The following is a 48,781-nucleotide window of genomic DNA, read 5'->3' on the forward strand; positions in this document are numbered from 1 at the left end:
ACATGGCTCAGCTGGTAGAGCATCACCTTGCCAAGGTGAGGGTCGCGGGTTCGAATCCCGTTGTCCGCTCCATGAATGTATAGCGACTGAGATTTCTCAGTCGCTTTTTTGTTGCTTCGAATTTTGCAGTCACAAACACCTGTTCGTATGATAGGATACGCGAGACACTAAGCGATTTTCAAAGGCTGGGTAGTATGGGTCAGGATTCCATTGTCATCAAGGGCGCTCGCGAGCACAATCTGAAAAACGTCGACATCACCATTCCTCGTGATAAGTTGGTTGTGATCACCGGCTTGTCGGGCAGCGGCAAATCGAGCCTGGCGTTCGATACTATGTATGCCGAGGGGCAGCGACGCTACGTTGAGAGCTTGTCCAGCTATGCACGTATGTTTTTGGGTCAGATGAGCAAACCTGATCTTGACAGCATCGATGGGCTCTCGCCGGCGGTGTCGATCGATCAGAAAACCACCTCGCGCAACCCTCGTTCAACGGTAGGCACTACCACTGAGATTTATGATTACCTTCGTTTGCTCTATGCTCGGGTCGGCGTTCCCCATTGCCCGGAATGCGGTCGCGTTATCAAGAAGCAGACTACCGATCAGGTGACCGATGATATCTTGGCTTTGGATTCCGGTGCGAAGGCCATCATCATGGCGCCGGTTGTTGCGGGTCGCAAAGGAGAGTTCACCAAACTGTTCGCGGATTTGACCCATGAGGGCTTCAGCCGTGTACGTATCGATGGCGAGATAGTGAAGCTGGATGGCCAGCCTCGTACGCTCAACAAGAAGATCAAGCACTTCATCGACGTGGTGGTCGATCGGGTGCAGCTCAAAGAGGCCGCAACCGGTCGTATCGCTGAGGCGGTGGAGCTTGCGACGAAGCTTGCGGAAGGTCGCGTGCTTGTGCAGGTGCTTGGTCCTGATGGAAAGCCGCAGGGCGAAGCGGGCGGCGCTTCAAGCGGCGCAAAAGGCGGCCTTGGCGAAGGCGAGCATCTGTTCTCCCTTGCACTGGCATGCCCTGAGCACGGCCATTCCATGGACGAGCTTCAGCCGCGCGATTTCAGCTTCAATGCGCCATACGGAGCCTGTCCCGACTGCTCGGGCATCGGCAGCAGGGAAGAGGTCGACGCCAGCTTGGTGGTCCCCGATCCTTCGTTGACGCTTTCAGAGGGCGCCATCGCTCCTTTCAAGAGCGGCAACTACTACCCTCAGGTTCTCAAAGCCGTTGCGCTGCATATGGGCTGCGATGAGAATACCCCGTGGGAAGACATGCCAAAAAAGGTTCAGAAGGCTTTGCTCGAAGGTTTGGGCGAGGAGAAGGTCAGGGTCGATTACACCACGGTCGATGGGCGCAACACCTACTGGTTCATCGAATGGGAGGGCGCTCTGGCCGCGGTTATGCGTAAATACCAGGAGGCGCAAAGCGATACGCAGCGCGAGAAGCTGCAAAGCTACTTCGCCGTCGTTCCGTGTCCTACGTGCGGTGGCAAACGCTTGAAGCCTGAGATTTTAGCGGTCACTGTGGGCGGCAAGTCCATTCACGAAGTGTGCGAGATGAGCGCTCTCGACTGTTATCGGTTCTTCAGCGACTTGCATTTCGATGGCCAGCAAGGCGCGATTGCGAATCCTATCGCGAAGGAGATCGTTGCACGCTTGAAGTTCCTAGTGGATGTGGGCTTGGATTACCTTACCTTGGAGCGTGCTACTGCAACCCTTTCCGGCGGCGAAGCGCAGCGTATCCGTCTGGCCACGCAAATCGGCGCGGGCCTGATGGGCGTTCTTTACATTCTCGATGAACCATCCATCGGCTTGCATCAGCGCGACAACGAACGCCTTATCGGCACGCTCGAGCATCTTCGCGATCTCGGTAACACCGTCATCGTTGTCGAGCACGACGAGGATACCATTCGCGCCGCCGATTATGTGGTGGACATGGGCCCGGGTGCGGGCGAGCGCGGCGGTATGGTGGTTGCCGCCGGAACGCCTGAGGAAGTGGCGGCAACGGAGGGTTCGCTAACGGCAGATTATCTTTCCGGCCGTCGCGTGATCGCCGTGCCGCAGCAGCGTCGTAAGCCCAAGCGCGGAGCTCTGAAACTTACCGGCGCATCCGAGAACAACTTGAACAATGTGACGCTGTCGGTTCCTTTCGGTACCTTCACCGTCATCACGGGCGTTTCCGGTAGCGGTAAAAGCTCGTTGATCACCGATACGCTGGCTCCTGCCCTGGCGAATCGCGTTAACCACGCCCATAGGCGCACGGGCGCGTATCGCAAGATCACCGGGGTCGAGAATATCGACAAGGTGATCAACATCGACCAAAGCCCTATCGGCAGGACGCCTCGCAGCAATCCGGCCACGTATATCGGTCTCTGGGACGACATCCGAGCATTGTTCGCCAGCACGCAGGAAAGCAAGGCCCACGGATACGGCCCTGGCCGATTCAGCTTCAATGTCAGCGGAGGTCGTTGCGAAGCTTGCAAGGGCGATGGGCAAATTAAGATTGAGATGCACTTCCTCCCGGATATCTATGTGCCATGCGAGGTGTGCGAGGGTAAGCGCTACAATCGCGAAACCCTGCAGGTCACATATCGAGGCAAGAACATCTCCGAGGTGCTCGACATGACGGTCGAGGATGCCTTACTGTTCTTCGAGAACATTCCCGGAATCAAGCGTAAGCTTCAAACGCTTTTCGATGTGGGGCTCGGATATATCCGTTTGGGGCAGCCGGCTACAACGCTTTCCGGCGGCGAGGCTCAGCGCGTGAAGCTGGCAAGCGAGCTGCATCGTCGCCAGACCGGCAAAACGTTCTATATATTGGACGAACCTACCACCGGGTTGCATTTCGAGGATGTGCGGCAGTTGCTCGTGGTTCTTCAGCGCTTGGTGGATGCGGGAAACACGGTGCTCGTCATCGAGCACAACCTGGATGTCATCAAAAGCGCCGACCATATCGTCGATCTGGGGCCGGAAGGCGGCGAGCGCGGCGGTACCGTGGTGGCCGAGGGAACCCCGGAGCACGTAGCTACTGTGAAGGAGAGTTATACGGGCCGATTCCTTGCCCGCATGTTGTAGAATAGCCTTGTAACATTGCGACGCCTGCCGATTTCGGTGGGCGTCTTTGACGCTAAAGAAGCAAAACCCGTCTCCGTGCAAGAGGCGGGTTTCTTATTCAGGAAGGAGCGGTAGGGGTGCATCAAGGAGCGGCTTTGCGGGGCGGGCATATGATGCGTGGTATCGTCTGCGCATTGGCAGGGTCCGTTTGCTGGGGCTTTTCCGGCACGTGCGCCCAGCTGCTTATGGGCGATTACGGCGCGTCGGCCTATTGGATCACGTGCGTGCGCATGCTCATCTCCGCGGTGTTCTTCCTCGGTGTCGTGTTCGTGAAGGATTGGCGCTCTTTGGGGGCTCTGTTCCGCGATTGGCGTTCCATGGTCAGCATCGCGGCGTTCTCCATTTTTGGAATCGCGCTATGCCAGGTGAGCTATTTCAGCGTTATCCATCATACGAGCGCTGGCGTGGGCACCACCATCGAGCAGCTTGGTTTGGTGCTCATCATGTTGTGGACGTGCTTGCGCAAGCGCCGTTTTCCCAACCCCCGCGAGGTGTTGGGGCTCGTGTTCGCCATGGCAGGGCTCGTCATTATCGCCACGCAGGGCGATCTTTCCCGTTTGGCGTTGTCTCAGCAGGGTTGCTTCTGGGGCATGGTGTCGGCTGTAGCGTTGGCTTTGTATACCCTTATGCCCGTGAAGGTGCTTGCCAAATGGGGTTCGATGATGGTCACGGGGTTCGCCATGCTGTTCGGCGGCGTTGTTCTCACACCTGTGGTGCGCCCTTGGGAAGTTCCTGTTCAGCTCACACCCGGGTTCCTGATCATCTTCGCGGCCGTTATCGTGGTGGGCACCTGCGCTGCATATATGCTGTATCTGCAGGGTATCAATGATTGCGGTCCGGTCAAAGCCGGCCTTTTGTGCGCTGCTGAGCCGGTGTCGGCTATGGTGCTTTCGGTGATATGGTTGCGCAGTGCGGTCAGCAGTTGGGATGTCGCCGGCTGCGCATGCATTCTCGTGATGATCGTCCTGGTCACCGAGTTCGAGCCGAAGCGGGAGGGTGCTGAATCCCGGGTCGAGATAGCGGGCGTGGAGGCGTCGCCTCTTCCTCAAGATCCGCCGGTATTCGCGGGTCGGGCCTCGGTGCTCGGGTATTACGGCAGCCGCCCTGCGACCTTGGCCGATATCGACCGCGTGGAGGCCCTGCTTGATGAAGGGCATCGCGCTTTTACGGAAATGGGCATTGATGAGGGCAAGTATAAGAAATACCCGTCCACGCGCCGTTTGACCCGCAGTATCAAAAACGGTTCCACATATGTGGTGGAGAATGCTCAAGGCCAGTTGATCGCGGTGTTCGCCGTCTCCTTCGAGCCGGATAAGAATTACGAGCGCGGCATCAAGGGCGAATGGATCACCGACGCCGGTGCATCTCCGCAGCAGTATGCCGAATTGCATTGGGTTGTCGTCGACAAGCCGGTTCGCAGACGCGGCGTCGGGTCGTTCATCATCGATAACGCTTGCCGTATCGCACGCGAAGGCGGCCGCGTAAGCGTGCGAGCCGATATCTATCCGGAGAACGAGCCGATGCGCTGGTTGCTTGAAACGCGTGGTTTCACGTTTTGCGGGACCATTCAGGTGCGTGATACGTTCGGGCGGGAGAAGGCGCGTTCTGCCTATGAGCTGTGCTTCAGGTAAGTCGGGAGAGGCCGGCGGATCTGTTTGGGTCAGCGTCGTTTTGCCGGCAACCCAGATTTCGTTGCAAATTGTGGGTTGCCAACCACTTGTAGACGTTTACCATTGCTGAGGGTGTTTCGCATCATCGGTGCGAGAAGGGGAAGAGCCGCGTCGACGGCTGAAAGCGAGGATATCCATGACATTGCAGTTTCGCATTGCCGACGTTGGCGACTTCGATGGCATCTGGGCCGTGCTTATGGACGGCAAGGCCGCGCTCGGTCGACTTGGCATCGATCAGTGGCAAGGTGCTTATCCTACGAAGCAAATCGTGCGAGATGATATCGAAGCCGGTCACTCCTATGTACTCGAAGAGGACGGCGAGGTGCTCGCTACCACCGTCATCGGCTTCACCGGCGAACCGGTTTACGATTCTATCGAGGGCGCATGGTTGACGGCATCCGACTCGAGCGATCCTCGATATGCCGTGTTGCATCGCGTTGCGGTTGCGCAAGGCCATGGCGGCAAGGGTCTTGGTCGCAATTTGCTGCAATCCGCCGAGCCTGTTGCCCGTCAACACGGCTGCGAGAGCCTGCGTATCGAAACGCATCCGGGCAACATCCCTATGCTCAAGCTCATAGAACGATGCGGCTTCAGTCGTTGCGGCATCGTGCATATCAGCCATGCGGAAGGCGCTTCCACCGACCGCGTCGCGTTCGAGAAGTTACTCTAACGCAGGCTTTTCTGTAAACTCTGCGCGTGTGCCCGCGGGGTACGGGCGGTTTGCAGGGCATTCACTATACTTGAACCTATGTCTAACGGAACTCGTGAAAAACAAGCGCTCGGCGTATTCCTTATCCTGATCGTGCTCAGTACGTTCGGGATTGCCTGGTATATGGTTGCAGGGCATTCATGGAACGTCGCCGCATCTTCCATCGATGAGAAGGTGGGCCAGATGGAAGGGTATACCTCCATCGTATATGCAGGCACGCTTCCCGTGCGGGCGGATGCGAAGACGCTCGATTCTCAAAACGGTTCCGATGCGCAGGTCGAAGACGCAACGGGTTCTGCAGATACCGCTGAAAAGGCCGACGAAGGTGTTTCGGGCTCCCAGATCGCCTCCGATTCGTCCAGCTCTTCTGATGCGGCAGCTTCGGCTTCGTCGTCTTCTGGCGGCAGCGCTGCTTCATCGTCCGAGGACGAGAGCATATCCGTGAACGGTGGTTCCTCGAGTGCCGGCTCGAGTGCCAGCTCCAGCACCAACTCCAACAAATCCAGCTCCTCGAAGGCTGCTTCGGGGTCTTCCAAGAAGGCCGATGACCTTGCTGGTCAAACGCATAACAACGAGGCATCCGGCTTGACGTCCGATGTCGGCAGCGTTGCGGCGCCTGTCCCCGATACCTCCGAACAGGACGATAGCGAATCCGATCGAACTTCGGACGACGCTACGGTTCTGAAGGCTGCTACCGTCCGTGGCGGTATGGATGTCGCCAAGAGCCAGCCGGTCGCGCCTGAGCAGGTTCAGGCCAATTATGAGGAGAAGGGCGCCACGGTGTTGGTGCTCGATACGGCCGACCCGTCTCTATACAGCGATGGCGTTATTCTCAAGCGCGGCTCGAAGCGCATCGGCGTGTTCTCCGTCGACGTGCCGCTTTCCGAAAAGGCTGCCGAAGCGCGAGTCAAATACTTCCGCGATTGCAAGGTCGATCTTGTCGTATGCATCTCGTCGGTTCGCACCTATGTGCGCAACCTCCAGGGCGCCGACATCGTGATCACACTGCAGGATGAGGAAGTGTCCACGATGGGCGGTAACTCCAACGGGTCCTTTTTCGTGAACGCGCCTCACGTGGATAGCGTCGGGGCCATTCTGGTGTCTCCGAGCAACGTCGTGTCCGGAAAGGTCATCGAAAGCCTGTAGCCGGCAGGTTGCTTACTTCTTTTGCCCTTTCTTTCGTTGGGCGTCGTTCGTATTCTTCTGGGTTCTGTTGCTTGCCGAGCATTGCTTACATTGCCTCGCTATCATTTGCGGTTGATTCGCCTTGTTGCCACCTGACTGACCTCGATGCGTGCAAGGGGTCTGTCGTGTCGCTTCGTGGCATTGTCTCTAACGTCCCGGACAGTTTTTCGGTTTTAGCCTCAGGGACCCATCGTGTCTCACAGCCGCGCTGCGTCTGGGTTTTGCGGGGAAGCTTTCTAGCATTGCTTTGGTGACTTAACGGGCCGCGGATGGTGCTGCGCCAACTGCGATTGCGGAACCGTTTTCGTGAGTTTAGCCCCTGCCTCGCATATGCCATCAAGCGCATTCTTGACTTAAAATATGCAATTTCAGAACGCCACGATGCAGGAATTTCGTCCAATGATGAGGTGCTTTCGTGTCGGTATCTCTTCGAACCGCTTGGAAGCTGATATGAATCGGTTTTCAAATAAGTAAACATATAACGATAAGTGTCTAATTATCAGTATTTAACCCAATTTCTGTAATAGGAATATCTGAGCAATTCCAAGCATTTATATAGGTAAAAATAGACAAACCAGCAGAATAGTCCAACAATATTCGACCCGTTTGAGGTTATTTGTTCCAAATGAGTGTATTTGTGCACCATTTGGCGGAATGGTGTCAGTTTCGTATCAAATTATGCATTAGCATGAATGGGTATCCGTATGCGCACGATGCGGATGCGCGATGCGTCGCCCCGGCGCCTTCTCCCCGCAGCCTCCAATCGGCAAGAGGGCACGGTGGGCGGTTTCGCATCGGTTTTAGACGAGTGCAAGACGAGTAGGAAAGGAGTGAGGGGCATGAACCTGTCACGCAGGGGCTTTTTCAAAGCAACCGGCGCTGCGCTGGCAACCACGATGGCGTTCGAGCTTTCCTCGCAGACCCAGGCGTTCGCGTCTGAGTCCAAGCAAGACTGGAAGCTGGTGAACACCGAAGAGTACACCAACATCTGCTGCTATTGCGCAGGTGGTTGCGGTTCTCTGCTGTCGGTGCGCGACGGCGAGCTGGTCAACCTGGAAGGCGACCCGGACCATCCCATCAACGAAGGCGGCCTGTGCCCGAAGGGCGCTACCATGTTCCAGCTGCGCAACGTGGTGGACCCTGAAACGCGCGAAGTTATCAAGAATCCGAAGCGTTCCACGCGCCCGCTGGTGCGCCGTCCCGGCGCAAGCGACTGGGAGGACATCTCCTGGGATGACGCCATCGCCGAGATCGCCCGCAAGGTCAAGGACACGCGCGATGCCTCGTTCATCGAGAAGAACGACAACGGCCTGACGGTGAACTACACCCCGGCCATCGCAAGCCTGGGCGGTTCCCAGGAAAACTCCGAGGAGGAATACCTGATCCTCAAGATGATGCGCTCCCTGGGCGTCATCGCCATCGACAATCAGGCTCGTGTTTGACACGGCCCCACTGTTGCCGGTCTGGCAGCTTCATTCGGTCGTGGCTCCATGACGAGCCATTGGTGCGACTTCCAAAACACCGACGTCATCTTGAACTGCGGTTCCAACTCCGTTGAGAACCATCCCGTAAGCGCGCTGTGGCTTGAGAAGGCTCACGAACAGGGCGCTAAGTGGATTGTCGTCGATCCGCGCTACACCCGTACGGCCGAGCAGGCCGATATCTGGTGCCCCATCCGTTCCGGCACCGACATCGCGTTCTACGGCGGCATGTACAACTACATCATCGAGCACCTCATCGAGCCGAACCTGGCCAAGTACCAGGAAACCGGCGACATGAGCGAGTACAACTTCGAGTACCTGCTCAACTACACCAACGCTTCCTATATCCTTGATCCCGACTACAAGTTCGATCCCGAAACGGGTCTGTTCAGCGGTTGGAACGAGAAGACCAAGACGTACAACGCCCATAGCTGGCACTATGAGACCGAGTCCACCGAGGACTGGGATACCAGCGAGAACGGCGCGTACGCCTGGGTCAACAAGTCCGGCACTCCTGAGTTCACCACGCCGACGCTCACCAACCCCAAGAAGGACATGACGCTGCAAGACCCCATGTGCGTCTATCAGCAGTTCAAGAAGCACTATTCCCGTTACACGCTTGACACCGTTTGCGGTATCTGCGGTATGGACAAGGATGTTCTCGAACTCGTCTACAAAACTTATACCTCTACCGCCAAGCCCGGTAAGGCCGGCACCGTGCTGTACGCGCTCGGCCAGACCCAGCACACCTATGGCGCCCAGAACACGCGCGCCATGTCCGTGATGCAGCTGCTGCTTGGCAACATCGGCATCCCCGGCGGCGGCGTGAACGCGCTGCGCGGCGAGCCCAACGTCCAGGGTGCAACGGACATGGGCATGATGGTCAACGAGCATCCCGCTTACCTGAAGTGGGCGAACACCACCGATCGCGCAAGCCTGCGCAAGTGGCTGGAGTCTCAGACCTACTCCGACGGCTACTACACCAACAAGCCGAAGTTCATCGTCTCCTCCCTGAAGGAGTGGTTCGGCGAGAACGCCACCGTGGACAACGACTATGGTTACGATTGGTGGCCGAAGGTCCCGTCCGAGACGGGTGCCGTCGATTACACGCATATCTCCACGTTCGAGCTCATGCAGCAGGGCGTCATCAAGGGCTACTTCAACTGGGGCATGAACCCCTGCCATTCGGCCCCGAACGCCGGCAACGTGCGCCGTTCCATGGCCAACCTCGACTGGCTGGTCGTCGCCGACCAGGTCATCACCGAGTCCGCCAGCTTCTGGAACGCCCCGGATATGAACCCGTCCGAGATCGACACCACGGTCTACTACCTGCCGTGCGCGCTGATTTACGAGAAGCCGGGCATCATCTTGAACTCCGGCCGCTGGATCCAGTACCGCTACCAGGCCGTTGAGCCGTGGGATCAGGCCAAGCCCGACTACGAGATGTGCGACCTTCTGTGGACCGCTATCTGCGACCTGTACAAGAAAGAGGGCGGCGCCAACCCCGACCCGATCCTCAAGACCAAGTGGGACTACTACGTGGACGGCAAGATCGACCCGCGCCCCGTGGCGTGGGCGCTCAACGGTTACCGCGTGGCCGGCACCGAGTGCAACACCGATTCCGCCAACCCGAAGACCGACCTGCTCAAGGGCTACGCCGAGCTGGGCGCCGACGGTTCCACCGCTTGCGCGATGTGGATCTACTCCGGTATGTGGAACAACAACGATGCTCCGCTCGACCCGGCAGAGCAGCCGCTGTGCCGCCGCAACACCGAGGACAAGTCCGGCATCGGCTTGAACTCCGAGTGGGCGTTCAGCTGGCCGAGCAATCGCCGCATCCTGTACAACCGCAACAGCTGCGACATGCAGGGCAAGCCTTGGAACGAGGATAAGAAGCTCATGGAGTGGAACGGCGAGAAGTGGATCCTGGTTGACCAGGCCGACTTCGTCGCGGTCAAGGGCGACAAGCCGGTTCCGCCGAACAACAAGACCTTCTTCATGCTGTGGGAGCAGAACGCCCGACTGGAGAGCTATGGCATGGTCGACGGCCCGCTGCCCGAGCACTTCGAGCCCTTCGAGTCCCCGTGCGACGACAACCCGCTCAACGGCGCGTTCCACAACCCGTGCGCATTCGGCACGCAGTACGCATCCACGAAGCAGGGTACCAAGGAGCAGTACCCGATCGTGGCAACCACGTATTCCGTCACCGAGCATTGGCAGACCGGCGGCCAGACGCGTCTGTGCCCGGCGCTCGTGGAGTCCATGCCGTCTCAGTTCGTCGAGATGAGCGAGGAGTTCGCTGCCGAGAAGGGCATTAAGAACGGCGATGACGTGCGCGTGTTCAATAACCGTGGCTCCGTCGTCGTGCCTGCGCTGGTCACCAAGCGCCTGCAGCCGATGAACGTCAACGGCAAGGTGCAGCACCAGGTCGGTTTGACCCATCACTTCGGCTGGGCGGACCTGTACGGCACGGGCGACGTGGTCAACGACCTGACGCCCAACGTCGGCGACCCGAACTCGTTCACGCCCGAATACAAGGCGTTCCTCGTTGATATCGAGAAGGCATAAGGGGGATTGACATGACTGAAAAGGCTGTATATTTCGATTCCTCCAAGTGCACCGCCTGCAAGGGCTGCCAGGTTGCCTGCAAGACGTGGAACAACCTGCCGAGCCCTCTGGGCACGAACGAGGCAAAATGGTCCGGCACGCATCAGAACCCGGCCGACCTCAACGGCGACACGCGTCTGATCATCACCTTCAACGAGCTTGAGGGCGATAGCAAGATCAAGCCGGTGAAGTGGGCGTTCGGTCGTCGTGCTTGCCAGCATTGCACCGATGCCCCGTGCGCTTCGGTGTGCCCTGGCGGCGCGCTCGTGCGCAACGAGGAGACCGGCTTCGTGGAGGTCTACCAGGACAAGTGCGTCGGCTGCCAGTACTGCCACAGCGCTTGCCCGTTCGATGTTCCGCGCTACGAGTCCAACGGGCTTCTCGACAAGACCGTCATCGACAAGTGCACGGGTTGCGCCGATCGCGTGGCCCACGGTATGGCGCCGGCGTGCGTTTCCGCATGCCAGCCCAACGCCCTGCAGTTCGGCGATCGCGACGAGATGATCGCCAAGGGCAAGGAGAAGGTCGCCTGGCTGCATGAGAACGGCTATCCCGATGCCTGCCTGTACGGCGAACGCGAGATGGGCGGCTTGCACGTCATCCAGGTGCTCAAGTACGGCATTGATGCTCATGACCAGGTGCAGGATCCGAAGGCTCCCGTCACGGCTCAGCTCACCCAGATCATGAAGCCGGTCACCGGTGCCATCTCCGGTCTGACCGTCGCCGGTCTGGCAGCCATGTTCGGCCTGGCCATCGGCTACAAGCGCGACAAGCTGGCGTACAACCCCGAGACCGAGGATACGGTGTCGGTTATCACCGGCGACGTGGTGCAGCATGGCGACCCGCAGGACGATAAGACGGTGATGGAGCACATCACCGAGAACCTTCCGATCGGTAAGAAGGGGGACAAATAATGAGCCACTCCGTTAACGTTTCCCCGGAAGCCCGCGCCAAGGACGCGGCGTTCCTCCAGGAGCGCGCGGCATCCGGCAAGGAGAAGTACATCGTCCGTCATTCGAAGCAGGCGCGCCTGACGCATGGCGTCACGGTCATCGCGTGCATTCTGCTTGCCGTCTCGGGCTTGTTCGTGTTCGTTCCGCAGCTCGCTCAGGCGGTAGGCGCCGATACGGTGTTCGCCATCCGCATGTCGCATCGCGTGCTTGGCTTCATCTTCGTGCTGGTGCCCCTTATCAGCGCGATCATGGCTCCGAAGGGCGTTGCCCACATCTTTAAGAACCTGTTCGCGAAGTGGAACAGCGACGACAAGAAGTGGATGCTGCTGTTCTTCCCGTACCTGTTTATGGCGAAGTGGATCCACATGCCCGACCAGGACGAGGTGAAGTCCGGCCAGCGTTTCGCCGACGGCATGCTGTGGGTGGCTGGCGCGCTCATGGGTATCACGGGCCTGATCTTGGTGGCCGGTTCGACCATCGTCGACCTGGGCACGGGCTATGGCGTGGTGCTGTTCCTGCATGACCTGGGCTTTTTGCTCATTGCCGTGTTCGGCTTGGCCCATATCTTCCTGGGCGGCGGCATCTTCCAGCCTTATCGCGGTACCTACAAGCTGATGTTCGGCAACGGTTTGGTTTCCGAGGCCGATGCTCTGTACCACTGGGGCCACTGGGCTCGTAAGGAGATCACCTCCGGCAAGAACGTGGTCGAGAAGGATGCCAAGTAGCTCCTGAACGTCTCTGAAGCTGATGGGCGGCGTGCGATGCGCCGCCCATCTAGCCGGTAGCCCGGTGCTTCGCAGACGCTTCCCTTGTGGAGGTGAGCGTCGGGCTACCGTTTATCTTGGATGTGCCGTGCTGGTGCGCAGCTGGATGGCATGGCGTGCATGCAGCTGTTTGCCAACAGGCTTCGATCGCGCCGACGGGTTTGCGTTGGCTTTACACGCCCCGTTCGGCTCGATCGTTTCAATGAGATGAAAGCGGTAATCAACTATGGATCTGAACCAAATCGATATGGCCATGAAGGCCTATGCGTCGAAGCTGTCCGAATCCGAGCAGGAACGCTTGCGCTTCTTCCGCACCTTGTGGGGCGTTCAGGCCGAGGTGCAGAAGGAACATGGCGCCAAGGTCGAGCATGCGGTTCCTGATGCGGACACGCTCAAGCAGTCCTCGAAAGACGAGCAGCCGGTGCTGCGCGCGTACGCTGCCGACATTCCGGCTGACGTGCTGGCAGATGCTGCGCAGCGATTAGCTGGTGCCATGGCGGTGTTCGAGCAGTTCGACCACGCAACGCGCGATGCGCTTGCAGGTGTGCGCTGGGACCGTTTGGTGGCGGCATCGGATATGAAGCTTGCCGGAAGCGACCCTTCCGCATACGTGGAAGCGTTTGCGGGCCTTTTGCAGGATGATGGGCTTGGCGAGGATGCGGCGCGCATGGGTGCTTCCGTGATTTCGTTGGCGCTCCGTGCGCTGCTGGAGCCCATTGCCCAGGAGGTGCAGGCAGCGCGCGTTGATGGGAACGCCGATCAGCCGTATCCGGTTCATTGCCCGGTGTGCGGGTGCGAGGCATCTGTGGCGCATGTCGGCCAAGCCGGCACGAAAACCAAGGGTCGCGGCCGTGCGTTGTGGTGCGCGCAGTGTGGTTGCGTCTGGGATATCGAGCGTGTGCGTTGCGCTCGCTGCGGCACGCAGAACCAGGGTCACCTGCATTTCTTCAACGTCGAGGGCGACGACGATCATCGCATCGCGACGTGCGACGAGTGCGGCGGCTACGTGCGTACCGTCTACGAAGAGGATGGTCCCTTGGCGCAGCTGTATCCGTTCAGCTACGAGGTGGAGGATGTGGTCATGGCCAAGCTCGACCTGATCGCATACCGTCAGCTTGTGGCGCAGGAGGCGCAGCAGGACTAGCTGCCAAGCTGCATATCTTCCGCTATCCGTTTGAAGGCAGGGGTTTCGCCCCTGCCTATTTTGCGCTATGAGGCCAGGATGTTCGTTGCGCTTTCCGTTTCCGGTTTCAGTTTCGACTTCTGTCTTTATAAAGCCTATTCGGGCCAATCATCAAGGCCGAAGCATCTATGCGGTCAAGGGGACTCGGCTCTTGCTTGCTGGTTGGGAAAGGCTTTTTGCGTTTTGAAGCTTCTTGTGCACGGCGCTGCATTGCAGGGACCCTTTGGTGGGTGTAAGGTGCGGCGAATTATGGATATGCTGATAAAATCTGATCTTCACAAGCTTTTGACCTGGTGCAACGCGATTCATACTCAATTTACATGACAGCACTTTTGGTGCCTTTGAGTACGAAATCACAGGTTTGCATGATAGACGCGATTCCTCTTTGGCGGCATTATCGCAATCGTTGAAACGAGCTGACGGGCGAAAGCGCCTGTCAAGGTACAAGCGACACGGGCACCGCCGGTTTCGCTTTGCGACATCCTAAAAGGAGGAGTCATCAATGAAGTTTTTGGGCATGGGCGTTCCCGAGTTGCTTATCATCCTGGTCGTCGTTCTGCTTATCTTCGGCCCGAAGAACCTTCCCAAGCTCGGTAGCGCCATCGGCAAGTCCGTTAAAAGCCTGCGTGAGGGCATGACCTCCGATGAGGGCAAGCCCGAGATCGACCTCGACGAGGAAGAGGAAGTCGAGGAGGAGTCGAAGAAGAAGGCCGTGAAGGCTGCCAAGAAGGCTCCCGCCGCAAGCGAGGAATAGGATTTCCCTGGAGGCGTCAAGCCTCCGTTACCGGAAATACAGCAAACAGCGAAACGCCCACGCAAGGTTATGCGCGGGCGTTTCGCTCTATCCCGTTCTGCGGTTTTGACGAGAACGGGATTTGCGTGGTGATGGCGGCATTTGGGTTTGTTCCTGGTGGGTAGAGACGATGGCGATATCCGCTCTGGAGGTGCCAATGCCTAAGCGGTCGGTTTCGCCCGGGTAATCTTGTGGTCCCTTGTGAGCAGCCGAGGTCTGAACGATGCTTGCTGGTACACTTGGGTGTATGCAGAATTCTTCAACCCATCATACCGGCGCACCTGAGACGCGCTTCGACCCCACTCTTGTGCGTACGCTGCTCGGGTACGCGTGCCATCAGGCGTTCATGTTCGCGCTCTTCTACATGGGATGGAACAGCGCGCTCACTGTTGGCGGCTACACTTTTGAACGCATTGATTTGCTGATCACCTTGCTTGCCGCGGCCGTCACCCTCATCGTGCTGCGCGCCGTTGCCCTGCGCGTGCGCGATGTGCTGCTGAACCGCTCGCTCATGTGGTGCTATGCAGTGTTGCTGGCCATCGGCTCCTCTGTTTCCCTTCCCGCCGAATACGGCCTTGCCTCCATGGTTATGGAAGGCGTTTTGGTAGGGGGTCCTTTCGCCTGCATGCTCGCGGCTTGGGGTAGGGCGCTCGGCGCCCGATCGCATGGGGAAAGCTCTCGCGGCGTGTTGCTTGCAACCGCCGTTGCCGCCGTCTTCACGTTCCTGCTCGCCGTTGTCTGTTCGCAGGCACCGCTCGCTGCTGCGGTGGCGAACCTGCTTCCCTTCGGCAGCGCATGGGCGCTTGTCGGCATCGAGCCGTTGCTTTCGAGCGAGCGCGTCGAGGAGAACGCAGACTCGCAAAAAAAACCTGCTCTCACTATCGCGACGCTTCTCGCCTCAAAACAGCAACGGGCTGAGACGCATCGCATTTCGCGCAAGGTCGTAGGCGGCTCCGTTGTGTTCGGCTTGGCGGGTGGCCTTATGGAAACCTACGCGTCTGATCCGGGAAGCGTTGCCACGCCTACCTTTGCGGCTACGTTGCTGTTGTTGGCGCTGTACTGCGCCGGCTCGTTGCAGGTTGTGGGTGTGACTACTCGTCGCGGCGGGTCCGATGGCGAAGTGAGCAGGCTTTTGGTGGGGGTCTATCGCCTGGCGTTGCTGCTCATGATGGCCGGATACCTGTTCATGCCCATCCTGGAGCCCTACGGCGTCCCAGGCGATTCCATCGTGCTTGCGGGCTACCTGGGCCTTTCCGCCGTGCTCGTTTCGCTGTTCGTTTTGATGGCGAAGCTGACCGGCATGGATGCGGCGCTTTCCTTCTCCAGGGGTTTTGCCGCGCTCTACCTTGGCGAAGCGGGGGGCTTGGCGTTCGGCAACGTTTTGCAGATCGCCTCTCCTTCGGGTGACATCCCCTTCGCCGTTGCCTCTTGCGCGGGTTTTGTCACGTTGTTCGCGTACCTGTTCCTTTTCACCGAGGGGGACTTCTTGGCGCTGTCCCGCATCGCCAAGCAGGCCGATCGGTTCGAGGATGCGTGCCGTGTTATGGCGTCCAAGTTCAAGCTTTCCAAGCGCGAATCCGAAATCTTGCCGTTGGCGCTTCGAGGCCGTACGGGCGAGCGTATGGCGTCGGAGCTGTTCATCGCAAAAAGCACCGTTGATACGCATTTGCGCCGCATTTACGGGAAATGCGGCGTACATAGCCGACAAGAGTTGATCGACCTGGGCGAACGCGAATCCCAGGCATTGTTATCCGGTAAGGAGTCGTGATCCATATGGTGAACGAGATTTTGTTGGAAACGCTGCGGGAAATCGTTGGGGCTCAGGCGGTGCGCAGGGATGTGCCCATGAGCGGGCTGACCACGTTTCAGATCGGCGGCCCTGCTGCCGTGGTGGTCGAGCCGGCCAGCGTTCAGGAGGCAGCTGATGTTCTTGCCGCGTGCCATGGCGCTGGCCAGGCTGTGCGCTTGCTGGGGCTGGGCAGCGACCTGCTTGTGGCCGATGCGGGCTTGCCTGAAGTAGTCGTGCGCTTCGCCGAGCGCTTTTCGGACATCGTTGTGGAAGGCTCCCGCATGACGGTGCAGGCCGGTGCGTCGAACGCCCAGGTGGCCGAGGCCGCATGCACTGCCGGGTTGGCCGGCTATGAGTTCGCGAGCGGAATCCCAGGTACCATCGGCGGCGCCGCCATCATGAATGCGGGCGCCTATGGCGGCGAGTTCCGAGACGTGTGCTGCTCGCTGGTGTGCGCCACGCCGCAGGGGCGCATCGTCGAGCTGCATGCTTGGCAGGCATGCTGGGGATATCGTCATTCCATGATGGGCGATGCTGGCTGGGCGGTGCTCTCGGCAACCTTGCAGCTGCGTCTCGATTCGCCTGTCGCTATCCGCGAACGCATGGACGACCTGGCCCAGCGCCGCGCCGATAAGCAGCCCTTGGAAATGCCGAGCGCTGGCAGCACCTTCAAGCGTCCCGCCGGGTACTTCGCCGGCAAGCTCATCCAGGATGCCGGTTTGCGCGGTTTCCGCGTGGGCGGTGCGCAGGTCTCTGAGAAGCACACGGGTTTTGTGGTGAACGCCGGCGGCGCTACGGCGCGCGATGTCCGCGACCTGATCGCCGAGGTGCAACGCCGCGTATACGAGATGGAAGGCGTACGCATGCATCCAGAGGTGCGCATGTGGGGCTTCGAGGGTGAAGAATAGGACCGCGCTCGTTTCGAGGGCGGGCAAAAGGCGTGCGTTCGTAAGGCTGATCGACGCCTTTGCGCTCGCAAGCTAGAGCGTCGCCAGGGCGTTCCGAGGTGCAAGTTCGAGGTAGGCAGGGGAGAGGCTGGATGTTCAAGATCAACCACGCGGTGCTGCACGTGTTCGATTTCGTGTCGTGTGTAAACGTGTTTTCCGAAGACGAGTTGGATTTGACGAACAAGAACGTCAAATCGTACGTCATGCGCATTGCCCGGCATGCGTTGGGAGGCATGGATAATCGTCGCGGTGAGTTCTTCCCTGACAGCGGGTTTGCGGCGGAATTGAGCGCGTATTTCAAGGGCGAGCGTGACTTCGTGGACCTTTCCGTGCAGGTGGCGCAGTTCATGTCCGAGGAGCTCGGCCGTATGGAGAACCCTTCTTCCTGCGATTTGCTCGTGATTGATTTCGAGGACCAGGAGAAGCCGCCCGCTATGCCCCCGTTGGCCGATGATGCCACCGAAGAGGAGATCGCCGCGGCGACCGCAGCCGCGGAGGCCGCCGCTTACAATGCGCGTAGCGAGCATTACTTCGGCTTGCTGCTGCTTGAGAGCAAGCCCGCCTTCATGCATGAGGTCGGGCGCGGCGAAGATGGCGCTACCCGCAACAACATCGAGCGCCATCACGCCATTTTGCCGAACCCTTCGCAGAAGATCGCATCGTTTGCGTTGGTGAATGCACGCACCATGGCGGTGCAGTTCGTTGATAAGCCTCGTCAGATCGCCGGCGAGGAGCGCTGGCTCATCCCCGATGGCCTGTTGCAGTGCTCCAACGAGGCTTCCAGCAAGGAGTTGTTCGATACCACTATGGGCTTGGTGGAGGAAGTTGCCGAGGAGTTCGGGGTGAACTCCGCTGTTGCCATGGGTCGCGCCAAGGCCTACCTGGCTGAGAACGCCGATGACTCTGACGAGGTGCCGTTCGACGAGTTCGTGGACGAGGTGTTCGACGACGAAGGTCCGCGCCGCCGTTTTGAGCAGGCGGCCGCCGACGAGCAGCTTGGCGATCGCGTGCACATGGAGCGCGACGTGGCGAAACGCGTGAGCCGCAACCACAAGATCGTCACCGACACGGGCATCGTGCTGACGTTCCCCGCCGAGTACAGCCACAACACCGAGCTCATCGAGTTCAAGAGCGCCCCGAACGGCCTCATCCAAATCGAGCTCAAAAACATCGGCAGCATCGAGAACCGCTAAACCAAACGTTTCCTGACACTTCGGGGACGTAGACTTATGTGCCCGGTTCGCTCGGTTCCCTTGGGGGTTGTTTTGGACAGATAGTGCTACGTCCCCTATGTGTCAGGGGTGGCGTTATTTCAGGTAGGCGCCGGTTTGGCGATTCCAGAGGTTTGCATATTCGCCGTTGGCGGCTACCAGGTCGGCGTGCGGGCCATCTTCCGTGATTTTGCCGTGGTCGAGGACTACGATCCTGTCAAGGCTGGCTACGGTTGACAAACGATGCGCCACGACGATGCAGGTGCGGCCGCGCATGAGCGTCGACAGAGCGTCTTGCACGAGCGCCTCGCTCTCGGAGTCGAGGGCGCTCGTGGCCTCGTCAAGAACGAGCACCGGACAGTCGGCCAGGAGCGCACGCGCGATGGCGACGCGTTGGCGTTGGCCGCCGGAGAGCTTCACGCCTCGCTCGCCCGTGATGGTGTCGAATCCTTCGGGCAGATTCTCTATGAAGTCCAACGCATTGGCCTGGGCCGCGGCTTGGCGGATCTGCTCCATGGTGGCATCGGGACGCCCATAGGCGATGTTTTCTGCGATGGTGCGATGGAACAGCAGCGCCTCTTGGGGCACGTAGGCGATGGAGCGGCGAAGGCTTTGCTGCGTGCATTCGGCGATGTTCTGGCCGTCGATGAGGATGCGGCCGTCTTGGATGTCGGACAAACGCAGCAGCAACTTGGTGAGCGTCGTTTTCCCTGCGCCGCTCAGACCGACCAAACCCACTCGTTGACCTGCGGGGATATGCAAGTTGAAATCCTCGAACACCGTGGTTTTCGCATTGCCGTCGGTGTAGTGGAAGCCGATTCCCTCGAAATCGATGGCGCCCTTGCGCACCTCCATATCCGGCGCGCCGGGCAGGTCGGATACAAGCCGGGGTTCGTCAAGGGTTTGCGTCATGCCGCTGGCATCGCCGAATGCCCGGTTGAAGCGCTGCAGGCCGTTGTTGATGAAGTTGAACTGGTTCGTAACGGTGTAGGTGTAGGTGAACATCATCACGAGCGTGCCGGCGCTGATGCCGTACCAGGCGTTTCCGCCCGCAATGAACACGGCCACCACGCTCATGATGACCACAGTGATGCATGCGGTGATGATGCCGCGGGCCAAACTCGCCCACATGCGCTTGCTGTCACGTTCCACCACCTGGCGGTTCGCCTGATCGAATAACGCGCGCTCGTAGTCCTCGCGCCCTGAGGTCTTCACCGCAAGGATGTTCGCCACCGAATCGGAAAGCTCGCCGGAGAGCTGGTTTTGCGCGCTTGCCGCCTTCTCGTTCAGCGACAGGATGCGCTTGTACATGTAGTAGGACACGCAAGCGTATACGACCAGCAGGGCCATGAGGATGGCAACATATATCGGCACGCGTGGCGCCAGGATGGCGCACGTGAATATCACCGAGCAGATGACCGGCAGAAACGGGAAGGTGATGGTTTCGAGCAGCAGCTGGTAGGCGCTCATGAACTTGCTCGTTTGGCTTACGAGCGTGCCGCCGAACCGGTTTGAATGGAAGCTCATGGACTGGTTGCACAGCGCATCGAAGCTCATGGTGGCAAGGTCGTAGGCTGCTGCGATCTCAAGTTTGTACATGGTGTAGTCCTGCAGCTTGCTGGCGGCCTGGCCAAGCACGTTGATGGCGATGAGCGCCACAATGTAGGGGCCGTAGACCGCAAACACCTGATTGGATTCCACGCTTCGAGCGCTCACGCGATCGACCACCAGGCTCATCACATACGGGTTGCCGTAGGATAGCAAGGCGACGAACAGAAACGTCGAGGCCATAAGGGCGGCGAACAGGCCGAAGTGCTTGCGGGTGACCAGCCAATAGTAGTGCAGGGTGCGACGGGTGGTGGTCGGTCGGTTCGTTGCCATGGGGCTCCTTAAAGTGCGTATCAGTCCTGGTTCGCAAAATCCAGCAGCGGGGTGAGCGGTCCGTTGGACAGGATGGTGATGGTGCGGGTTGCGCGGCTTATCGTGGTGTACAGGCGGTTTTGCGCCACGTGGTCGTTTTCGGGGAACAGGCCGGCGCCGGCGTCGGGGATGATGACGTGGTCGAATTCCAGTCCCTTCGCCAACGGCAGCGTGAGCGCCAGCACACCGGAGGAAGGCAGGCGCCTATCCTGGCCGATGATCTGCGGCGTGTCGTCGCCGAGCAGTTTCTGCAAGCGTTTGAGCTGGCTTTTCCACGGTACCACCACGGCGGTCAGCCCATCGTTTCCGGATGCTTCGCGAATCACGCGGCGAAGGTTTTGCTCGTAGTCCTCCTCGGTGGGGCAGGCGATCAGCGCCGGCGGCTGATCGGCGCGCTGCACGGCCGAGATCTGCATACGCTCGCTTTCGGGCAAAAGGCCCGCGAACAGCGCCGTGATCTCGGGCGTGGAGCGATAGCTGGTCAAAAGCTGGCAATCCTCGATGGAGCCGCGCAGGCGCAAGAACACCTCGCGGATCTGCTCGTACGATGCCGTTTCCGGGCGGATGGCCTGATGGGGGTCGCCGAGCAGCATGAAGTGCGCACGGCGGAAGAAGCGCGCCATGACGGCAAGCTGGTCGGGCGTGTAGTCCTGCACCTCGTCGATCATGACATAGCGCGCATCGGGGTTGCCCAGGCCGGTGACCGCCATGTTCAGGTACAGCCATGCGCTGACGGGCAGGTTCTCCACGCCGAGCAGGCGCATGCCGATGCGGTCGATGCGCAGCCATTCGTCGCGCTCGATGGCCAGCACCGCACCTGAGAAGCGCTCTTGCAGGTAGGTAAGCGCGCAGTCGCGCGCCTCTTGTTCGGTTTGCGGGTCGTACGGAGCGTTGAACAGGCGAACCTGCTCGTCAAGGGACAGGCATAGAAGCTCATCCTGCACCGCTTCGGTGGCTGCCATCTGTTTCAGGCGTGCATCGAGGCGGTTGAACAGTTCCTCGCGCACCAACGTGACCAGGTGCGGGCCGGCCGGCACGTTGGGGTACTTCTGCATCAGCTGCATGATGGCGCCGGCCGATACCAGGCGAACCCCGTAGAACTTGATGTCGCGCAAATCGGCCAGCTCGAAGCGAAGGCCCTCGACGGCACGGTCGATCTTCCACAGCAGCTCAAGCGGGCTTTCCTTGTCTTGTGGGTTGCGGCCGGCGGGAAGCAGGCGCGCGCACAGGTCGTGGTAGGTGATGGTTTCGGGGTTGCGCTCGCCCAGGTCGGGCAGCACGTTTTCAATGTACTTCGCGAACACGGGGTTGGGGCTGATCAAGAAGACGTGGCGCGGGTCGAGCGAACCGCGGTTGCGGTAGAACAGGTATGCGATACGCTGCAGCAAAACGCTGGTCTTGCCGCTGCCCGCGATGCCGGCGACCAGCAATGCCGGCACATCCTCGTGGCGGATGATGAGGTTCTGCTCTTTTTGGATGGTGGCGGTGATGGCCTTCATGTGTTCGGAGCGCTGTGCAGAAAGCGATTGCAGCAGCAGCGAATCCTCGATGGCCACGTCGGAGTCGAAATACGCGCGAAGCGTTTCGCCCTCAATGTCGAACTGACGGCGGTTGAGCAGGTTGACCTTGATGGTGCGTCCGTTCGCCTCGTAGGAGGTGGCGCCGTTTTCCTGGTTGTAGTACACCTCGGCTACGGGGCTGCGCCAGTCGACCACCATGCGGCGGTAGTTCTCGTCGGCGACGCCGGCAAGGCCGATATAGATATCTTTGGCCGGGGCGCCGGTGCGCATTTCCAGGCTGATCTTGGCGAAGTAGGGCTGTTCGAGCAGTTTCGCGGCGGCGGCCAGACGCTCGCTGTCGGCGTCCTGTTCAAGGTTGTAGTCGCGGATGAGGTTGTTGAGCACGGCGTAGTCGACGTAGGTCTCCTGCGCCTCGCCGTCGCTGGCGAAGTTATGCTTCACTTCGCCCTGCATGTCGTCTTTATCCTTGGCGGCCTGCCAGCGGCGTCGTTCCATCTTCTCCGACAGGGTTTTCGCTATAGCCTCAAGCTTGGCGTACGTGTCGGACAGGTGGTCCTGTTCTTGCTGGAATACCGGGTCACCTGCCTGGTCGGACGCGGTTTCGTTGACGTTATCCTGCATGTTGTCGGCCACAGCTGCCCACCCTTCGCTCGAAATTTCGGCATTCCAGTGTAGCGCAAGCAAGAAGAGGCCGCCCGAATGCGGGCGGCCTCTCCATAAATAGGTGACGCGAAACGACGAACGATGCGATTGCCAATGGCCCCGATTGTCCGGGAGCTGGGTCTTGTGCGGGTATTCCCGGACAAGAAGGGCGTTGTGACACGCGGGGTTGCGACCGGGTCCGTGGCTGCTGGCGTGTTTGGTTCCGGCAGCTACTTGCGCAGCCCCTTCACGTTCATGCAGCGCATGGCGTTGAGGATGGCGATGATCGCCACGCCCACGTCGGCGAACACCGCCAGCCACATGTTCGCGATACCCACCGCGGCAAGCACGAGGACGGCCAGCTTCACGCCCAGCGCGAACACGATGTTCTGCCAGACGATGCGCATGGTGCGCCGCGCCAGGCCGATAGCGCGCGAGATGTTGGAGGGCTTGTCGTCCATGAGCACCACGTCGGCGGCTTCGATGGCGGCGTCCGAGCCCATGGCTCCCATGGCGATGCCCACGTCGGCGCGGGTGAGCACCGGGGCGTCGTTGATGCCGTCGCCCACGAATGCCAGGTTCGCTCCGTCGGCTTCTTCGGAAAGCAGGCGCTCGACCTGGGCGACTTTGTCGGCGGGCAGCAGCTGTGCGTGGAATTCGTCGATGCCCAGCTGTTCGGACACCGCGCGGGCCACCTCGGCGCGGTCGCCGGTGAGCATGACCGTTTTGCGAACGCCGGCAGCGTGAAGGCGCTTGATGGCCTCAGCGGCATCGTCTTTCACCACGTCGGCGATGACGATGTGGCCCGCGTACTTTCCATCGATTGAAACGTGCAGGATCGTGCCCGTAAGCTCGCAATCATGGTAGTCCGTGCCGTTGGCGTTCATGAGCTTGTCGTTGCCGACCAGCACCACGTGCTCGTCGATCACGGCCGCCACGCCATGACCCGCTTCCTCGCGCACGTCATGGATGCGTTCCTGATCGATCTTGCCGGAATAGGCCTCCTTGACCGACAGCGCGATGGGGTGGTCCGAGTAGGATTCCGCATGCGCTGCATAGCTCAGCAGGTAGTCGGGGTCCACATCATTTTCGGCGTGAACCGCAACCACGTTGAAGGTGCCGTTGGTGAGCGTGCCGGTTTTATCGAACACCACGGTGTCCACCTTGGCAAGCGCCTCAAGGTAGTTGCTGCCCTTGACCAGCACGCCCAGCTTGCTGGCGCCGCCGATGCCGCCGAAGAACGACAGCGGTACGCTGATGACCAGGGCGCATGGGCAGCTGACCACCAGGAAGGTAAGGCCGCGCAAGATCCAGTCGCTCCAAGCGCCCATGCCCAGCAGCGGCGGGATGATGGCAAGCAGCAGGGCAAGCCCCGTGACGGTGGGGGTGTAGTAGCGGGCGAAGCGCGTGATGAAGTTCTCGGTGCGGGCCTTCTTCTCCGCTGCGTTTTCCACGAGCTCCAGGATGCGGCTGACCGTGGACTCGCCGAAGGGCTTTTCCGTGCGGACGCGCAGCACGCCGGTCATGTTCACGCAGCCGCTGATGACCTCCATGCCGGCTTCCACATGGCGGGGAACGGATTCGCCGGTGAGCGCCGCGGTATCAAGCTGGCTTGCGCCTTCTACGACGGTGCCATCGATGGGCACGCGCTCGCCGGGCTTCACCACGATGACGTCGCCGATAGCCACTTCTGCCGGGTCTACCTGCACAAGCTCGCCGTCGCGTTCGATGTTGGCGTAATCGGGGGCGATATCCATCATGGATGCGATGGATTTGCGCGATTTGCCCACCGCATAGCTTTGGAACAGCTCGCCGACCTGATAGAACAGCATTACCGCGCAACCTTCGGCCATCGAAGGCTCCGCGTCGGGGAACGCGATCATGGCGAACGCGCCGATGGTGGCGATGGCCATGAGCAGGTTCTCGTCGAACACCTGGCCGTTTTTGATGTTGCTGGCAGCGCGGAGCAGCACATCGTGTCCGGCGATCAGATAGGGAACCAGGTACAAGGCGAACAGGAGATAGACCGCAGCCGCTTCGCTTCCGAGCATGTCTGCCAGCGGCAGCAGATGCTCGGCGGCGAAGATGACGGTGAACAAGGCCAGCGCTACCAAGATGCGGTTGCGCCACTTTCGTTGCTTTTTATTCATGGTCGTGATTCCTTTTAGGCGGCTTGCGCCCCTTTTGCTTAACGAACGATGTCGCAATCGGGCTCGAACTTGTGGGCGACCTTTTGAGCCTCGTCGACGATCTGCTCGAAGCGGGCGTCATCGGCGTCGATCATGAGCTTCTGGGTCATGAAGGTGACCTTGGCATCGTTCACGCCTTCGATCTGCTTGATGCCCGCTTCGATCTTCGCTCCGCAGTTGGCGCAGTCGAGCTCGTCGAGTTTGAACGTCTTACGCATGATGGGTCCTTTCGTATAGTGGATGGGGTCGAATGCTTTCGGGCGCGTGCCCGGCTATTCGCAGATGTGGGTCATGCCTTGTGCAAGCATGGTGTATACGTGGTCGTCCGATAGGGAATAGATGACGGATTTGCCGTCGCGCTGGAACTTCACCAGGTGAGCTTGCTTGAGCTGGCGTAGCTGATGGGATACCGCAGATTGCGTGGCGCCGATGGCCTCGGCAAGTTCGCCTACGGACATGGCGCGTGCCATCAGGGCGAACAGTATCTTGATGCGCGTGGTATCGGCGAACACCTTGAACAGGTCCGCCAAATCGTAGAGCAGCTCCTCGTCGGGCATGGTATCGAAGCGCTGTTGCGTGTCTTCGCGATTGCATCCGCAGGGGCAATCGTCGACTTGCGGGTTTTGCATCGCCCCGGCAGCGGGGGAGCCTTGGTTCTCGGCTTCCACGACCGATAGCTGGTCGGCTGCTGCTGCGCCGCTTTGCGTTGATTGCAGCGTGGAAGGTGGTATCTCTTTGTTTGGCATGGCTGCGATCCTTTCAGCTAACTGCTAAACATATGAGCAACTGTTCATAAGTATAGCCGGCAGCGAATGCATGTCAACTGGTTTTACGATTCAACACATGCCCCTGTTATGCGTGTCCAACGTAAAGTTTGATACTGTAAACCTTTCGCTTGACTATACCCCAGGGGGGCATATACTAAAGACGACCTACGTGTCTCAAGGGGTTATATGCGAATCGTCGTATGTCCCCTTCGGCTTCTCGATCGGAAGGATGTGCTATGAACGAAGCTTCGACTGATGGGCAGGGGGCGCAAAAGCCCTGCTGTTGCCACCATAAGGCAACGCCGCGCAGCCAGCAGATGCAAGAAGACCTGCAAAAACGGTTGAATCGCGTGATAGGCCAGCTCAACGGCGTGAAAACGATGATCGACGACAACCGCTATTGCGGCGATGTGCTCGTTCAGCTTTCCGCGGCCGAAAGCGCCGTGCACAGCATTTCCGCCATCTTGCTGCAAAACCACTTGGAAACCTGCGTGGTCGAGCAGATCGAGCAGGGCAATACGCAGATCATCGATGAAGCCATGCAGCTCATTAAGAAGTTCGCGCGGTAAGCGCTGAAAGAAGGATAGGTATGAAACGTACATTCGACGTGACGGGCATGACGTGTGCCGCATGCTCGGCGCGTGTCGAGAAGGCCGCTTCGAACGTGCCGGGCGTCGCCGCGGTGTCGGTCAACCTGCTGAAGAACAGCATGGAAGCGGATTTCGATGGCGAAGACACCACCCTCGCCGCAATCTCGGCGGCGGTCGAGAAGGCGGGCTATGGTGCATATCCGCGGCCCGAGGCGGGGTCCGCGGCAAACAGCGTGCAGCAGCCTGTGCGCCCGGTGAACGATTCCGCCGCGGAGGCGAAGCGGGTGCGCATGCGCCTGATCGTGAGCTTCTGCTTCACCATCCCGTTGTTCTATCTGTCCATGGGGCATATGTTCGGATGGCCGCTGCCCGGGGTTTTCCTGGGCCATGAGAACATGCTTACGTTCGCGTTCACCCAGTTCCTGCTGCTATTGCCCGTCATTTTCGTGAACTTCAAGTTCTTCCGTGTGGGCTTCAAGACCCTCGTCCACGGTGCGCCGAACATGGATTCGCTCATCGCGCTCGGCTCCGCCGCATCCATCATATACGGAATTGCTGCCATCTACCGCATCGGTTGGGGCATGGGCCATGGGGACATCGATTTCGCGCATGCTGCCGCCATGGACCTGTACTTCGAATCCGCCGCCATGATCTTGACGCTCATCACGCTCGGCAAGTACTTCGAGGCGCGGGCCAAGGGCAAGACCACCGATGCCATTACCAAGCTTATGGATTTGACTCCGAAGGAAGCTGCGCGCCGCACGCCGGATGGCGGCGTTGAGCAGGTGCCGGTCGAGCAGGTACGCGTCGGCGATATGCTCGTGGTCAAGGCCGGTCAGAACGTGCCGGTCGACGGTGTGGTCGTCGAAGGCGACGGCGTGGTGGACGAGTCGGTCATCACGGGCGAGAGCGTACCGGTCGGCAAGCATGCCGGCGATGCCGTTACGGGAGCAACCCTGAACAAGTCCGGGTGGTTCGTCATGCGGGCGGACCGCGTCGGCGGCGATACCACGCTTGCGGGCATCATCCGCCTTGTCGACGAGGCGACTTCTACCAAGGCCCCTATCGAGAAGATCGCGGACAAGATCGCAGGCGTGTTCGTTCCCATCGTCATCGTCATCGCTGCCGCAACGTTCGCCGTATGGATGGTTCTCTCCGCCGATGTGTCCACAGCGCTCACGCATGCCATCTCAGTGCTCGTGATCAGCTGCCCGTGCGCGCTCGGCCTTGCGACGCCTACGGCCATCATGGTGGGAACGGGGCGTGGAGCCGCCAGCGGCATCTTGGTGAAGTCGGCTGAGGCGCTTGAGGTCGCCCATGATGTCAAAACGGTCGTGTTCGACAAGACGGGAACCATCACAACGGGTAAACCCGTGGTCACCGATGTCGTGCGCGTCAACGGCGTGGACGAGCGTGGCCTTGCCAGTCTTGCGCTTTCCATCGAGCAACGCAGCGAGCATCCGCTTGCCCAGGCCGTTGCGGCATGGGCTGAGGCCACCGGTGCACAGGTTCAACCGGTCGATGCATTCGAGCAGATCGCTGGCGGGGGCGTGCGCGCAAGCGTTGCAGGAGCTTGCGCGCTGGCGGGCAATGCCAGGTTGATGCAGGAAGCGGGCGTGGACGTTTCCGTGTTCGAATCGCGCGCTCGCGAGCTTGCCGATGAAGGCAAAACGCCCTTGTTTTTCGCCTGTGGCGGTAAGATGTGCGGTCTTGTCGCCGTAGCCGACACCGTCAAGCCCTCAAGCGCCGCCGCGCTCGAGGAGCTGCGCGCCATGGGTTTGCGCACCGTCATGCTCACGGGCGATAACGAGCGCACGGCGCAGGCTATCCAGCGACAGGTCGGCGCCGATGAGGTTATAGCCGGCGTGCTCCCCCAAGATAAGGAGCGCGAGATTCGCCGCCTTTCCGAACAAGGGCGCGTGGCCATGGTCGGCGATGGCATCAACGACGCCCCGGCGCTTGCCCGCGCCGACGTGGGCATTGCCATCGGAGCTGGCACCGAGATCGCCATCGAGAGCGCTGATGTCGTGCTCATGCGCTCTGACGTCCTGGATGTGCCCGCCGCCATACAGCTATCGCGCTCTACGCTGCGCAACATCAAGCAGAACTTGTTCTGGGCGTTGATCTACAATGCGGTGTGCATCCCGGTGGCCGCCGGCGTGTTCTCGGTCGCGGGCTTCACGCTCAACCCCATGATCGCCGCTGCGGCTATGAGCTGCTCAAGCGTCTGCGTCGTTTCCAATGCGCTGCGCCTGCGCACGTGGAAGCCGCGCTTCGTCTCGACCGGGGCGCAGCAACTCGCCGGCAGGCAAGGCGAACCCAACGAAAAAGCTACGGATGCAACCGCATCCGAGCAGGATATCCAGGCAATCGATGCGGGTGCGCCCGCGGATAAGGAGATCATTATGGAAAAGAAGCTCACCGTCGAGGGTATGATGTGCCCGAAGTGCGTCGCCCATGTCAAGAAGGCGCTCGAGGACGTAGAGGGCGTGTCGGAGGCCGTTGTCGACCTTGATGCCGGCACCGCCGTTGCGAAGCTTGCCGATGCGGTGGACGATACCGTGCTCGTTAACGCCGTTGTCGAAGCGGGCTACGAAGTGAAGGGCATCGAGTAGGTCGGCCTTCACGTTCTCCGCGAATCTCGGCGCCGTTATCGCATGGGACCTCAGGGCCCGGTGCGATGACGGCGCCGTTTTCGTGAGGCGGGTCAGCTTCCGGCGACGATTTGCCGCAGCGCGGCGATGAACCGCTCGTTGTCCGACCTTGTGCGCACGCTCACGCAAAAATGGCTGCCGGGTGAGACCCCGGGCGTGCGATCGAGCGTGCGAACCGGGAATCCTCGCTTTTGCAGCTTGCGCACAAGGTCCGGCGCATCCACGGCCCCCAAACGCATGGAGCGTCCCGGGGCGAACGAGCACATCACGTAATTCGCCTCAGCAGGGTAGATGCTGATTCCGGGGACCAGGCTGAGCATGCACTGCATCCAGGGAATCTCCGTTTCAAGCACCTCGCGCGCCCGTTCCAGGTGATGATCGGGCGTAGCAAGCTTCAGCAGGCGCGCGCTGAGGGCGGCGGAGGCCGGGCGTTTGGCTATTTGGGCGATGCGGCTGGCGACGGCGGGGTGCGCCAATGCGCACGACAAGGGCATGCCGGGCAGCGAGAACGTGTCGGTGAGCGACCGGATGACGATGAGGTTCGAGTGCTCGGCAAGCATATTCGCTGTGGATTCGCCGCCGAGCGTCAGGTCTATCCCTCGCTCGTCCACGATCACCCAAGCGCAGGCTTGCAGGTAATCGAGCAGTGTCTGCCGAGCTAGCAGCCGGCTGGTGGGGAAGGCGGGGTTGGCGAGCATGGCCGCATCGAAGGATAACCCCATGCGCCGTACGGCCTGCGGGTCGGGAACCACGAATCCATCGGGGCCGGGAACCTCTACGATGCGATGACCGGCGGTTCCCAGGCATCGTTCGTAGGCAGCGCGCGAGGGCACAGGCACCGCTACGGATCGTGGCTCGAACGAGTTCGCCACAGCAGCTAGCACGTCGGTGGCCGATGCGCCGACGGCAACGCATTCGGGGTGTACGCCGTAGCGATGCGCCAACAGCCCGGGAATCTGGGCTTGCGCCGTGCGTTCCTCTTCGGGCGTGATGGGGTTTCGCGTCAGCATGTTCAGCGCCGGGCTGAAGGCCTCGGGCATGCCGAGCGGATTGAGCGTCTGCGAGAAGTCGAGCCAGTCGATGATGGAGATCTCGGAATCGGGCAACATGTCGGGAGCCGCCTGCGCGGGAGCGAGGGCACCCCATCCGGTGGTGCGAAGGCGTCCGTTCGATCCATCCACAGCGCCCTCCTTCCCGTTAGTGCCCGATATCGCGATAAAGCCGAACGCTTATAGTAGCACAGCGTTTCGCGCTCCGCGCCCCGTGGTAAACTGGAACGCATGATCGATTCGAGCGAACATGAGGGCATGCTGCCTTTGGAACCCTGGGATGGGCCGGCAATCCTGCTGGTCGACCTTGACGCGTTCTTCGCCTCCGTCGAGCAGCTTGACCATCCCGGTTGGCGCGGCAAACCCGTCATCGTCGGGGGAAACGCCGACAAGCACGGCGTGGTGTCTACGGCGTCCTATGAAGCGCGCGTGTTCGGCGTTCGCTCCGCCATGCCCGCGGTAACGGCTCGCAAACTTTGTCCGCAGGCCATCTGGGCCGCTGGCAGGTTCGATCGGTATAAGCAGGTCAGCAACCAGGTTATGTCCATTCTCAACGATGAGACGCCGCTTGTGCAGCAAGTCAGCATCGATGAGGCCTTCCTCGATGTTACCCCTACGCGCACCAACAGGGAGCATCCCGTTGCCGTTGCGCGGCGTATCCAGCAGCGAGTGGAAGAGCTCGGCGTCACGTGCTCGGTAGGAGTGGGCACTTCCAAGACGGTTGCGAAGATCGCCTCCGACATGGACAAGCCCCGCGGCCTTACCGTCGTCTATCCGGGAACCGAGCGCGCGTTTCTCGATCCGCTTCCCGTGCGCAGCATGAGCGGCATCGGCGCGGCCGCCGAGCAACGCCTGAAAAGCCATGGGGTGCAAACGCTCGGGCAGCTGGTGTGCGAGGGTCCGGCGCGCCTTGAGCGCCTGTTTGGGAAGAACGGACGCGTCATGTACATGCGGGCCTGCGGCCTTGATGATTCGCCTATCCAGCAACATGCGCCGGTGAAATCGGTGTCGAACGAGGTCACGTTCGCGAACGATCTTCGCACGCGCGAGGACATCGAGGCGGCAATCAGTACCCAGGCGGCCAAAGTGGGCCGGCGGTTGCGCGGCAAGGGCTTGCGCGGCTCCACCATCGGCCTGCGCCTTCGATACCCCGATAGGTCGAGCCGCTCGGTCCAGCGCAGGCTTGCCCGGCCGACCGACGACGAGCTGCTGTTCGCTCCTGAGCTTTGCGGCATGCTCGACGAGCTTTGGGAACCCGGCACCGCAGTGCGCCTCATCGGCGTGTCCGTCTCCGGGTTCTCCGAGTCGGAAGGCGAGCAGGGCAGCCTGTTCGATGTGAAGCAGGTCGCCCCGCTTGAGGGCGATGCGAAGCCGCGCATCCAAGACGAGTCGAAGCGACGCGGCTTGCTTGCAGCAACCGACTTGGTGAAAGATCGCTTCGGGGAAGGGGCGGTGCGATTCGGCCACGAGCTGCGCAACGATGGCAATACCACCGGTACCGCTGCCAAGAATCCCGCAGATTACAAGTAACTGCATGTATTGAGCGCCTGCGTCCATGATGGCGACGCAGGCGCTCCATGTATCGGCTGGTTTTCGGGCTTGGCGGCAGTTCGCTTCGCCGCATGGGCGTGCAAGCTTGATGGCGAGCCGCCCGCTGGAACTCCTATGTGCACGGCCGATCGGTATGCATAGGGCGCGGATGAGCGGCTAGTAGTCCCAGTAATCCTGGATCAGTTCCTGCCTGTTCGCTTTCTGCGATTTCTTCAGGATATTGTGCACATGCACCTTCACGGTTCCCGGCGCAAGCGATAGCTCGGCTGCGATGTTCTGGTTGTCCTTGCCGAGCAACACCAGTCGCAAGATCTCGGTTTCGCGGGGCGTGAGTTTGTGGGATGCAGCGTACGGCACCAGGTTGTGATCGATATAGGTTTCCACCTGTTCCCCTCCTTGCGTGGGAGGCTCGCTGTGGCGCACGGAAAGATACGTCAACGAAGAGCGCAGCGCAACGAATTCGCAGACCAAGGCAAGTAGGTTCTCGGCGAAGTTGCGTTCCGGGAAGAAGCCCAGGGGGATATCCACGTGCCCCTGGCCGATTACCAGCAAGACGAAGCCGTTCTCGGCGACCACTGCTAGCAGCAGCACCCATAGCAGCACGTAGAACTTCGGGAAGCGGCTTAATCGCAGCCGTAGCCGTTCGTCCTCGGTAGTGATGTACTTATATGCCGCGAAGAACAACATCCAGGCGATGAACACCTCGCGCAGTGAATAGAACACGAACATGTGCACATACCCTTGCGGAAGGAACAGCGTTACGGCAAGGCTTGCGCCGACGAATAGATACGCTGGGCCTAGTTTTATGATGAGGGAGTCTTCCTCCATATAGGTGCATATCATCAGCCAAAACGACATGAGCGTAGCGCAACCGAAGATGATGGAGAAGGCCGGGTCCCCGATGAAGAACGCCTCGTGCGATACCGTCGACTCCGATGCCATCACGTAATCGTCGCGGAATACGAGCATGCAGTCGGCGTAGTACATGAGAAAGCCCACGAAACAGTACAGCTGCACTTTGTTGCGCGAAACCAGATAGGACGCCAGGCAACATGCCGAGGTCAGGATTGCGCACACCTGCATGGCGATCGAGTAGTAAAACAGGAACATGCTTGAATCCACAGCACATCGCTTTCGTTTGGTCATGGGTCCCAATCAGAACGGGTACAGTATACGCTACATATTCCAAACAAAGAAACGCCTGATGAAAGGCACCTATACCCGGTTTATACCTGGGTATATACCCAGCTTTCCTCTGGCGATATACGGCTAAACCTGGCAATCATGGGGTCAGCCCGAACAAGACGGGCGCAAGTCGCTCGCAGCCAAGCGAACTGAGCCAAGCAGGACGCGGAAGTTGCGACAACGCTATACCGGATGAGAATCCGGAACTCCATGAAAGGGGGGTGCATATGTCTACCGAGGCCGCTGCCGTCGACTCCGCAGGCGGGCCCGTGGTGAAGGAGAAGAAGAGGAAGAAGAAGCTTAGTTTCCCAACAGCGTTCACCATCCTGTTCGTCTTGACCATCATCGCGGTTATCGCAACGTGGTTCGTGCCGGCAGGACAGTACGCCAAGCTTCAGTACGTGGCCGACTCCAATGTGCTCACGGTCACGAGCCCGCAAGGCGAGCTGAGCGAGGTTCCCGCTACGCAAGACGAACTCGATCAGCTCGGCGTGCAGATCGACATCGAGCAGTTCACCGGCGGGTCCATCACGAAGGCCATTTCGATCCCCGGCACCTACGAGCAGCTTCAGGCTCAGCCCAAGGGCATCGCCGATGTCACGCAGGCAATGGTATCCGGCACGATCGACGGCGTCGACATCATGGTGTTCATCCTGGTGCTCGGCGGCCTGATCGGCGTGGTCAACGCAACCGGCGCGTTCGAGTCCGGTCTGATGGCCTTGACGAAAAAGACGAAGGGTCATGAGTTCTTGCTCGTGTTCATGGTCGCCCTGCTTATGGTGCTCGGCGGCACGTCCTGCGGCCTTGAAGAGGAGGCAGTGGCGTTCTACCCGATCCTGGTACCGGTATTCTTAGCGCTCGGCTACGACTCCATCGTATGCGTCGGCGCTATCTTCCTGGCCGGTTCCATGGGCACCACGTTCTCCACGATTAACCCGTTCAGCGTCGTTATCGCCTCGAACGCAGCGGGCATCAACTTCATGGAGGGCTTCGAGTGGCGCGTCGGCGGCTGCATCGTGGGTGCCATCGTGGTTATCAGCTACCTGTACTGGTATTGCAAGAAGATCAAAGCGAACCCCGAGGCTTCCTATACCTACGAGGATCGCGAGCACTTCGCTCAGCTGTTCAGCGTTGAACGCGGCGAGACCGCCGCTGCCCATGCAGAGGGCTTCAGCCTGCGCAAGAAGGCCATCCTGGTGCTGTTCATCTCCGCCTTCGTCCTCATGGTCTACGGCGTCATGAACCTGCACTGGTGGTTCCCGCAGATGGCCGCCATGTTCTTGGCCATTTCAATCATCATCATGTTCATCTCGGGTACCGACGAGAAGACCGTGGTGAACGCGTTCATCAACGGCGCATCCTCGCTGGTCGGCGTTTCCCTGATCATCGGCCTGGCTCGTGGCATCAACCTGATCATGGAAGAGGGCCTGATCTCCGACACGCTCCTGTTCTGGTCCTCCAACGCTGTTCAGGGCATGGCGGGTCCGGCGTTCATCCTGATCATGATGCTGCTGTTCTTCCTGCTCGGCTTCGTGGTCCCGTCCTCTTCCGGTCTGGCCGTTCTGGCAATGCCCATTATGGCTCCTCTGGCCGATACGGTCGGCATCGATCGCTACTCCATCGTCTGCGCTTATCAGTGGGGTCAGTACGCGATGCTCTACCTCGCACCGACCGGCCTGGTTTTGGCAACCCTGACCATGTTGGATATGAAGTACTCCAAGTGGTTCAAGTTCGTGTGGCCCATCGTGGTGTTCACGTTGGTGTTCGGCGGTATCCTCCTGTGCGCGCAGGTCATGCTCGCATAATGCCGCAAACATACTCCTTATGAAGAAGGCTCCCCGCGGGGAGCCTTCTTCACGTCTGTGCCGGTTGTGGAATCGACGGACCGTCGGGGCACGTCACGCTGCTGCAATAGACCGTGCATTCATCTGTTCGCTTTGCGCGGTCGCTCGTCAACCAAGCAAGGCGAGGTCGACGTTTCGGATTCCGATTCGAGCGGATCGGGCGATCAAGCTTGGGCGTGCTTTTGCATCGGACGGGCACTTAGTCGCGGCTTGATGCCAGGAAGAACAGCGCCATGGTGCCCGGGCCGGAATGAGCTCCGATGACGGGGTCGACGTAGTTGATGTGGATGTCTTGGACGCCGAACCGCTCGCGGATCTTCTTCTCGAGCCATTGCGCGTCATCGATGCAATCGCCATGGGTGATGAACACCGTCTGCTCGTCAATCGGCGCCGTGGCGGTACGTTCCATGTGGTCGAGCAATGCGGACAGCGACTTCTTGCGCCCGCGCACCTTTTCCAAGGGGACAAGGTGCCCCTCGTCATCGACATGCATGACCGGCTTGATGTTGAGCAGCGTGCCGGCCCAGGCGCTCGTCTTCGAGACGCGGCCGCCGCGCCACAGGAACATGAGGTCGTCGACGGTGAACCAATGCGCCAGGTGAAGCTTGTTCGCCTCCGTCCAATCGCGCACCTCTTCGATGCCCTCGCCCTGCTCGGCGTGCTGGCATGCGTGCCATACCAAAAGGCCTTGGCCTCCCGAGGCCGCCAGCGTGTCGACCGTCAGCACCTTGCGCTGCGGGTATTCCTCGCGCAATTGCTTCGCAAGCAGCTCGGTGGCCTCGTAGGTTCCCGATAGGCCGCTGGAAAAGCCAAGGTACAGGATGTCCCTGCCTTGATCGAGCAAGCTGCGGAACAGCTTCTCGGTATCGGCAAGGTTGGGAAGCGAGGTGCGGAACACCTTTCCCTCGCGCATCATGGCGTAGAACTGCGAAAGGTCGGTCTTCTCGCCTTTGAGATAGCTGCGATACACCGTGTCGTCGCCATCGGCCATGAACGTGAGCGGCAGCACGTGCAGCTCGTAGCGGTCGATGGTTTCCTCGGTAAGGTTGCAGCAGGAGTCGGTCACTATCTCGAAGCTTCGGTTCATGGTCGTGCCTTTCGTAGCAGGTTGCTCGTCTGCGGGGTGAGACGTCGCAAAACCCTTGGATTCGATGCGGCGCATACGGCGCATCGCCCCGTATTCAGCTTAATGGTCTGTAACAGTATAACCTTACGAAACCATATCGCTGCGCTACCGCAACGAACGGTACCGCGTTTTCTCTGAGTGCTTTTTCGGAATGTGCCCTGCGTGCGTTTCGTAGCCGCGGATTTCCTATATACTAATCGGGTTTATAAGCAAGGACGGCATGCGCCGTCTGGGCATAGTTAGGCAAAGGAAGGCGCGATCTCGTGGCGAACACGTACAAGAACACCATGAATCTCCCGCAGACGGATTTCCCGATGCGAGGCAACCTGCCGGCATCCGAGCCGAAAAGGCTTGAGAAGTGGGAGCAGGAGCACATCTACGAACAGGTTCTCGAGAAGAACAAGGACGGCAAGCCCTTCGTCCTGCACGACGGCCCGCCTTACGCCAACGGCCCCATCCACATCGGCCACGCCTTCAACAAGGTGCTGAAGGACTTCGTGAACAAAAGCCATGCCCAGCGCGGTTACTTCACCCCGTATGTGCCGGGTTGGGACTGCCACGGCCAGCCTATCGAGCATATGGTCGAGGTCACCTTGGGCCCCGACAAGATGAAGGAAACGCCGCAGCCCGAGCTGCGACGCCTGTGCCGCGAGTGGGCAACGAAGTACGTCGGCATCCAGCGTGATGGCTTCAAACGCCTGGGCGTCAACGCCGACTGGGATCATCCGTACCTCACCTATATCCCGAACTTCGAGGCCGGCAACGTCGAGATCTTCCGCGATATGTACCTCAAGGGCCAGGTCTACCGTGGCCGCAAGCCTATCCATTGGTGCAAGAAGTGCCACACGGCTCTGGCCGAGGCCGAAATCGAATATTCCGACGAGGTTTCTCCGTCCGTTTACGTGAAGTTCAAGCTTGACGCCATGCCCGGCATCTTCGAGGCCGCAGGCGCCACGGGCGATGCCTACGTGCTTATCTGGACCACCACGCCGTGGACCCTTCCGGCCAACGCCGCCGTCTGCCTGATGCCCGACGCCGACTACGTCATGGTCCAAGTCGACGGCAGCAACGTCATCTTCGCCAAGGAGCTCGTCGAGGAAGTCGCCGAGATCGCCGGCTGGGAGGATTACGCGCTGGTGTGCGGCCAGGACGGTCAGCCCGTCGTGCTCAAGGGCACCGAGCTGTGCGGTCTTACCTATACCTGCCCCATCCGCCAGGACCTCAAGGGCAAGATCATCTACGGTGACCACGTCACGCTCGATTCCGGTACCGGCTGCGTCCATACCGCCCCGGGCCATGGCCAGGACGACTACCTGGTGGGCCTGCAGTTCGATATCCCCATCCTCATGCCCGTCGACGACAACGGCGTGCTCACCGAGGATGCTGGCCCGTTCGCCGGTCTTGATACCGATGACGCCAACCCCGTCATCATCGATTGGCTGCGCGAGCAGGGCACGCTCGTGGCTGCGCGCAAGATCAGCCACAGCTACCCGCATTGCTGGCGTTGCCATGAGCCCGTCATCTTCCGCGCCACCGACCAGTGGTTCGTCTCTATGGAGGAGAACGGCCTGCGCGGCAAGGCCATGGACGCCATCGAGCGCGATGTGACCTTCTATCCCGCCTGGGCCGTCAACCGCATCGGCTCCATGGTGTCGGACCGCCCGGACTGGTGCATCTCGCGTCAGCGCAGCTGGGGCGTGCCCATCCCCGTGTTCAAGTGCGCCAAGTGCGGCGAGACCGTTGCCAACGAGGCCACGTTCGACGCCGTTATCAAGCTGTTCTACGAAGAGGGCGCCGACGCCTGGTTCACCAAGAAGCCCAGCGAGTACCTGCCGCACGGCACGCACTGCGAGAAGTGCGGCTGCACCGAGCTCGTTCCGGAAAAGGACATCCTCGATGTGTGGTGGGAGTCCGGCGTCACGCACACCAGCGTGCTCAAGCACCGCGCTGACGAGGGCTTGACGTTCCCGGCCGACATGTACCTGGAAGGTTCCGACCAGCACCGCGGTTGGTTCCAATCCAGCCTGCTCACCAGCGTGGGCGCATATGGCTGCGCACCGTATAAGAACATCCTGTCCTGCGGCTTCACCGTCGATGAGCAGGGTCGCAAGATGTCCAAGTCCCTGGGCAACGGCGTCGACCCGGCAGATGTCACCAGCAAGTGGGGCGCCGATGTTCTGCGCCTGTGGGTGGCATCGGCCGATTACGCGCAGGACGTGTCTATTTCCGACAACATCCTGAAGCAGGTCTCCGACGCGTATCGCCGTTTCCGCAACACGTTCCGCTTCCTGCTGGGCAACCTGTCCGATTTCGACGATCAGGCAAACGCGATCTCCAACTGGGGCGACCTTGAGCCTATCGACCAGTACATGATGGCCAAGACCGCCCAGCTGCTCGCCGACGTCGAGCAGGCCTACGACAGCTTCAAGTTCAACGGCGTCTACCGCGCGGTGTACGACTTCGTCAACGACTTGTCCAGCGTGTACATGGACGTCACGAAGGACCGCCTGTACTCCGAGTCGCCCGACAGCCCGCGTCGCCGTGCCGTGCAGACGGTGCTGTTCAACATCTTGGAAGTGCTCGTGCGCGTGCTTTCGCCCATCCTGTCGTTCACGGCCGATGAGGTGTGGGAGTGCTATCCCGAGGCCATGCGCAACCGCGAGGGCCGCGTGGGCAACGTACAGCTGGCAGGCTGGCCGCATCGCTCCGATTTCGTGCCCGCGCTTCCCGGCAAGCAGGCAGAGGAGAAGGTGCTCGCCGCATTCGGCAACGCCCTTGAGGTTCGCGACGTGGTCACCAAGGCGCTCGAGGATGCCCGCGGCGCCAAGGTCATCAACAAGAGCCAGGAAGCCACCGTTTCGGTGACCGCTCCGCAGGCAACCCTCGATGCGCTTTCCTCCTTCGACGCCTCCGTGTTCGAGGAGCTGTTCATCGTGTCCGGCGTGACGTTTGCTGCAGGTGATGAGCTTGCATGCGAGGTTAAGCCCGCCGAGGGCGACAAGTGCCCGCGTTGCTGGAACTATCGCGAGCTCGGCGGCAACGCCAACCACGCGGATGTGTGCCAGCGTTGCGGCGACGCCCTCGACGCCATCGGCTTCACCGAGGAGTAAACGGTTTGACCCAGCATGAACCTATGAACATCGCTGGAAGCGAAGGGGCCGACGCGGTATGCGCCGGCCCCGCGCCTTCGGTACGGTCCCAGGCGCTTCGCTTGGGGGCTATGGGCGCTTTGGCCCTTTGCTGGATCGTCTTGGACCAGGCGGTCAAGTTGTGCATGAACGTTCATGCGGCGGGCAGCGTCCTTTCCGGTCCCATTGCCGGTTTGTTCAGGCTCCACCTTGTGCATAACACCGGCGGTGCCTGGAGCATGTTTTCCGGCGCCACGGCCGCTTTGGGCGTGTTCTCCATCGTCATGTGCGCGGCGCTTGCGGCGTTCGCGGTGCACGAGCGCGCCCGCATCAGCTGGCCTGAGCTCATCGGGCTAGGGCTTGTTATCGGCGGCGGTATAGGCAACGCCATCGATCGTTTCGCCTTAGGCTACGTGGTGGACTTCATCGACCTCAGCTTCATGGATTTCCCCGTGTTCAATATCGCCGACATCGGCGTGACCTGCGGTCTTGCATTGTTTTTAATCGGATGGATCGTCCGCGAACGACATCATGAGGAGGTGCGCTAGATGGGCGCGTTGAAAAGCTATACCGCCTGCGCCGAAGATGCCGGTTCGCGTATCGACGCCGTGCTGGCCGCACGCGGGTTGTATCCCAGCCGCAGCGCTGCGGCCCGCGCCGTGGAAGACGGCGCAGTGTACGTCAACGGCGCCACCGTCGCCAAGAAGCATACGCTGTGCGCGGGCGATACGGTGGTGTACGAGGTGCCGGACGCCCCCGAGCAGGGTCCCGTGCAAGGTCAGGCCATCCCGCTCGATATCCGCTACGAGGACGACGACGTGCTCGTCATCTCCAAGCAGGCGGGGCTTGTGTGCCATCCGTCGGTCGATCATGCCGATGGCACGTTAGTCAATGCTCTGGTCTATCATTGCGGCGTCGAGCACCTGTGCAACGTCCAGGGCGAAAGCGATCGCCCCGGTATCGTGCATCGCCTCGACCGCGACACTACGGGCCTTATGCTTGCCGCGAAAAACGATGCCGCCGGCTTGGCGCTTATGGCCGATATCCGCGATCGCGCGGTCGACCGTCGCTACCTTGCCTTGGTGCATGGTGTCATCCCGCACGATACCGGCATGATCGATGCGCCCATCGCCCGTTCGCTTAACGAGCGTACGCGCATGGCGGTTCGCGAATGCCCTTCGGCGCGAGATGCGCTTACCACCTTCCGCGTGCTCGAGCGCTTCGAGCACGGTCCGCGCGACAACGGCTACACCCTTATCGACTGCAAGCTGTACACGGGCAGAACCCATCAGATTCGCGTTCACATGCAGTACGCGAAGCATCCCCTGGTGGGCGATCCGGTGTATAACTCCGGTGCGCCAAAGGACGCCGATGCCAATTTCGGGTTGGATCGTCAGTTCCTGCATTCCTTCCAGGTAGGATTCACTCAGCCTATGACGGGCGAGGACCTGTTCTTCGCCGACAACCTGACCGATGATCTTGCGGCGGTGCTCGACAAGCTTGCGTCTCGCAGCCGCGGTCGTACCGAGGCGGGTAGGGAAGTGTTCGAGCTGCTGGCCGACGCTCCGCACCCCACGGCACCGGTACATCATTTGGAGGATTTCGGCGCTTTATAGCATTTGGTAACGTGTTTGCTTGCAGACACGTTGCATCAGGCGGCTGCAACGGCCGCCTTCTTGTTTTCGCAGGTTTAGTTTGGAGACGGTTGTTATGACGGCATGTGAGACCCAGCGCATCGGCGTGTTGCTCGCGAACACGGGCACGCCGAAAAGCCCCGAACCGCGCGATGTGCGCAGGTATCTGGGCAGGTTTTTGATGGACGAGCGCATACGGCCCATGGCCAAGGTGCCTTGGTGGTTGATCTTGCATCTGTGCATCCTTCCAACGCGTTCGGTGAAGTCCGGGAAGAAATACGCGAAGATCTGGACGGAATCCGGGTCGCCGTTCGATGTGGAGCATGCCAAGCTTCGCTCTTTGCTGGAGCAACGCCTGCAAGAAGACGGCATGGATGCACCGGTCCAGGTCGGGCAAAGCTATGGCGAGAACTCCATCGAGCAGGCGCTTGCCTCCCTTCGCGAGCAAGGTTGTGCGCAGGTGGTGGCGCTTCCCCTGTATCCGCAAAGCGCCCATTCGACCACGCTGAGCGTCAAGGATGGGGTTGCTGCGGCTATGGAGGGCTTGTCGTGGCACGCTCCGGTGTCGTTCGTCGAATCCTATGGCATGGACAGCGCCTATGTCGAAGCCGTCGCCCGAACCGTTTCGGAAGCGGGTTTCAATGCGCAAGCGGGCGATAGGCTGCTGTTCAACTACCACTCCATTCCCGTGAAAGATATCGAGCAGGGCGATACCTACGAACCTCAGACCGGGGCCACCGCATTGGCGGTGGCAGGCCATCTTCGTCTTGAGCGCGAACAGTGGACCATCGGCTACAACTGCCGATTCGACAAAAGCCGTGAATGGCTTCAACCCTTCACCCGAGGCGTTCTCACGCGTTGGGCGCAGGCGCGAGAAGGCCGCGTCTTCATGGTTTGCCCGAATTTCGCGGTAGATTGCCTTGAAACCCTTTATGATATCGATTACGAGTTGGTGCCCTGGTATCGTCAGGCGGTTGAACAGGCCGGTCGTTCGTACAAGGGCAGCGAACTCGTGTATGTTCCGTGCCTTAACGGCACGCCGATGCATGCATCGGTGCTGGCGCATGTGCTTGCACCGTACCTGACCGGGAAGGACCATCATGAGTAGCGAGGCTGCAAAACCTCAGAAAACCGTGCTGCTGGGCGTTACCGGCGGCATTGCCGCATATAAATCCTGCGAGATCGTCCGTGGCCTGCAAAAGGCCGGGGTTCGCGTGAAGGTGTGCATGACCGAGCACGCTACGCGCTTCGTCGACCCCGTCACCTTCCGTTCGCTTACCCACGAGAAGGTGGCGGTCGACTTGTTCGACGATCCCAGCGACCCCATCCATCATATCTCGCTTGCCGAGGAGGCCGACGCCTTCGTCATCGCCCCTTGCACGGCCAACGTTCTGGCCAAGCTTGCCAACGGCATCGCCGACGACCTCCTTACCACCACGGCCCTGGCGTGCACCGCTCCGCTTGTCTTGGCGCCTGCCATGAACGTGCACATGTACGAAGCTGCAGCCACGCGCTATAACATCGGCAAGCTCGGCATCCGCGGCGCCGTGTTCGTCGAAGCCGATGAGGGCTATCTGGCTTGCGGCGACGTCGGACGCGGGCGTTTGGCCGACCCTGCCGTCATCGTCGCGCGCACACTCGAGGTCCTGGGCGTGAAGCAAGACCTTGAGGGCAAACACATCATGATCACCGCCGGGCCCACCGTCGAGCCCATCGACCCGGTGCGCTATATCTCCAACCGTTCCAGCGGCAAGACGGGTTACGCCATCGCGCGTGCAGCTCGTCGCCGCGGCGCCCGCGTGACGCTGATCACCGGCCCGGTTTCCATTCCCGCTCCCTCTGACGTGCACGTGGTGCATGTGAACACCGCGCTCGAGATGATGCAGGCTTGCGAAGAGGCCTTTCCTTCGGCGGACATCGCGATCTTCTCCGCGGCCGTCGCCGATATGCGCCCGGCACACGCTGCCGACCACAAGTTGAAGAAGGGCGCGGCCGACGCCGACCTTGGCACCATCACGTTGGTCGAGAACCCGGATATCCTGGCCACGCTCGGTGCGAAGAAAGGCCCGCACCAGGTTGTGGTGGGTTTCGCCGCTGAAACCGATAACGTCATCGCCAACGCCCAGGCGAAGCTCGTGAAGAAGAACGCCGACGTCATCGTTGCCAATCGAGTGGGCGAGGGGCTGGCGTTCGGTACCGACGACAACGCCGTGTGCTTCGTGGACGCCGACGAGATCGACGAGACGCCCAGCATGCCCAAGGACAAGCTGGCTGACGTGATCCTCGACCATGCGTTGGAGTATCTTCGCTAGGTTGCCGAGCGCAGGTCTCGTGCGCGGGCGAACTTTCTCATGATTTGCGAAAAAGTTTGAAATTACCCCTTGCGCGCTTTCCTGGTTTTGGTATTATAAACGAGCTGCTTCGGACAGCAGCACTTTGAAAGTTCGGGTTGTGGCGCAGTTTGGTAGCGCACTTGACTGGGGGTCAAGGGGTCGCAGGTTCAAATCCTGTCAACCCGACCAGCTTACACAAGCGGGTCTCAAGAAATCTTGAGACCCGCTTTTCTTTTCCTCCAACTGATTGTGCATTGCATCCCGATAAGCCCCTTCCGCATGTCGCAGCCGTGACGTTTGCTTTTCGCACACGTCGCATGCCGCAGCCTCAGATTTAGTTTTGCGAGCGCTCCGCATGGCGCACGTTATCTGCTGATGACGCTACGACTTCGTCTCTGGGTGCGGCCCTACATTTCAATATTACGGCAAGTCGTGTGGTTCGCCGTTTTCCCGAGGTAATACCTAGGATTCGGTTATACTGCGTAGGGGGTGTCACCGAGGTTAGGATGCACATGGGTAGCAAGAAGCCGTTCGCGCTCATCGCGTTTATCGCCGTTTTGGCATTATCGGCGTGCGCGCTTGCTGCATGCGTTTTTCCAAGTTCAAACGAACCCTCGGATTCAAACGAGTTGAAAACCCTTGTGATCGGCACCGATCCCTACCCGCCGTTCGTCTCCGATGATGCGGAAGGCAATCCCAGCGGTATCGATGTCGATATCCTCACCGAGGCGTTCGGCCGTATCGGCTATAAGCCCGAGTTCAAATACATCGCTTGGGAGAAGAAAAACGAGATGCTTTCCAGCGGCGAGCTTGATTGCATCGCCGGCTGCTTCTCGATGACGGGGCGCGAGGCCGACTATCGTTGGGCCGGTCCGTACATGAAAAGCCGTCAAGTGGTTGCCGTTGATCCCTCAAGTCCCATTACCACGTTCGCCGATCTTGAGGGTAAAACCATTGCCGTGCAATCCACCACCAAACCGGAAGGCATACTGCTGAATCGCACAAACCCCGAAGTTCCGGAGGTGGCAAGCGTGCTAAGTTTCTCCGATCGGTCCTATCTTGTCCCTGCGCTCTTGAAGGGCTACGTGGATGCCATCGCGGCTCATGAGACCTCGATCTTGCAATACGAGCAGGATTACGGGGTCGATGTGCGCATCCTCAATGATTCCCTGCTCGACGTCGGTCTTGGTTGCGCGTTCGATCTACGCGACGATCGCGGTATCGATGTTGCGCTTGCAAGTGCGTTTCGGGACATGATAGACGATGGCACCATGCGTCAAATCCTTTCGAAGTACTTCGAGAATCCTTCGCCGTATCTGCGGGTAGGCGATGTTCGTGGCTAGAAATAATCACCTTGGCAGACGCTTCTGGGCAATCGTCATCGCCATCGGGGTTGCTGTGGTGTGCGTGAGCGGGTTGATCAGCTTCGGCTCGATGTTCCGGCAAGCCGCAGAGTGCTCCGACAATGTGGTCGCCTTCGCGAAGTCGCAGAGCCTGATTTATGATTCGTTCAACGATTCCGCCGCTATGACCAGTCAGGTGCTTGCGCTTGAAAACGCGGCTCAGCTGGCTCGCAATATCTCTTATGGCAGCGAAGGCGATGAGCTATCTGGTCTTGAGCGTGCTGCACGGCAGCTCGGTCTATCGAACGCTTTCGTGCTGTCCGCCGATGGTCAGCTTGTGCGGTCGTACTCCAATAACAACGTAACGTTCGATATGGTGCAACATGAGGTGACGGACGAAGTCGCCCTCGAGGTGATCGATGATCCCAGGAAAATGTACGCCACGCGTATCGTGTTCGATGACGGGTCGTACATCGATGTGGGCTGTGCGGCGCGCATCGACGAGCCGGGCATGGTCGTTGCGGGTTACTACACAAGCGAGACGTTCTCGAATCGCTATCTGCTGTCCTTGCAGAATATGCTGGCGGGCTACGATGTGCGTGGCAGCGGCGATATCGTCGTGGAATCCGACGGCAAGGTGGTGGCAGCCAACATGCTCCCGAATCAGGTGAGCGGCGGCATCCAGCTCGACCCCGTTGATGCGAAGGTGGTCGAGGATATCAAAAGCCGCTGCTCGCTTGGTAAAACCACGCTGCTGCTTTCAGGATCGAACCTTTATATCGCCTCCCTTGACAAGGCGCGTGATTACTACGTGTACACATTCATGCCCGTTTCGTCTTGTTTGGGCGAAGTTGCCGGGTTCGTAGCTGTTGCGCTCGCGTTGTACTGCGTCGTAGTCGCCGTGTTCGCTCTTTCTAGGCGCAAATCCGAGCATGAGCATCTCCATGAGCTCGTGGTGCAGGAGCGCGAATATGCGGAACGCCTTGCGAAGTCGGCACACCAGGCGCAAAGCGCCAACCGTGCGAAGACCGAGTTCCTGCAACGCATGAGCCATGATATCCGCACGCCTATCAATGGTATCAGGGGTATGGTGGAGGTCGCCAACGCCTACGACGACGACCTTGCCAAGCAGCGCGACTGTCGGCAGAAGATTTGGACGGCATCGGGCATCCTCTCCGACTTGGTCAATGAGGTCCTTGACATGAGCAAGCTCGAAAGCGGTGAGGTGAAGCTTGATCTGCGCCCCGTGAATCTTGTAGAGCTCATCAACGAGGTTTGCAAGATGATGGAGCGTCAGGCACAGCAACTTGGCGTGACCATCAGCTGCGATATGAGCGGGGTCGCCCATCCCTCTATCGTGGCAAGCCCGCTTCATCTGAAACGGCTGATCATGAACATCGCGAGCAATGCGGTGAAATACAACAAGCCGGGAGGTTCGGTACGCGTCACCTGCACGGAGCATGCGCACGAAGGCGAAGTCGCCACGTACGATATCGTCATCGCCGACACCGGTATCGGCATGAGCTCGGAATTCCAGGCGCGTATGTTCGAACCGTTTGCCCGAGAACAGCAAAAGGGCGCCGAGCACGCGACGGGCACGGGTTTGGGAACCGCGATCGCCAAACAGCTTGCCGAGCTTATGGGCGGCAGCGTTGCGTACGAGAGCAGTTTGGGCGTCGGCACAACCTGCACCATCACCTTGCCGTTGGCCATCGATCTCGATGCTCCGGCGGGATCGGGCGAGCATCTTGCGCTCGATACGGTCGCATTAGAGGGCTTGAGCGTGCTGTTAGTCGAGGATAACGATCTGAATCGCGAGATCGCCGGATTCGTACTCTCTGATGCTGGTGCGAAGGTGACGTGCGTAGATGACGGCGCCGAGGCGGTAAGCGCGTTCGAACAGGCGGATGCGGGTACCTACGATTTGATCCTCATGGACATCATGATGCCCAATATGGATGGATACGAGGCGACGCGCGCCATTCGCTCGCTTGCGCGCGAGGATGCAGGAACCATTCCCATCGTGGCCATGAGCGCCAATGCCTTCACCGATGACAAGGTCCGCTGCCGAAAGGCGGGTATGGACGAACATTTGTCAAAACCCATCGATTCGCAAAAGCTCATCCAGGCCTTGTCGAAGATTTTGTCGGCGAAGGGGAGGTGAGCTAGCGCGACAAGGTTCGCGCGGCACGGCTTTCGATCGATGCGGACGTGCGGAGTCGACCGCATCACGTCAGGCAACGGCGCTGCTGGCAGACGTCGCGTGCTCGAAGGACGTGTTCCCCAGGTAAGGCGGAATAACCGCCAAACGATTAACGCCGATTTCGATGCATACGCCGCTCAAATGTGTACGTGAAGGCTTAGGGCGAAACTGAAGGGACCGGCCCCGCAGTCATTCCGGAGCCGGTCCCTTGCGGCATCGATCTTGCTAGTTAGCTCGTCCAAGCTGCCTGTTGCGTTAGTGGGCCAGCGTGTTTAGCGTTGCGTTACTCGGTTGCTTGCGCAGCGTTCGCTGCCGTGTCGCGGATCACATGAGGCTGCTGTCGCGCTTCCTTTGCAACGCGGATCTTCAGCACGCCGAAGATTAACGCCACCATGCCGATAGCGGCGCACGCCATATATGCCGCGCTTGTCCCCGACACCGTTGCCTCGACGGTTGCCGCTCCTTGCAAGGCCGCGTTCGAGGTGACGGTTGTCATGAGCGTGACGATGATGGCGGTTCCCAGGCCGCCTGCAACCTGGCGCCCGGTGTTGGCGATGGCGTTGCCGTGGGCGATCTGACTATTCTCGAGCGCGTTGATACCCCAAGTGTTCACCGGCATGTTCGCCAATGATTGACCTGCCGCCTGCGCGGCGCACAGCACCGCCACCATCAAGATCGAGCAGCTTGCGTCCATGCGCGACAGGGCGAACAACGCCATGGTCATAAGCGTCAAACCGCCAACTGAAATGGCTCGCGGGCCGAATTTGTCGAACACCACGCCCGAGATGGGGCTGATAAGGATGCCGACCGCGGCGGCGGGTAGCATCGCCATGCCCGTTTGCAACGCCGTCGCGCCCATCGCGGTTTGCAGTAAGATGGGCAGAATGGTGTTGGTGACCAGGCATGCCGCGTTGATAAGGGTGACGACGATGGCGGCGACGGCGAAATCGCTCGATTTCAGGCACCTCAGATCGAGCAGCGGCTCATCGATGCGCAGCTGGCGTCGTGCGAACAGCACCAGGCAGGCCACGCCCGCGATGATGCACCCGAGCACCACCGGGCTGGCCCACCCCATCGAGGCTGCGCTGGAGAAACCGTACAGCATTCCTCCGAACGCCACGGTGGAAAGCGCGATGGACGGCACGTCGAGATGCGGGCGCTTTGCTTCCCCGACGTTATCGAGCAAGAACACTGCGCACACAAGCGCTGCAAACGCCAACGGCACGATACAGCCCAGGCATGCGCGCCATCCGTACGCGTCGATGATGGCGCCGCCGACCACAGGTCCGATGGCGGGACCTGCCGACATCACGATGCCGGCCATGCCCATGGCGGTTCCGCGCTTCTCAACGGGGAATACCAGCATGGGAACCACCGACACCAACGGCAGCAGAACGCCGGATGCGGCGGCTTGCAGCACGCGTCCGCAGATCAGCAGGAAGAACGTCGGCGCAGCGGCGCATAGCGCCGTACCCGCGGCAAATGCGCCCGTTGCGGCGAAGAACAGCTGACGGGTAGTGAAACGGTCGATCAAAAAGGCGGAAACCGGCACCATAATGCCGCTGACCAGAGGGTATATGGACATGATCCACTGCGCCGTGGAGGCATCGATGGCGAAATCGGCCATGATGACGGGCAGGGCGGGGGACATGACGGTTTGATTGAGAAGCGCCAGGAAGGCGCCGAAGACCACAACACCCGTGATGCGCACACGGTGTGCTGCGGCGGAGCTTGCATTGTTCAAAAGAAGATCCTCCAAAAAGCCGATATGGTACGTGTTCGATACGCGCGGTTTGCGCGCACGCATCATATGAGCATGGAGGTGAGGCTGCAGGCGCCGAAGGCGCGCAGCGGGCATGGCGCGCACAGCATGGAATCCGTGCGGCGGATGCGATGGAATATGTCGGCAAGCGATCGAAACATGACGGTGGGTTATCCTAGCAAATCCATTGGCGTACGAACGGACGTTTCCTCGCTGTCATGGAATCGTCATCTCTGCGCATCCTTCGGATTCGGGCGTCGGCACGGTATTCCATCTTGCAGGATTCGAGCGGCTGCGAAAAAAACTCTCGGCTTGTGCCCCAATATCTTCGGAATGGGAAATCCTTGCGCCCACGATATGCCGTCTACCGGTATTTTGTTGTTAAAACGGACCCATTTACCGAGCATACCGCCCGCCCTCAATGCTTGCAGGGGAAACGGCCGGTGGGATGGTAGAGTGCTATCCGTGCCCGACGTCCGGGCACGTTCGGCTTTATGCGGCGCTACAAGGTTCGCGGGGTCGGATTCGGCTAGCAAGGAAATGAAAGGGGGAGGCAGCGTGGCTCTCATCGGGTTTCTGATTCTGTTCCCGTTGCTCGTGGCCGGTGTGCTGCTGCTCGTGGGCAACGAGACGGCGCGACGCGTCATCGTGTGCTCTTCAGCGGTGATCATCGGATTCGGGTCGGTTTGGCTTGTTTTGGCCAACCTGGGCACGCCGTGGGTCGGGATCGAGTTTTCTTCAGGTGCGATCGATATCGTATGCACGCTCATCGGCTTGGTCATCGCCGCGGTCATCTTGTGTTTCGGCGTGAAGTACAAGAACGTATTGGCATGCGTGCTTGCCGTGGTGCAGGTTGTGGGCTCTTTGGTGTTCGACGTGTTCGTCGCCCATGGCATCGAAGTGCAATATGGATTGTACCTGGACAGCCTTACGCTCGTC

The 48,781-nt window shown here is 60.1% G+C and carries 33 protein-coding genes and 1 tRNA gene; 25 read left to right on the forward strand and 9 right to left on the reverse strand.

What is annotated here, in order from left to right:
* Positions 1-194: 194 nt before the first annotated feature.
* From uvrA to Q0G75_RS08025, 12 genes are all read left to right on the forward strand, one after another.
* Positions 195-3,071: an excinuclease ABC subunit UvrA gene (uvrA, locus tag Q0G75_RS07965; protein WP_294414608.1), complete on the forward strand. Its 2,877-nt coding sequence runs from the start codon at positions 195-197 to the stop codon at positions 3,069-3,071.
* 149 nt (positions 3,072-3,220) lie between these two features.
* Positions 3,221-4,741 (forward strand): GNAT family N-acetyltransferase, encoded by a 1,521-nt coding sequence (locus Q0G75_RS07970; RefSeq protein WP_294414609.1) that lies wholly within the window; start codon positions 3,221-3,223, stop codon positions 4,739-4,741.
* Positions 4,742-4,916: 175 nt separating this feature from the next.
* A complete protein-coding gene (locus Q0G75_RS07975; protein ID WP_294414610.1) occupies positions 4,917-5,450 on the forward strand; it encodes a GNAT family N-acetyltransferase in 534 nt (177 codons plus the stop codon).
* Positions 5,451-5,528: 78 nt separating this feature from the next.
* The gene (locus tag Q0G75_RS07980; RefSeq protein WP_294417932.1) at positions 5,529-6,635 is read left to right on the forward strand and encodes a hypothetical protein; all 1,107 of its coding nucleotides are present in this window, start codon (positions 5,529-5,531) and stop codon (positions 6,633-6,635) included.
* Between the two features lie 878 nt (positions 6,636-7,513).
* Entirely contained in the window at positions 7,514-10,723 is a 3,210-nt protein-coding gene (locus tag Q0G75_RS07990) for a molybdopterin-dependent oxidoreductase (protein ID WP_365910994.1), read from the forward strand.
* Between the two features lie 11 nt (positions 10,724-10,734).
* Entirely contained in the window at positions 10,735-11,676 is a 942-nt protein-coding gene (locus tag Q0G75_RS07995) for a 4Fe-4S dicluster domain-containing protein (protein WP_294414613.1), read from the forward strand.
* The gene (locus Q0G75_RS08000) at positions 11,676-12,440 is read left to right on the forward strand and encodes a cytochrome b/b6 domain-containing protein (protein WP_294414614.1); all 765 of its coding nucleotides are present in this window, start codon (positions 11,676-11,678) and stop codon (positions 12,438-12,440) included. The genes Q0G75_RS07995 and Q0G75_RS08000 overlap by 1 nt, the downstream gene beginning before the upstream one ends.
* A gap of 265 nt (positions 12,441-12,705) precedes the next feature.
* The gene (locus Q0G75_RS08005) at positions 12,706-13,623 is read left to right on the forward strand and encodes a formate dehydrogenase accessory protein FdhE (protein ID WP_294414615.1); all 918 of its coding nucleotides are present in this window, start codon (positions 12,706-12,708) and stop codon (positions 13,621-13,623) included.
* A gap of 541 nt (positions 13,624-14,164) precedes the next feature.
* Positions 14,165-14,416 (forward strand): twin-arginine translocase TatA/TatE family subunit, encoded by a 252-nt coding sequence (gene tatA, locus Q0G75_RS08010; RefSeq protein WP_294414616.1) that lies wholly within the window; start codon positions 14,165-14,167, stop codon positions 14,414-14,416.
* 286 nt (positions 14,417-14,702) lie between these two features.
* Positions 14,703-16,223, forward strand: coding sequence for a LuxR family transcriptional regulator (locus Q0G75_RS08015; protein WP_294414617.1), 1,521 nt, complete (start codon positions 14,703-14,705; stop codon positions 16,221-16,223).
* A 5-nt stretch (positions 16,224-16,228) separates the two neighbouring features.
* Positions 16,229-17,152 (forward strand): UDP-N-acetylmuramate dehydrogenase, encoded by a 924-nt coding sequence (gene murB / locus Q0G75_RS08020; RefSeq protein ID WP_294414619.1) that lies wholly within the window; start codon positions 16,229-16,231, stop codon positions 17,150-17,152.
* 131 nt (positions 17,153-17,283) lie between these two features.
* Positions 17,284-18,384 (forward strand): nucleoid-associated protein, encoded by a 1,101-nt coding sequence (locus Q0G75_RS08025; RefSeq protein ID WP_294414620.1) that lies wholly within the window; start codon positions 17,284-17,286, stop codon positions 18,382-18,384.
* Between the two features lie 114 nt (positions 18,385-18,498).
* Here the strand turns inward: Q0G75_RS08025 and Q0G75_RS08030 are convergent, their stop codons facing one another.
* The 5 genes from Q0G75_RS08030 to Q0G75_RS08050 all read right to left on the reverse strand — a co-directional run bounded on the left by Q0G75_RS08030 (position 18,499) and on the right by Q0G75_RS08050 (position 25,230).
* Entirely contained in the window at positions 18,499-20,283 is a 1,785-nt protein-coding gene (locus Q0G75_RS08030; RefSeq protein ID WP_294414622.1) for an ABC transporter ATP-binding protein, read from the reverse strand.
* A 20-nt stretch (positions 20,284-20,303) separates the two neighbouring features.
* Positions 20,304-22,475 carry a UvrD-helicase domain-containing protein gene (locus Q0G75_RS08035; RefSeq protein ID WP_294414623.1) on the reverse strand — a complete coding sequence of 724 codons (2,172 nt, stop codon included), beginning with the start codon at positions 22,473-22,475 and terminating at the stop codon, positions 20,304-20,306.
* 239 nt (positions 22,476-22,714) lie between these two features.
* Positions 22,715-24,634 carry a heavy metal translocating P-type ATPase gene (locus Q0G75_RS08040; protein ID WP_294414624.1) on the reverse strand — a complete coding sequence of 640 codons (1,920 nt, stop codon included), beginning with the start codon at positions 24,632-24,634 and terminating at the stop codon, positions 22,715-22,717.
* Positions 24,635-24,672: 38 nt separating this feature from the next.
* On the reverse strand, positions 24,673-24,891 hold the full coding sequence (locus Q0G75_RS08045) for a cation transporter (RefSeq protein ID WP_294162730.1): 219 nt from the start codon (positions 24,889-24,891) through the stop codon (positions 24,673-24,675).
* Positions 24,892-24,945: 54 nt separating this feature from the next.
* Entirely contained in the window at positions 24,946-25,230 is a 285-nt protein-coding gene (locus Q0G75_RS08050) for a metalloregulator ArsR/SmtB family transcription factor (RefSeq protein ID WP_294362458.1), read from the reverse strand.
* Between the two features lie 446 nt (positions 25,231-25,676).
* Between Q0G75_RS08050 and Q0G75_RS08055 the strand changes: the two genes are divergently transcribed.
* The gene (locus tag Q0G75_RS08055; RefSeq protein ID WP_294414626.1) at positions 25,677-26,009 is read left to right on the forward strand and encodes a metal-sensing transcriptional repressor; all 333 of its coding nucleotides are present in this window, start codon (positions 25,677-25,679) and stop codon (positions 26,007-26,009) included.
* Between the two features lie 20 nt (positions 26,010-26,029).
* On the forward strand, positions 26,030-28,645 hold the full coding sequence (locus Q0G75_RS08060) for a heavy metal translocating P-type ATPase (RefSeq protein ID WP_294414627.1): 2,616 nt from the start codon (positions 26,030-26,032) through the stop codon (positions 28,643-28,645).
* A 92-nt stretch (positions 28,646-28,737) separates the two neighbouring features.
* On the opposite strand, the gene Q0G75_RS08065 is transcribed toward Q0G75_RS08060, so the two are convergent.
* A complete protein-coding gene (locus Q0G75_RS08065; RefSeq protein ID WP_294414628.1) occupies positions 28,738-29,865 on the reverse strand; it encodes an aminotransferase class I/II-fold pyridoxal phosphate-dependent enzyme in 1,128 nt (375 codons plus the stop codon).
* 99 nt (positions 29,866-29,964) lie between these two features.
* Between Q0G75_RS08065 and dinB the strand changes: the two genes are divergently transcribed.
* Positions 29,965-31,263 carry a DNA polymerase IV gene (gene dinB / locus Q0G75_RS08070; protein WP_294414629.1) on the forward strand — a complete coding sequence of 433 codons (1,299 nt, stop codon included), beginning with the start codon at positions 29,965-29,967 and terminating at the stop codon, positions 31,261-31,263.
* Between the two features lie 177 nt (positions 31,264-31,440).
* On the opposite strand, the gene Q0G75_RS08075 is transcribed toward dinB, so the two are convergent.
* Positions 31,441-32,406: a helix-turn-helix transcriptional regulator gene (locus Q0G75_RS08075; protein WP_294414630.1), complete on the reverse strand. Its 966-nt coding sequence runs from the start codon at positions 32,404-32,406 to the stop codon at positions 31,441-31,443.
* Positions 32,407-32,696: 290 nt separating this feature from the next.
* Here Q0G75_RS08075 and Q0G75_RS08080 point away from each other — a divergent pair, with 290 nt between their 5' ends.
* Positions 32,697-34,274: a YfcC family protein gene (locus Q0G75_RS08080; RefSeq protein ID WP_294414631.1), complete on the forward strand. Its 1,578-nt coding sequence runs from the start codon at positions 32,697-32,699 to the stop codon at positions 34,272-34,274.
* Positions 34,275-34,512: 238 nt separating this feature from the next.
* Here the strand turns inward: Q0G75_RS08080 and Q0G75_RS08085 are convergent, their stop codons facing one another.
* Positions 34,513-35,400, reverse strand: a complete 888-nt coding sequence (locus Q0G75_RS08085) for a DegV family protein (protein ID WP_294414634.1) — start codon at positions 35,398-35,400, stop codon at positions 34,513-34,515.
* Positions 35,401-35,702: 302 nt separating this feature from the next.
* Between Q0G75_RS08085 and ileS the strand changes: the two genes are divergently transcribed.
* The 8 genes from ileS (at position 35,703) to Q0G75_RS08125 (ending at position 46,041) form a co-directional block, all read left to right on the forward strand.
* Positions 35,703-38,549, forward strand: a complete 2,847-nt coding sequence (gene ileS / locus Q0G75_RS08090) for an isoleucine--tRNA ligase (protein WP_294414636.1) — start codon at positions 35,703-35,705, stop codon at positions 38,547-38,549.
* Positions 38,550-38,554: 5 nt separating this feature from the next.
* Positions 38,555-39,115 (forward strand): signal peptidase II, encoded by a 561-nt coding sequence (gene lspA, locus Q0G75_RS08095; RefSeq protein ID WP_294414637.1) that lies wholly within the window; start codon positions 38,555-38,557, stop codon positions 39,113-39,115.
* On the forward strand, positions 39,116-40,183 hold the full coding sequence (locus Q0G75_RS08100) for an RluA family pseudouridine synthase (protein WP_294414638.1): 1,068 nt from the start codon (positions 39,116-39,118) through the stop codon (positions 40,181-40,183).
* Positions 40,184-40,277: 94 nt separating this feature from the next.
* Positions 40,278-41,309: a ferrochelatase gene (gene hemH / locus Q0G75_RS08105; protein ID WP_294414639.1), complete on the forward strand. Its 1,032-nt coding sequence runs from the start codon at positions 40,278-40,280 to the stop codon at positions 41,307-41,309.
* Positions 41,302-42,513 carry a bifunctional phosphopantothenoylcysteine decarboxylase/phosphopantothenate--cysteine ligase CoaBC gene (coaBC, locus tag Q0G75_RS08110; RefSeq protein WP_294414640.1) on the forward strand — a complete coding sequence of 404 codons (1,212 nt, stop codon included), beginning with the start codon at positions 41,302-41,304 and terminating at the stop codon, positions 42,511-42,513. The genes hemH and coaBC overlap by 8 nt, the downstream gene beginning before the upstream one ends.
* Positions 42,514-42,646: 133 nt before the next feature.
* Positions 42,647-42,723: transfer RNA gene (locus Q0G75_RS08115), tRNA-Pro, on the forward strand.
* Positions 42,724-43,046: 323 nt separating this feature from the next.
* A complete protein-coding gene (locus tag Q0G75_RS08120) occupies positions 43,047-43,877 on the forward strand; it encodes an ABC transporter substrate-binding protein (protein WP_294414642.1) in 831 nt (276 codons plus the stop codon).
* Positions 43,870-46,041, forward strand: a complete 2,172-nt coding sequence (locus Q0G75_RS08125) for a response regulator (RefSeq protein ID WP_294414643.1) — start codon at positions 43,870-43,872, stop codon at positions 46,039-46,041. Before Q0G75_RS08120 ends, Q0G75_RS08125 begins: the two co-directional genes overlap by 8 nt.
* Positions 46,042-46,363: 322 nt before the next feature.
* On the opposite strand, the gene Q0G75_RS08130 is transcribed toward Q0G75_RS08125, so the two are convergent.
* Positions 46,364-47,824: a DHA2 family efflux MFS transporter permease subunit gene (locus Q0G75_RS08130; protein WP_294414644.1), complete on the reverse strand. Its 1,461-nt coding sequence runs from the start codon at positions 47,822-47,824 to the stop codon at positions 46,364-46,366.
* A gap of 576 nt (positions 47,825-48,400) precedes the next feature.
* Between Q0G75_RS08130 and Q0G75_RS08135 the strand changes: the two genes are divergently transcribed.
* On the forward strand, positions 48,401-48,781 hold a 381-nt coding region (locus tag Q0G75_RS08135; RefSeq protein ID WP_365911008.1), incomplete at its 3' end, for a hypothetical protein.

The organism is uncultured Senegalimassilia sp. (assembly GCF_934636665.1).
Taxonomy (GTDB): Bacteria; Actinomycetota; Coriobacteriia; order Coriobacteriales; family Eggerthellaceae; genus Senegalimassilia.

What these genes read in the sequence shown, in the direction of transcription:
- uvrA (WP_294414608.1), top strand. Translation starts at nt 195, where the DNA reads ATGGGTCAGGATTCCATTGTCATCAAGGGCGCTCGCGAGCACAATCTG.
- Q0G75_RS07970 (WP_294414609.1), top strand. Translation starts at nt 3,221, where the DNA reads ATGATGCGTGGTATCGTCTGCGCATTGGCAGGGTCCGTTTGCTGGGGC.
- Q0G75_RS07975 (WP_294414610.1), top strand. Translation starts at nt 4,917, where the DNA reads ATGACATTGCAGTTTCGCATTGCCGACGTTGGCGACTTCGATGGCATC.
- Q0G75_RS07980 (WP_294417932.1), top strand. Translation starts at nt 5,529, where the DNA reads ATGTCTAACGGAACTCGTGAAAAACAAGCGCTCGGCGTATTCCTTATC.
- Q0G75_RS07995 (WP_294414613.1), top strand. Translation starts at nt 10,735, where the DNA reads ATGACTGAAAAGGCTGTATATTTCGATTCCTCCAAGTGCACCGCCTGC.
- Q0G75_RS08000 (WP_294414614.1), top strand. Translation starts at nt 11,676, where the DNA reads ATGAGCCACTCCGTTAACGTTTCCCCGGAAGCCCGCGCCAAGGACGCG.
- Q0G75_RS08005 (WP_294414615.1), top strand. Translation starts at nt 12,706, where the DNA reads ATGGATCTGAACCAAATCGATATGGCCATGAAGGCCTATGCGTCGAAG.
- tatA (WP_294414616.1), top strand. Translation starts at nt 14,165, where the DNA reads ATGAAGTTTTTGGGCATGGGCGTTCCCGAGTTGCTTATCATCCTGGTC.
- Q0G75_RS08015 (WP_294414617.1), top strand. Translation starts at nt 14,703, where the DNA reads ATGCAGAATTCTTCAACCCATCATACCGGCGCACCTGAGACGCGCTTC.
- murB (WP_294414619.1), top strand. Translation starts at nt 16,229, where the DNA reads ATGGTGAACGAGATTTTGTTGGAAACGCTGCGGGAAATCGTTGGGGCT.
- Q0G75_RS08025 (WP_294414620.1), top strand. Translation starts at nt 17,284, where the DNA reads ATGTTCAAGATCAACCACGCGGTGCTGCACGTGTTCGATTTCGTGTCG.
- Q0G75_RS08030 (WP_294414622.1), bottom strand. Translation starts at nt 20,283, where the DNA reads ATGGCAACGAACCGACCGACCACCACCCGTCGCACCCTGCACTACTAT.
- Q0G75_RS08040 (WP_294414624.1), bottom strand. Translation starts at nt 24,634, where the DNA reads ATGAATAAAAAGCAACGAAAGTGGCGCAACCGCATCTTGGTAGCGCTG.
- Q0G75_RS08045 (WP_294162730.1), bottom strand. Translation starts at nt 24,891, where the DNA reads ATGCGTAAGACGTTCAAACTCGACGAGCTCGACTGCGCCAACTGCGGA.
- Q0G75_RS08050 (WP_294362458.1), bottom strand. Translation starts at nt 25,230, where the DNA reads ATGCCCGACGAGGAGCTGCTCTACGATTTGGCGGACCTGTTCAAGGTG.
- Q0G75_RS08055 (WP_294414626.1), top strand. Translation starts at nt 25,677, where the DNA reads ATGAACGAAGCTTCGACTGATGGGCAGGGGGCGCAAAAGCCCTGCTGT.
- Q0G75_RS08060 (WP_294414627.1), top strand. Translation starts at nt 26,030, where the DNA reads ATGAAACGTACATTCGACGTGACGGGCATGACGTGTGCCGCATGCTCG.
- dinB (WP_294414629.1), top strand. Translation starts at nt 29,965, where the DNA reads ATGATCGATTCGAGCGAACATGAGGGCATGCTGCCTTTGGAACCCTGG.
- Q0G75_RS08080 (WP_294414631.1), top strand. Translation starts at nt 32,697, where the DNA reads ATGTCTACCGAGGCCGCTGCCGTCGACTCCGCAGGCGGGCCCGTGGTG.
- Q0G75_RS08085 (WP_294414634.1), bottom strand. Translation starts at nt 35,400, where the DNA reads ATGAACCGAAGCTTCGAGATAGTGACCGACTCCTGCTGCAACCTTACC.
- Q0G75_RS08100 (WP_294414638.1), top strand. Translation starts at nt 39,116, where the DNA reads ATGGGCGCGTTGAAAAGCTATACCGCCTGCGCCGAAGATGCCGGTTCG.
- hemH (WP_294414639.1), top strand. Translation starts at nt 40,278, where the DNA reads ATGACGGCATGTGAGACCCAGCGCATCGGCGTGTTGCTCGCGAACACG.
- coaBC (WP_294414640.1), top strand. Translation starts at nt 41,302, where the DNA reads ATGAGTAGCGAGGCTGCAAAACCTCAGAAAACCGTGCTGCTGGGCGTT.
- Q0G75_RS08120 (WP_294414642.1), top strand. Translation starts at nt 43,047, where the DNA reads ATGGGTAGCAAGAAGCCGTTCGCGCTCATCGCGTTTATCGCCGTTTTG.